The organism is Azotobacter armeniacus, from assembly GCF_054779355.1.
The window spans coordinates 1-43,299 of sequence record NZ_BAAGYK010000136.1; the positions used below are offsets into that span (position 1 = coordinate 1).

Below are 43,299 nucleotides of genomic sequence, written 5' to 3' on the forward strand. Positions count from 1 at the left end.
ACCTACCCGGCGATTCGGGCCGAGGCCCGTGCAGCGGGGGCAAGGATCTACTTCGCGGACGAGTCGGGCCTACGCTCCGACTACCATGCCGGCACGACCTGGGCGCCGCAGGGGGAAACGCCGGTGGTCGAGGTGACCGGCCGACGCTTCTCGGTGAACAGGCTGTTCGGCGGTCGGGACGCGCGGCGAGTTCCGCTTCATGCTGCACGACGGGACGGTGACGGCCAGCGTGTTCCGCGAGTTTCTCAAGCGCCTGCTGATCGGTGCCGAGCAGCCGGTCTTCGTGATCGTCGATGGCCATCCGGTGCACAAGGCCCGGCTGGTCAGGGCGTTCGCGAGGAACAAGCGGGGCGCCTGAAACTCTTCTATCTGCCGCCGTACTCGCCACAGCTGAACCCGGACGAGCAGGTCTGGGGGCACGTCAAGCGCAGTGTGTCCAGGCGTCTTGTGCAGAACCGGGAGGAAATGAAGAAGTTGGCCCTGGGCGCGCTGCGCAGAATCCAGAAGTTGCCGGCGTTGGTGAAATCGTTTTTCCGCCACCCGGACTGCCGATATACAGCAGCATGACATTACTTTTTAAAAGATTAGTATCACGAGACGGCCGCTGGTGCCTGCTCGAATTTTGCGATCCACGCAATGGCGCTGTAACTGCAGAAGTCCGATACAGTCACAGCGCGGACGACTGGTCGGATTAGGAAGCTTGCTCCGCGAGGCCAGCCTCGTTAGGTTTCTGATGATTGGAATTTTCATCGGAAAAAGGTGACTGATTTGTTTTCCACGGCGTGACCGTCCGCTTCTGGCCGATTCTGTTGAAAAACTAGCTACCCCGGCAGACAGCGGCCAGACTCCTCGTGTCGGCAAGCGAGAGGGCCCGCAGCATGATGGGGCGGCTATCGAGTGGGCAGGAGCGGCTGTTTTACGCGCTTAACCTGGAAGAGTATGTTCCCGGTCACCACCTGCTGCGCCGTATCGATCGCGGCCTGGATCTCAGCGACCTGCGCCAGTACCTCAAGGATTTCTACAGCCCCTTCGGGCGTCCCTCGATCGATCCCGAGCTGATGATCCGCATGCTGGTCGTCGGCTACTGCTACGGCATCCGCTCCGAGCGGCGGTTGTGCGAAGAGGTCCATTTGAACCTGGCCTATCGCTGGTTCTGCCGGTTGGGTCTGGAAGATGAAGTGCCCAATCACTCGACGTTTTCCAAGAACCGGCATGGCCGCTTTCGGGCCAGCGGCCTGTTTCGCTGGCTGTTCAATGAAGTGGTTCTTCGCTGCATGACCGCCGGTCTGGTCAAGGGCGAAGGCTTTGCCGTGGATGCCAGCATCATCAAGGCCGACGCAAGCCGGCAGCGTGGCGTCGCCGGGGATGAAGTGATCAACTGGGGCGACCCGGCACTCAGCACGCGCGCCGTGCGTGAGTACCTCGATGCGCTCGATGACGAAGCGCTCGCGGAAACGCCACCCAAGCGCTTGTCACTGACCGATCCTCTGGCCAGCTGGACGGCTGCGCCGGGCGGGCCGGCGTTCTTCGCCTATTCCACGAACTACCTGATCGACACCGAGCACGGCGTGATCCTGGACGTGGAAGCCACGCCGGCTCACCGCACCGCCGAGGTCGAGTCGACCAAGACCATGGTGGAGCGCGTCGAAGAGCGTTTCGACATCACACCGGAACGTCTGATCGGCGACACCGCCTATGGGACAGCGCCCATGCTAGCCTGGATGGTGGAAGAAAAGGGCATCGAACCGCATGTCCCGGTGTGGGACAAAACCGAACGCCAGAACGGCACCTTCTCGAGCAATGATTTCCACTGGAATGAAGAGGATGGGGAATACCGCTGCCCGGCCGGACGCCCCCTGCGTAGCGAGTGGCGGGCCTTCAAGCGTCAGCGCTCCCACGTCACGAAAGCCAACACGGTGATCTATCGGTCCAGCCAGGCCGACTGCACAACCTGTCCGATGAAGTCACGGTGTTGCCCGAATACGCCGATGCGCAAGATCGTCCGCAGCGTTCATGAAGCCGCCCGGGAAGTGGCTCGACGCATCGCCACCACAGCGGCGTATCAACGCTCCCGCTGCGAACGCAAAAAGGTCGAGATGCTCTTCGCCCATCTCAAGCGGCTCCTGAAAGTCGATCGCTTACGGCTGCGTGGACTGACTGGCGCAACCGATGAGTTCACACTCGCCGCAGCGGTACAAAATCTGCGGCGATTGGCCAAGTTGATTCCTCAGGGGCCACCGGTCACAGGATAGGTACGCCTGCTTGAAGCAGAAACCCTCCAAATAACCCCAAAACCCGAGCCTGAAGGCTCAATAGAACATCGAAAGGCCATGAAAAGTGGCGGGCCAGCCCTTCGGTGAACAATCCGAAGGCCAGCATGCCTACTGTAAGTAAAACCAGTTTTTCAACAGAATCGGCCGGTTTCTGCCGGCCATTACAGACTGTTTTTGCGTCCTATCGGCTATCCGGCGTTGTAATCCGATTGACACCGATAATTTGACTGCTCCAGATCATCTCGTAATGAGCGGTCTGGATGATCGATGTAACGGGCCGCGGTGTCATCAGCGCCCAACAGACGCTGCCTGAACAACGGACCGAGTGGTAACGCAGGCCCGGGCATGCCTCTCGCTTCGCTTCGCTTCCCAATTGATGAGAGTGGGTGTAATCGTCGGGGGCATATATGGGGTCCGACAGCGGCACCCCTGTAGCGTCCCTCATCCCGGCATCCGTGAAGCTGCAGGTCAGTCCTCTGAAGACAAAGCGGTCGTAATTGAGGCCTTGCACGTTCGACCAGTAGCGCTCCTGGTGATGGCGCACCTCGGCAATCGCCGTGTCCATCCTATCGGCCAGATACAGCACGCCGAAGCTGCCATTGCTAAAGCGCGAGCCGGCCGGGTTCACATGGGTAAAGGGCGCCGTTGCGTACGAGCATCCGGGAATACCGAACGGGATCTCGCCACGAGGGATCAACTCCAGCCGGCCAATTTCGTTCTGCAACCGTGGATTCGTCATTGCCTGAAGCCGATATAGCGCTTCGAGGTCTGCTTCGTCAGCAACGTCATCGAACAAGGCAATGGGCGGAAACTTGGAGTTGACCAGGCGGTAGGCCTGCAGACTCTCGCCGCCCAGGACGGCAAGGCTGCTCAGCATTACCACTGGGCACCCCGCAGCGTATCGATTCGTCGGAACGTCTCGTACAGCGAGATCATATCGCCCTGTGCCATGACGTCGAGCGGCGCGCGCCCGTTGAAGAACTCGTTGCGGTTCTCCATCGAGGGGAAGCCATAGACATTTTCGGGGTTGTCGAACACGAGGCGCAGCGCCGCGTGGATATTCAGCACGATGCTGATGCGCTGCATCTGATCGGAGTCCAGGCCTACCGTCCACGCCGAATCGCGTTGCCTGGCTCGGGTGTAGGTGCTGCGCGAAATGCGCAAGATCCGGCAGGCCTGTTCGCAGGAGGCCTTCCATTTGTCCAGGATGTTCAGCGCCGCACGCAGGCCGGCCACGCATTGGCTTTTCGAAAAGTCCTGAGCCTGGATAGTTACTGTCATCGCCAGCACCTCAATATGCTCCTTGGATACAAATCTAGCATATCTGAATCTACAGACGCAATTTGGCTCCAGGCAACCCCAAGGACTCTGAACGCCAACGCGCAATCATGGTTGATGTATCTGGCCGCTCTCTGCCTGCCATGACGCCACTGCCCCCAACCATTCGCCAATGCCCCCGCATCCCCGCTCGGCCCAGGATAAAACCCCATTTCCATCCCCCAACCACCGCGCCGGAGGTGGAAAATCGCCACGCGAGTTTTCCACCCTACGGTCGGGAATGCCTCAGCTCGGCAGAATCCGGCAGGTCAGGCTCTTGATGTAGCGGGTCTCGGCGATGGCCGGGTGGACCGGGTGGTCGGGGCCCTGGCCGCCGCGCTCGAGCAGTTGGATGTGGCGGTCGAGGTGGCGGGCGCTGGAGAGGAGGATGTTCTGCAGGTCGTCCTCCGGCAGGTGCATGGAGCAGGAGGCGCTGACCAGGATGCCGTCCTTGGTGAGCAGGCGCATGGCCGCCTCGTTGAGGCGGCGGTAGGCGGCCTCGCCGTTCTTCAGGTCCTTCTTGCGCTTGATGAACGCCGGTGGGTCGGCGATGACCACGTCGAAGCGTTCCTCGGCGGCCTTCAGCTCCTTCAAGGCCTCGAACACGTCGCCCTCGACGCAGGTCATCTTCTCGGCCACGCCGTTCAGCGCGGCATTGCGCTCGACGCCGTCCAGCGCCAGCGCCGAGCCGTCCACGCACATCACTTCGGTCGCGCCGAACGCCGCGGCCTGCACGCCCCAGCCGCCGACGTAGCTGAACAGGTCGAGCACCCGTCTGCCCTTGACGTAGGGGGCCAGGCGCGCGCGGTTCAGGCGGTGGTCGTAGAACCAGCCGGTCTTCTGCCCGCCCTGCACCGGGGCCTCGAACTTCACGCCGTTCTCTTCCAGCGCCACCCATTCCGGCATCTCGCCGAAGGCGGTCTCGACGTAGCGCTCCAGGCCTTCGGCATCGCGGGCGCTGGAGTCGTTCTTGAACAGGATGCCGGCGGGCTTGAGCACCTGCACCAGCGCCTCGACCACGGCGTCCTTGTGGCGCTCCATGGCGGCGGAGGCGAGCTGCACCACCAGATGGTCGCCGAAGCGGTCCACCACCAGGCCGGGCAGCAGGTCGGAGTCGCCGTAGACCAGGCGGTAGCAGGGCGCCTCGAACAGCCGCTCGCGCAGGGACAGGGCGACGTTGATGCGATGCACCAGCAGCGACTTGTCCAGCGGGTGCTTGAGATCGCGGGAGATCAGCCGCGCGCAGATCAGGTTGTTCGGGGAGAGCGCGACAATGCCGAGGGGCTTGCCGCCGGCCGCTTCGAGGATCGCCTGGTCACCGGCCTGGAACGCGGTTAGCGGGCTGGCGAGCACATCCACCTCGTTGCTGTAGACCCACAGGTGGCCGGCGCGCAGGCGGCGCTCGGCGTTGGCTTTCAGTCGCAGGCTGGGCAGGGACATGGGGGCACTCTCGCAAAAAGCGCGGAGTATAGCGGAGGGCGCGGCCGGTTCAGTTCTTCAGCCGGTACCCCGTCCGGAAAATCCAGCGCACGCCGGCCATGCACAGGACCAGGAAGAGCAATGTCATTCCCAGGCTGATGGGCAGGCTGACGTCGGATACGCCATAGAAACTCCAGCGGAATCCGCTGACCAGGTAGACCACCGGATTGAACAGCGACACGCTCTGCCAGAACGGGGGCAGCATGTTGATGGAGTAGAAGCTGCCGCCCAGGAAGGTCAAGGGCGTGACGACCATCAAGGGGACGATCTGCAGCTTTTCGAAGCCGTCGGCCCAGATGCCGATGATGAAGCCGAACAAGCTGAAGGTGACCGCGGTCAGCACCAGGAAGGCGATCATCCACAGCGGGTGCTCGATGTGGAAGGGCACGAAGAGCCGCGCCGTGACCAGCATGATGGCGCCGAGCAGGATGGATTTGCTGGCGGCCGCCCCGACGTAGCCCAGCACGATCTCGATATAGGAGATGGGTGCGGAATGGATCTCATAGATGGTGCCGGTGAAGCGCGGCATGTAGATGCCGAACGAGGCGTTGGAGATGCTCTGGGTGAGCAGGGCCAGCATGATCATGCCGGGGACGATGAACGCCCCGTAGCTGATGCCGTCGATGTTCACCATGTGCGAGCCGATGGCCGAGCCGAACACCACGAAGTACAGGGCGGTGGAGATGACCGGCGAGGCCACGCTCTGCATCAGCGTGCGCCGCATGCGGGCCATTTCGAACAGGTAGATCGCGCGTATGCCGTACAGGTTCATGAGGGCGAGTGCACCAGGCTGACGAAGATTTCTTCCAGGGAGCTTTCCGAGGAGCTGAGATCCTTGAATTCGATACCGGCCTCGCCCAGCTGCTGCAGCAGGCGGGCGATGTTGCCGCCATTCGCCTGGTTGTCGTAGGTGTAGACAAGCTGGCCGCCATCGGCCGACAGCTCCAGGCGGTAGGTCTGCAGCGACTCCGGAATCCGCGCCAGCGGCTCGCTCAGGGTCAGCGTCAGCTGACGCTTGCCGAGCTTGGCCATCAGCGCGTTCTTTTCCTCCACCAGGATGATCTCGCCCTGGCGGATCACGCCGATGCGGTCGGCCATCTCCTGGGCCTCCTCGATGTAGTGGGTGGTCAGGATGATGGTGACGCCGCTCTCGCGCAGGCGCCGCACCATGTCCCACATGCCGCGGCGCAGCTCCACGTCCACGCCGGCGGTGGGTTCGTCGAGAAAGAGGATCTGCGGCTCGTGGGACAGCGCCTTGGCGATCATGACGCGCCGCTTCATGCCGCCCGACAGGGCCATGATGCGGCTGTCTTTCTTGTCCCACAGGGACAGATCGCGCAGCACCTTCTCGATGTAGGCGGGGTTGGCCGGCTTGCCGAACAGGCCGCGGCTGAAGGTGACGGTGCTCCACACGCTTTCGAAGGCGTCGGTGGACAGCTCCTGGGGCACCAGGCCGATCCTGGCGCGCGCCGCGCGGTAGTCGGTGACGATGTCGTGACCATCGGCCAGGACCCGGCCCTGGCTGGGGTTGACGATGCCGCAGATGATGCTGATCAGCGTGGTCTTGCCCGCGCCGTTGGGACCCAGCAGGGCGAAGATCTCGCCCCGGCGGATTTCCAGGTCCACGTTCCGCAGCGCGGTCAGACCCGAAGCATACGTCTTGGACAGGCCATGGATGGAAATGGCTGACTGCACACGAATCTCCCGATGATGGCGTGCATCAATTCTACCCAGCCCGGCCCTTTCGTCGCACGCCTTCGCGGCACGGCTCCCATGGCCGCCCGCCCTGGCCCGATCCGGCCGGTGGCCAAGGCGGTCCGTGTCGCGCAGGCGGCGGGGCAGGAGGCAGTCAGGCCATTGCCGGCGTGCCGTCGGCAGCGGTTTCGCGTGTCCTGAAGACAGCCACCCGCTGCTGCATCTGCGCCGCCTGCCCCTCCAGGGCGGCGGCGGCCGCGCGGGACTGCTCCACCAGGGCGGCGTTCTGCTGGGTGGTGCTGTCCAACTGGCCGATGGCGCCGTTGATCTGGCCGAAGCCGCTGCGCTGCTCGCGGGTGGCGGCGGAGATCTCCTCCATCAGGCTGGCCAGTTGGTGGATGGCGTCCACCGTCTCGCGGATGCTCTGCCCGCTGTATTCGGCCTGGCGGGCGCCCTCGCCGATCTTGTCGCCGATGGCCTCGATCAGGCTGCGGATCTCCTGGGCCGAGGTGGCGCTGCGGCTGGCCAGGTTGCGCACTTCCGTGGCCACCACAGCGAAGCCGCGGCCCTGTTCGCCGGCGCGGGCAGCCTCCACCGAGGCGTTGAGGGCGAGGATGTTGGTCTGGAAGGCGATCGAGTCGATGACCCCGATGATGTCGTTGATCTTCTGCGAGCTGTCGGCCAGCTCGCGCATTAGCAGGATGCTGCGCTCCACGTCCTGGCCGCCGCTCTGTGCCGTGTGCGCGGCGGTCGCGGCGAGCCGGTTGGCCTGCTCTGTGGCTTCGCTGGTCTGCTGTGCGGTGGCGCTGATCTGCTCCATGCTGGCTGCCGTCTGCTGCAGGGCGCTGGCCTGTTCCTCGGTGCGCGCGGCGAGCTCCTGGCTGCCGTGGAAAACTTCCCGGGCGCGGCTGTAGACGCTTTCGCTACCGCTATGCAGGGAGCCGACCAGGTCGGACAGCTTGCGATTGGTTTCGTCCATGGCATTCAGCAACTGGCCGGTCTCGTCGTGGGCGTGGCCGGCGAGATCCTGGGTCAGGTCGCCCTCGGCCACCCGGCGGGTCGCCGCCAGCGCCCGCTGCAGGGGGCCGGTGATGCTGCGGGTGATGTACAGGGCCATCAGCACGGCGATCAGCAGGGCCAGGGCGGCGAAGCCGAGCAGGCCGACGAGGGCGTTGCGTAGCTGCGCGGCGACCTGCTCCCTGGCCTGGGTCATGTGCTCGGTGGCCTTGCGGTCGATGGCCGCGCCGCCTTCGTCCAGGTGGTAAACCTCGTCCTTGTACTGGCCCATGGCGCTGTTGGCTGCGGCCGTATCGGCGAACTCGCCCGCCCCGATGCGCTGGTGGATCGCATTGAGGCCGCTGGCATAGCCATTCAGCGCCGCGGCGGACGCCTCGTACAGGCTGGACAATTCCGCATCGGGGGCCTGCGTCCTGCCGACTTGCAGGGTGTCCTGCAGCTTCTGCAGGGTCGCGTCCCAGCGGGCCTTGTAGGACTGCACCTTTTCCGCATCGCGCAGGTTGATGAAGATGTCCTTCTCGAAGCGTCGCTCCTCCAGAGCCAGCAGGCGCACCTGGGCGGCGTTCTGCGCCAGCTTGGCGTTGCGGTCGAGAGCCTCGGCCGACTCCTGCAACGCACTCATGCCGTACAGGGCGACAGCGGTGGCTGAAGCAAGGAGCAGAACGAGCGTGCCAAAGGCGATGCCCAGGCGGGCACCAATGGAGCGGCGGGATAGCATGGGGATGGGCCTCCTGGCATAGGGTAAAAGTCCCCCCTTAGATCGGCGGCTATCGCCCAGGCTTGAGAGGTGGCCGGCAAATCGCCCTGCGTCTGTCGAGTCTGCTTGCTCGAGGTCGAAATCAGCTGTGCGGGATCGTACTCCATCCTGGATGGCCAAGAGGGCCTTGGATGTCACGCAGGCGATGCCGAAAAAGAAAGAAGGGGGAATTGGAAAGGGCTTGCTGGACGTCACCCGGCTGCAAGCAGAGCCCTGAAAGGGTTCCCACGCGCCTGCATGGGAACCCAGGGAGTGCGCCGATGGGCGCGGATGGTCAGGCGGCCGATACGCTTGCAGCGGCTCCGCCCAGCGTTTCGATCAGGGCCTTGCTGAAGGCCGGGATGTCATCGGGTTTGCGGCTGGTGATCAGGTGGCCGTCGATCACCACCTTCTGATCCACCCAGTTGGCGCCGGCGTTCTGCAGGTCGTCCCGGAGCGACGGCCAACTGGTCAGGGTCTTGCCTTTGACCAGGTCGGCGGAAATCAGCAGCCAGCCGCCGTGACAGATCGCGGCGATGGGTTTGTTGGCGCGTGCCGCATTGCGCACCAGTTCCTGGGCCATCTCGTTCATGCGGATGTTGTCCCCGTTGACCACACCGCCGGGCAGCACCAGCGCGTCGCAGTCCTCGATGTGCAGGGTGTCGAAGGTGCGGTCGACCGGGAAGTGGTCGGCGGGCGTGGTGTGGTTCCAGCCGGTCACCCGGCCCGACTTCGCCGAGGCGATCAGAGTGCGAGCACCGGCCTTTTCGAGAGCCTCCTTGGGTCCGGTGAGCTCGACCTGCTCGAAACCGTCGGTTACCAGGAAAGCCACGCGTTTGCCTTTCAGGGGTTGCGTCATCGGGGTACCTCCGGAGCGGTGAGTGAGGCGCCTGTGGGCGCGGAGTTCACAAGAAATCCGACCATTCCTGCTGGCAAAGTTCTTCCTCTTGTCGCCGGACGGGATTTCCGGGCCGTTGCCTTCCTGCTATGGTCGGTGCCCGCTTTTTTCGCCCTTTGCCGCCATGCCCGAACTCCCTGAAGTCGAAACCACCCGCCGCGGGATCGCGCCGCATCTCGTCGGCCAGCGTGTCGAGCGGGTCGTCGTCCGTGAGCGCCGGCTGCGCTGGCCGATCCCCGAGGATCTCGACGTGCGCCTGTCCGGCCAGCGCATCGAGGCTGTGGAACGCCGCGCCAAGTACCTGCTGATCCGCGCCGAGGCGGGCACTCTGATCGGTCATCTGGGCATGTCCGGCAGCCTGCGTCTGGTCGAGGCCGGGCTGCCGGCGGAAAAGCACGAGCATGTCGACATCCTGCTGGAGTCCGGGCTGGCGCTGCGCTACACCGACCCGCGGCGCTTCGGCGCGCTGCTGTGGAGTACCGATCCACTGGAGCACGAGCTGCTGCGCAAGCTCGGCCCGGAGCCGCTGGGCGCGGCCTTCGACGGCGAGCGCCTGTATCGGCTGTCGCGCGGGCGCGCGATGGCGGTCAAGCCGTTCATCATGGACAACGCGGTGGTGGTCGGGGTGGGCAACATCTACGCCAGCGAGGCGCTGTTCGCCGCCGGCATCGACCCGCGCCGCGCCGCCGGCTCGATCTCGCGGGCGCGCTACGACAGGCTGGCCGGGGAGATCCGGCGCATCCTCGCCCAGGCCATCGAGTGCGGCGGCACCACCCTGCGCGACTTCGTCGGTGGTGATGGCAAGCCCGGCTACTTCCAGCAGGCACTGTTCGTCTACGGGCGCGGTGGCGAGTTCTGCAAGGTCTGTGGCAGCACCCTCGGCGAGGTGCGTCTCGGCCAGCGCGCCAGCGTCTACTGCGGGCGCTGTCAGCGCTGAAGGGGCGCTAGGCCCCCGATCTTCATCGATTGATGCCCGTCACGCCGGCCATATCGGGGGCGCTGCTATAGTCGCGGCTCTGCCAAAAAACACCGATGAAGGACCGCCGCATGTCTCCGCTTCGCCTGCTCGCCCTTGTCCTGGTGCTGATCACTGGCCTTTTGACCCCGCCGGCGCACGGCGAAGCCGAGCAATCCAATGTCAGTGGCGATCCCGTCTATTCCGTCGAGGCGCCGCCGGCTTATGCAATGATGGGTGACCTGCTGATCGCCCGGCCTCTGCTGATCGCCGGCACCATCATCGGTACGGCGGCCTTCGTGGTCAGCCTGCCGTTCACCGCGCTGGGGGGGAACGTGAAGGAGGCCGGTCAAGCGCTGGTCGTCGATCCGGGCCGGGAGGCGTTCGTTCGTTGCCTCGGCTGCAGCACCAGCGGCTATCGCCAGGACTGATCCGGGCCATCCCCCGTTCCCAGCTGCGCGCCAGCGCTCCGAGGCTTCCCGTCACTCTGCCGGCGGCGTAGGCTTTGCCCCCCCTTGCCCGCGGGGCGAGGTGCTGTCCGGCAACAGGAAGTCCTGGTCCTTGAAGCGCTATTCCAAATTCCTTCTCGCCTTTCTGGTCGGCCTCGGCCTGGCCTACTCCTTCTGGTTCAGCCCCGGGTGGCTGCAGTTGTGCGCGGGGCTCGCGCTCTTTTTGTTCGGCATGCAGTGTCTGGAAGAGGGACTCAAGCAACTCGCCGGGGGCCGGCTGGAGGCGCTGCTCGGGCGCAGCACGGCCACGCCGTTCAAGGGCTTCCTGTTCGGCCTCGCCGGCACCTTCCTGCTGCAGTCCAGCAGTCTGGTGTCCTTGCTCACCGTTGCCTTCATCGGCAGCGGGCTGATTTCCCTGGCCGGCGGCCTGGCCATCGTCTTCGGCACCAATCTGGGCACCACCAGCGGCATCTGGCTGCTGGCCCTGGCTGGGCAGAACATCAGTCTCGCTCCGCTGGCCCTGCCGCTACTGGTGTTCGGCGTGCTGATCGGCTTCAACGGGCCGAAGAGCCGGGCGGCCGGGCGCATCCTGCTGAGCATCGGTTTCCTGTTCCTCGGCATCGACCAGATCAAGATGGGGTTCTCCGGTTTCGGCGAGGCGCTGGACATGGGCGGCCGACAGGTCGACGGGCTGCTCGGGTCGCTGTTGTTCGTGCTGCTCGGCCTGGCGGTCACCGTGGTCCTGCAATCCAGCCACGCAGCCCTGATGCTGACCCTCACGGCCCTGGCCGGCGGCCAGCTCGAGCTGGGACAGGGGCTGGCCATCGCCATCGGCTCCAACATCGGCACCACGATCAGTACCGCGATTGCCGCCATCCTCGGTGGCGACCGTGGCGGGCAGCGCTTGGCACTGGCCCATGTGCTGTTCAACGGCGTCACCGCGCTGGTGGCGCTGGCCCTGCTGACGCCCCTGACTGGGCTGGTGCAGTGGCTGGCGACACCGCTGGGGCTGGCGGACAACCGGCTGATCCAGCTGGCGCTGTTCCATACCCTGTTCAATGTTCTCGGCGTGCTGCTGTTCTGGCCCTGGCAGAGGCAGCTGGTCGGCCTGCTGGCACGCTGGCTGCCGGAGCGGCGCGAGCCGCAGGTGCTGATCACCGAGCTGGAGTCCGGCGCGGCCGAGCTGCCGCGGACCCGGGCCCGCTATCTCAGCGATAGCTTGCTGGAGTCGGCCGACGCCGCCGCCAGCGCGGTGCTGCAGGAGCTGCAGCACCTCGGCCGCCTGAGCCTGGAAGTGATTTGCCACGCGCTCTACCTGCCGGTGGAGCAGTTGGCCAGCGACCGGCCTGACGAGGCACTGCTGCGCTCGCATCCGGACCTCCACCATCTGGATGCCGAGGCGCTCTATCAGCGGCACATCAAGGGCGTCTACGGCGACCTGCTGAGCTTCATGGGTCGCGTGGAGGTGCCGCGGGACGAGGCCCGCCAGCAGTTCTGGATCGCCTGCCAACTGGCCGCGCTGCAGCTGGTGGACGCGGTGAAGGATGCCAAGCACCTGCAGAAGAACCTCGGCCACTACCTGCGCGGCGAGGACTCGGCGATCCGCGAGGCCTACGTCGACCTGCGCCGGCACCTGCTGGCAGTACTGCGCGAGGTGCGCGAACTGGGCCGCCTGGAGGTGCCGGACGAGGCTTGGCACGAGCGCCTGCAGTTGCTTGACGAGCGGGCGGCAGACTTCGACGCGCAGTTTCGCGCCCGGCTGTTCGACGCCGCGCGCCGTCGCGAACTGAACGGCCTGCAGACCGGCTCGTTGATGAACGACCTGGGCTACACCAGCCGTATCGTCCAGAGCCTGCGCAACGTGCTGCAACTCGGCGACGGCCAGTCCCGCCCGCTGCGTCGGTTGGCGGGCGAGGACGAGCCGTTGATTCGGTTGAAGTGAGGGGGCGGGGCTGGAGTGAGTCGTTGCGCCAACTGCGACGACATGCGGGCGCGCAGTAGGGGCGGAGTCGGTGGGAGTTCTGGGAAGTTTGATGGGCTTGAACGTGTGCTGTGAGTGATGGGCCGGAATCGGCCGATTCTGTTGAAAAAGTCGGTTTTTTCTCGCTGGATCAGATATAGATAAGAAAATCTATACTAAAAATCATTTAAAATCAGTGGATTACAGTTCTAATAGATCAAGTTTCCCCTTCTGAAAATCAGCTTGAAGGGAGTTTTTCAACAGAATCGGCCAAAAGCAGACATCCACCCAACTACAAGGCTATCGACGCGCCCTTATATAGGAACGTATGAATAAACGTTTGGCCGTTGTGTTGCCATCCTCCGGTTCTCCGGTTTCTTCCATGACTGCTACGCATGAAGGCCGGACCGGGCTCGGCAACCTTTGTCTGTGTATCCATACAGGTAAAAGGTTGCCTAAGCGCCCGTTTCTGCCCATGCTGTGCGCCATCGCGACAATCAATGATGGCGACCATGCGGCTCTTCCTGTGTGAAAAACCTTCCCAGGCCAAGGACATTGCCAGAATGCTCCAGGCCACCCGGCGGGGCGACGGTTGCTGGCTGGGCGCGAACGTGACGGTGACCTGGTGCATCGGTCACCTGCTGGAAACCGCGCCGCCGGACGCCTACGACGCCCGCTACAAGCGGTGGGATCTGAAGGATCTGCCCATCGTTCCCGAACGCTGGAAGATGCTGGTCAAGCCCAAGACCGCCAGCCAGTTCAAGGTCGTCAAGCGCCTGCTCGGTGAAGCTCGTGAGCTGGTCATCGCCACCGACGCCGACCGCGAGGGTGAGATGATCGCCCGCGAGCTGGTGGAGCACTGCCGGTATCGCGGACCGATCCAGCGGCTCTGGCTGTCAGCCCTGGACGATGCGTCGATCCGCAAGGCACTGGCGGCGCTCAAGCCGGGCGCCGAGACGTTCAGCCTCTATCATTCGGCGCTGGGCCGCTCCCGCGCCGACTGGCTGATCGGCATGAACATGAGCCGGCTGTTCACCCTGCTGGGGCGACAGTCCGGCTACCAGGGCGTACTGCCGGTGGGCCGCGTGCAGACGCCGACCCTGCGCCTGGTGGTGGACCGCGACCGCAGCATCGCCGACTTCGTGCCGGTGCCGTACTGGGCCATCGAGGTGCGGCTGCTCGCTGACGGCACGCCCTTCACCGCCCAGTGGCGCGCGCCGGAGGACGCTTGCGACGAGCAGGGTCGCTGCCTTAAGCAGGCACTGGCGCAGGAGGCGGCGGACGCCATGCGCCGCGCCGCTAGCGCGCGGCTGGTCAAACTGCAGACCGAGCGCATGCGCGAAGTGCCGCCGCTGCCGTTCGACCTGGGCACCCTGCAGGAAGTCTGCTCGAAGAAGCTCGGCCTCGGCGCCCAGGAAACCCTGGATATCGCCCAGGCGCTCTATGAGACCCACAAGGTCATCACCTATCCGCGCAGCGATTGCGGCTACCTGCCGCTGAGCCAGCACGGCGAGGCGCCGGCGATACTGGCTGCCCTGGGGCGTGCCGATCCTGGCCTGGCCGAGCTGCTGCAACATGTGCAGCCGCAGCGCCGCTCGCGGGCCTGGAACGACGCCAAGGTCAGCGCCCACCACGGCATCATCCCCACCGCCGCCGCGCTGGACCCGAACCGCCTGGCGGGCAAGCAGAAGGCCGTCTACACCCTGATCCGTGCGCGCTATCTGGCGCAGTTCCTGCCGAACCACGAGTACGACCGCACCCAGGCGGACTTCGACTGCGCCGGACAGGCATTGCGTGCGGTGGGCAAGCGGATCGTCGAGCCCGGCTGGCGGCGTGCGCTCCCGGAAGCTTTGACACCGGGCAAGGGTCGCGAAGCGCCGCCACCGCAACCCCTGCCGGCCCTGAGCGAGGGACAGGATTGTGCCGTGGCGGAGGTGACGCTCAAGGATCTCTGGACCCAGCCGCCCAAGCCCTTCACCGAGGGCGATCTGATCAAGGCGATGAAGAACGTCGCCAAACTAGTGGACGATCCCCGCCTCAAGCAGAAGCTCAAGGACACTACCGGCATCGGCACCGAGGCGACCCGCGCCGGGATCATCCAGGGCTTGCTGGACCGCGGCTATCTGAGCAAGCAGGGCAAGGCACTGGCGGCCACCCCGGCAGCCTTCAGCCTGATCGACGCCGTTCCCCGGGCCATCGCCGATCCCGGCACCACGGCCATCTGGGAACAGGCGCTGGACATGGTGCAGAGCGGGGAGATGAGCCTGGAGGAATTCGTGGCCAAGCAGTCGGCCTGGATGAGCAAGCTGGTGGAGCGTTGCGCCGGCCTGCGCCTGACCATCAGCGGACCGGCGGGTCCGGCCGGTGGAGGCACTGCGCCCTGGAAGAAGAAGCGCAAGGCGGGCACGCCCGGGGCCGCGACCGGCAAGCGAGGCAAAAGGCCGGTCGTTTCGGGTTGATCGGGACGATGGGCGGCCGTTTCGCATGGCCGCCAGGCGATCCCCTTGTCTATAGTTTGCCAATGGGCAAGCACACTCCCCTCCGGCTTTCTCGCCGCTACAGGCCGCCTTCCCGGGCGCAATCCGACCAATCAGGCCCATGAGTCTCATGAAAAAACAACAGGTTGCGGTCATCGGCCTGGGAAATCTGGGGCGCAAATGTACCGAAGCGCTGCTGGCCGATCCGACCCTGGCGCTGGCCGGAGTCGTGCGGCGCAGCCCCAACCCGGTTGCTGGGCTGGATGGTGTACCTGTCGTCGACCATATCAGCGAGCTGGGAGAAGTCGATGCCGCGCTGCTCTGCGTACCCCCGGATGCGATCCTCGGGGCGGCGCAGGAGCTTCTGCAAAGACGTATCCCGCTAGTGGAGTGCGCGCGCCTGCACGGCGAAGCCTTTCTCGCGCACAAGTCGGAAATGCACCGGGTTGCGCGCCTTCGCAAGGTAGCCGCCGTTGTGGGCGCGGGCTGTGATCCGGGCATCCTCTCCCTGTTCCGCAGCCATTTCGCCTTGCTGATCCCCCACGGGCATACCAAGAGCAGCCTGCATACCGGAACCAGCCTGCACCACACGTTGGCAGCGGAGGGGATCAAGGGCGTCAGGAAGGCGCTGGCGACGGAGCTGAAAACCCAGGAACGCACAGTCCAGCGCTATGTTTACGTCGAACTGGAACCCGGGGCCGATACGGCCGCAGTGGAGCACGCCATCAGCCATGACCCGCTCTATCTGGCTGAGGAAACCTTGGTGTTCCCGGTGGACAGCATTGCCACGCTGGAGGAAACGAATCGTGGCGTGTTGCTGGAGCGCCATGCGGCAGCGGGCGACGCCAGCCATGCCTCCTTATTGCTGGAAGCACGCTTCAACGAGACGGAACTCGCCGCGCGAATGATGTTGGCCGCAGCGCGGGCGCTGCCCTTTCTGCAAGCCGGCGCCCATTCCTTGCTCGATCTTCCACCCCGTGTGCTCTGGAGTGAGCAAAACACTGCCGGTGAAAAAGAGTGGATGTGAGTCGCCCTTGGTTTCGTAGACACATCCGACTGTCCGGTTTGGGGCCTGGCCGTGTGAAAACTACTGCGCATCGGCGAACTTGAGGGACGCGACCTCTGCGCTGCGCTGGGGTCGCGTCGGACCCGGCCCACGACCATCGTGGCCCGGGTCCGGCAGAGAAGACAGCCGGCCTCAGTTGGCCTTTTCCACCAGCGCATCCCTGAGCAGTTCGGCCAGATGCCGTGGCCGCTGGTCGCCGTGGGCGCGCATCTGGTGGCGGCAGGAGAAACCGTTGGCCACCACCCGCGCCTCGGGCTTTTCCCGCAGGGCCGGCAGCAGGGCCTGTTCGGCCATACTGGACGACATCTCGGCATGTTCCTCTTCGATGCCGAAGGTGCCGGCCATGCCGCAACAGCCGGCCTCGATCAGGTTGAACTCGTGGTCGGGGATCAGCTTGAGGACCCGGCGCATGGATTTCATGGCGCCCACCGCCTTCTGGTGGCAATGGCCGTGCACCAGGGTTTCCGTTCCGGCCAGGGCCTTGAGCGGCAGGTCGAGGCGCTTGGCGGTGGATTCCCGGGCGAGGAACTCCTCGAACAGCAGGCAGTGCTTGGCCACCTGCTCCACCGCCTCGCCCAGCTCCAGTGCCTGGGCGTCGTCGCGCAGGCCCAGCACGCAGGAGGCCTCCAGGCCGACGATGGTCCGCCCGGCCTGCACGTGGGGCAGCAGCGCCTGGACCAGGCGGCGGGCCTCGGTCCGCGCCTCGTCGACCATGCCCTGGGCCAGGTAGGTGCGGCCGCAGCACAGGGGCCGCGCCGGTTCGCCGCCTTCGGCTTCCGGCTCGGCGATCAGCACCCGGTAGCCGCCGGCCTGCAGCACGGCGAGCGCCGCCTCGGCGATGCCCGGCTCGAAGTGGCGGGTGAAGGTGTCGACCAGCAGCACCACCTCGGGCAGGCCCGCGGCGGGCGCACTGTCGGCCGGCGTGGCGGCGAACGGCTGTGGCGCCGGTTCCGGCAGGGCGCGGCCGGCGGCCAGGCCGAACAGGCGCTCGGACAGCCGCGCCAGCAGCGGGCTGGCGTTGCGCCAGCGCACCAGGGGTTTCAGCCAGGGCGCGCGGTGCAGCCAGCGCGGGGTGTGGCCGAACAGCCGGCTGCGCCAGCTCAGGCCCTGGCGGGCGGCGCGCTGGGCCAGGTATTCGGCCTTGATCAGCGGCATGTCGACGTTGGCCTCGCACTCGCGCTTGCAGCCCTTGCAGGCCACGCAGAGGTCCATGGCCTCGGCCAGGGCGGGATCGGCCAGCGCCTGTTCGGCCAGGTCGCTGTTCAGCGCCGCCTTGAGCAGGCGCACCCGGCCGCCGGTGGAGAGGTGTTCGTTGCCGCTGACGCGAAAGCTCGGGCACATCACCTGCTTGCCGTCGGCCTCGCACTGGCGGCTGTTGATGCACACCGCCACCGCCTTGGCGAAGTCGCCGCCGTGCCTGGGAATGTCGGCATAGGCATCGCCCATGCCGGCGTCCTTGTAGGCGGACCAGTCGAGGAAGGTTTTCATCGGGCGTGCCCCTCCCGGCAAGTGGCGGGGAGGGGGAGGCGAAGGAACGAGCAGGAGCGGCGAATGATCATGGTTCGGGCGGCTACGGGCTGGATACGGATGGTTGCCATGCTAAGCAAGTGCCGGTGCGGATGCCAGTACGGGCGTGCCGCAGCGGCCGGGCGGAGGCGGTTCAGTGCGGGGCGAGAAGGTAGTCCGGACGGCCCAGCCCCCGCGGGTCGCTGGCCGCCTCGACCTCGCCGCTGCGCTTGTCCCAGCGCAGCACCTGCTGGTTGCCGTAGGGCTCGCGCACTTTCAGGGTGTGGCCGCGGGCCTGCAGTTCGGCGATTTCCGCGGCGTCGAAGACATCCGGCTCGTGCTCGATGACATCCGGCCGGTACTGGTGGTGGTAGCGCGGCACCGCCGGCCAGCGCTGGATCGGCTGGCCGTCGAAGTATTCCAGCACCGCCAGCAGCACCATGCCGGGGATGCGGCTGCCGCCGGGGGTGCCGAAGGCGGCGAACTCGCTGGGGCTGTCGAGGAAGGTGGGGCTCATGCTGGACAGCGGGCGCTTGCCGGCGGCGACGGCGTTGGCCGAGCTGGCGGCGAGGCCGTAGGCGTTGGCGCCCTGCAGGTCGGCGGCGAAGTCGTCCATCTCGTCGTTGAGCAGCACCCCGGTGCCCGGCACGCTGAAGGCGGCGCCGAACGGCAGGTTGATCGACAGGGTGGCGGCTACCGCGTTGCCCTCATCGTCCAGTACGGCGAAATGGGTGGTGTGCTCGCCTTCGCGCCAGGCCGGCGCCGGCGGCAGGCTGGCGCTGGGGGTGGCCCGCTGCGGGTCGATGGAGGCGGCCTGTTCGCGCAGGTAGGCAGGGGCGAGCAGCCGTGCGACGGGGTTGGCGACGAAGTCCGGGTCGCCGAGCAGGCCGCGGTCACGGAAGGCGCGGCGCAGCGCCTCCACCACGTAATGGCTGCGCTGCACGCGGTCGGCCGCCTGCCAGGGCAGGTGTTCCAGCATGCCGAGGCTCTGCGCCAGGGCGATGCCGCCGGCCGAGGGCGGTGGCGCGCTGATCAGTTCGCGCCCTTCGTTCAGAGAAAAGCGCAGCGGCTCGCGCTCGGCCACTTGATAGCGCGCCAGATCCTCTTGGCTCCAGATGCCGCCGGCGGCCCGGACCCCGGCGACCAGCCGCTCGGCGGTGACGCCGGCATAGAAGCCATCGTGCCCCTGTTCGGCGAGGCGCTGCAGGCTTTCGGCCAGCTCCGGCTGGCGCAGCCGCCGGCCCTCGGCGGGGATCTCGCCATCGTCGAGGAACAGCCGGGCGCTCTCCGGGTCGTCACGCAGGGCGCTCAGGCGGAAGTGCGCGCGCTGCCGGTAGACACGGTCGATGGGGAAGCCGTTGCGTGCCTGGCGGATCGCCGGCGCCAGGCTGTCCGCCAGGGGCAGGCGACCGTGCCGTGTGGCCAGTTCGACCAGCGCTGCCGGCAGGCCGGGAATCGCCGCGGCCAGGGCGCCGTCGCGCGACAGATGGGGCTGTGCGCGGCCGTCGCTCACGTAGAGCTCGGCATGGGCGGCGAGGGGCGCGCGTTCGCGGGCGTCGAGAAAGCGGTAGCGGGCCGGCGCCTCGCCCTGGCTGGTTCTCAGCAGGAAGAAGCCGCCGCCGCCGAGGCCGGAGCCGTAGGGCTCGACCACCGCCAGGCTGGCGGCGATCGTCACGGCAGCATCGAAGGCGTTGCCGCCGGCCTCGAGAATTTCCCGCCCGGCGGCGCCGGCCAGCGGATGGGGTGTGGCGAGGGCGGCGCGGCCGGGAGTCTGCGCCTGGAGCGCCGTGGCGAAGGCCAGCAGCGCCAGGCCGGCGAGGAGCCGGCGGAACTGGCGCGAAAAGGCAGGCATTCCGTCGCCGCCCACCGATCAGGCCTTGTCGGTGATGATCAGGTACTTCTGCATCAGTTCTTCGCGGCTCTCGACGTGGCTCTCGTCATGCGGGATGCAGTCTACCGGGCAGACCTGCTGGCATTGGGGTTCGTCGTAGTGGCCGACGCATTCGGTGCACAGGTTGGGGTCGATCACGTAGATCTCTTCCCCCTGAGAAATTGCGCCGTTCGGGCACTCGGGTTCGCAGACGTCGCAGTTGATGCAATCGTCAGTGATCTTCAGGGACATGCAAGGCTCCTGCCGCGGGCGGGGCCGCGGCACTGGGACAACGACAGGGGGCGAATTGTGCCGCATCGGCGCCCGCAGTGCACGTCCCGCCGGGCAGCCCGTCAGGTACGGAAGCGCTCGCGCAGGGCGACGGCCACTGCGGGATGCACGAACTGTTCGATGTTGCCGCCCAGCGCGGCGATTTCCCGGACCAGGGTGGAGGAGATGTAGGAGTACTTTTCCGAGGGAGTGAGGAACAGGCTTTCCACCTCCGGTGCCAGCTGGCGGTTCATGTTGGCCAGCTGGAACTCGTATTCGAAGTCGGACACCGCGCGCAGGCCGCGCAGCAGCGCATTGGCCTTCTGGTCCCGGGCGAACTGCGCGAGCAGGCTGGAGAAGCCCACCACCTCGACGTTGGGCAGGTGCTGGGTGACTTCCCGGACCAGCTCGACGCGTTTTTCGAGGGGAAACAGGGGGTTCTTCTTCGGGCTGGCGGCCACCGCGATGATCACGTGGTCGAACAGCTTCGCGGCGCGCTCGACCAGATCACTATGTCCCTTGGTGATGGGGTCGAAGGTTCCCGGGTAGATTACGCGGTTCATCACGGCGTCCTTGGCGGGTTCATGGAGGCCCGGATGGTAGCTCAGCCGTCCCTCGCGGCCAAGCCGGGCCGGAGCTCAGCGCGGGATACCGCCAACCAGGCGGGGATGCGTCGCTCCAGGTAATGGCCTGGATGGTGCGGCGGGCCCTCGATGAAGCCGACATGGCCACCTCCGGCCTGCAGCTCGAAATGGATGCTCGTCGACAGCTCGTGCGGCTGCGGCAGGCTGTGGGGAGACACGAAGGGATCGTCGGCGGCCTGGATGAGCAGCGTCGGCACGCGGATGGCGGCGAGGAAATAGCGGCTGGAGGCGCGCCGGTAGTAGTCGCCGGCATCGGCGAAGCCGTGCAGCGGCGCGGTGATGCGTCCGTCGAACTCCCAGAAGGTGCGCAGGCCCTGCAGCGGGCCGAGGCGCTCCAGCGTGGCGAGGTGCTCGGCCTGGCCGAGACGGGCGAACTGGCGCTGCTTGTCCTCCACGTAGAGGCGCATGGCTCGTATGAAGTGCGCCTGGTAGAGCCGCGACAAGCCCTGGCCGATGCGGTCGGCGCACTGATCCAGGCGAAACGGCACCGACACCGCCACGGCCGCCTGCAGAGCGCAGTCCGCACCGCTTTCGCCGAGATGCTTGAGCAGTATGTTGCCGCCCAGGGAGTAGCCGACCGCATAGAGCGTAGCTTGCGGGCGCAGCCGACGCAGGTGGACGATGGCCGCGGCGAGGTCGTCGCTGGCGCCGGAGTGGTAGGCCCGCGGCAGCCGGTTGGGTTCACCGGAGCAGCCGCGCCAGTTCAGCGCCACGCTGGCCCAACCGCGGGCGGCCAGGGCCTGCTGCAGGCCGAGCACGTAGAGCGAGCGGGAGGAGCCGGTCAGTCCGTGCAGCACCAGCACCAGCGGCGCCCGTAGATCGTCCGGGCCGTGCCAGTCGAGGTCGAGGAAGTCGCCATCCGCTAGCCACAGACGCTCGCGGTGGCGTTCCAGTTGCGGCAGCCTGCGGCACAGCGGTCCCCACAGAGTTTGCAGGTGTGGACCGGGCAGCCACCAGGCGGGGCAGAAGGGCGCGTCGTTCATCGTCGGAACCCGTAGGTTCGTCCATGACATCGCCAAGGGTTGCTTGGCGCTTCAGCCAGTCCTCTGCCACAGCGCGTAATACACCTGGCCGGCCTGCTTTTCCCGGTGCAGGCGCCAGTTGCCCGGCAGACCGAGGCCGGAGGGCGGGGCTTCGCTCTCAGTGTAGATCCAGGCCTCCCGGGCCAGCCAGCCACGTTCCTCGAGCAGCCGGCAGGCGGGCGTCAGCAGGTCGCGGTGGAACGGTGGGTCGAGGAGCACCACGTCGAAGGCGCTCGGCGACTGCTGTTCCAGGTAACGCAGAGCGTCGCCCTGCAGCAGCTGGCCATTGCCGCAGCGCAGGCTGTCGAGGTGCCGGCGCAGGCTGGCGATGGCCTCGCCGTTGAGGTCCAGGGCCAGCGCCTGGCCGGCGCCGCGCGACAGGGCTTCCAGATAGAGCGCGCCGCTGCCGGCGAAGGGGTCGAGCACGCGGGCGCCTTCGATATAAGGCGCCAGCCAGTTGAACAGGGTCTCGCGGACCCGGTCGGGCGTCGGGCGCAGGCCCGGCGCCTCGGGGAAGGCGAAACGGCGCGAACGCCACTCGCCGCCGATGATGCGCAACTGGCCCTGGCCGCCGTGGGGGCGGGCGGCCGGGCGGGAAGATCGAGAGGGCTGGCGCATTCAGTGCTCCGGTATGGCGGCCGGGCGCTCGACGGGCGTGGTCGGCGGCGGCAGCGGTTTCTGCTCGACGGTCGGGCCGGCGCTGACCACGACGAAGCCGTCCGGATCGATGTGCCTGGTCATGGCCGTCTTCACCTGCTCGACGGTGAGTGCCTGGACCTGCTGCAGGAAGACCTCCAGGTGGTTCAGCGGCAGGTTGTAGAAGCCGATGGCGCCGAGCTGGCCGACGATGTCGGCGTTGCTCGCGGTGGACAGCGGGAAGCTGCCGATCAGCTCGCGCTTGGCGTCCTTCAGCTCCTTCTCCGTCGGTCCCTCGGCGATGAACTCGCGGACCAGCTTCTGCACCAGTTCCAGGGTGCCCTGGCTGTAGTCGGCACGGGTCTGCAGGTTGATCATGAAGGGGCCGCGCACCTGCATGGGGGTGAAGCCGGAGTAGATCCCGTAGGTCAGCCCACGCTTCTCGCGCACCTCCTCCATCAGCCGGGCACCGAAGCCTCCGCCGCCGAGGATCTGGTTGCCCAGATAGAGCGCCGCGTAATCCGGATCGTCGCGGGCGATGCCGAGCTGGGCGAGCATCAGGTGGGTCTGCTGGGAGGGGTATTCGATGTGCTGCAGGCCCGGTTTGGGCGGTGCCGGATCGGCCGGCCTGACCAGCGCCGGCCCCGCCGGCAGCGCGGCGGAGATGGCCGCGGCCATGGTTTCGGCCTCGCCGCGGGAGAGGTCGCCGACCAGCGCGATGACCGCATTGGCGGCGCTGTAGGCGCGGGTGTGGAAGGCCTGCAGCTGGTCGCGGCCGATCGTCGCGATCGACTCGGTGTCGCCGTCGCTCGGGTGGGCGTAGGGGTGTGTGCCGAACAACTGGCGGTTGAGCTCCAGGCTGGCCAGCTTGCCGGGGCTCTGCTTGCGCATCTCGAAGCCGGCCAGCAGCTGGTTCTTGATCCGTGCCAGGGCATCGGCGGGGAAGTCCGGCCGGCCGAGCACTTCGCGGAACAGTTGCAGTGCCGGCTCGCGCTTGGCCGAATCGCTCAGGCTGCGCAGGCTGGCGATGGCCATGTCGCGGTAGGCGCCGTTGCCGAACTGGGCGCCAAGGCTCTCGAAGCCCTCGGCGATGGCGGTCGCGTCCTTGCCGGGCACCCCTTCGTTGAGCATGGCGTTGGTCAGCAGGGCCAGGCCGGGGATGTCGCCGTCCTGGCTGCTGCCGGCGGCGAAGGTCAGGCGCAGGTCGAACATCGGCAACTGGCGGGCCTCGACGAAGAGCACCCGGGCGCCTTCGGCGGTGCGCCAGCTCTGGATGTCCAGGGTGCGATGGACCGGTGGCTTGCCGTTCAGTTGGGCCAGGGATTCCAGTCGGGCCGGGCCGGCGGGCGCTTCGCCGGTGGGGGCGGCCGGGCGCGGCGGCAGGTTGGCGAACCAGGCCAGCAGGCCGAGCAGAAGCAGCAGGGTCAGGCCGATCAGGCCGTAGCTCAGGCGGTTGCGCTCAGTCATGTTTGGCCTCCTCGGGCAGGGTGTGCGCGATGGTGAGGCGCGAGCGGGTGAAGTAGCGGCGCGCGGCGGCCTGGATGTCCTGCGGGGTGACCGCTTCCAGGGCGGCCAGCTCCTCGTCGATCAGTTGCCAGGACAGGCCCACGGCTTCCAGCTGACCGATGGTGGTCGCCTGCCGGGCGATGGAGTCGCGCTCGTAGACCAGGCCGGCGATGACCTGGGCGCGCACGCGCTCCAGTTCCTCGGCCGTCGGCGGGGTTTCCTTGAGTTCGTCGAGCAGGCGCCAGAGGCCGGCTTCGACGTCTTTCAGGGTGCGGCCCTTGTGCACGTTGGGCGTGGCGTTGAGGAGGAACAGGCTGTCGCCGCGCACGTAGGCGTCGTAGCCGGCGCCGGCGCCGGACACCAGCTCTTCGCCGCGCTCCAGGCGAGCCGGGATGCGCGCGCTGTAGCCGCCGTCGAGCAGGCCGGCGATCAGGCGCAGCGCATGGACCTCGCGGGGATTCTCGGCGGTCGCCAGGCCGGGCACGTTGAAGCCGTACAGCAGGCTCGGCAGCTGAACCTTGAGGTTCAGCACGAGGCGCCGCTCGCCTGGTTCGGCCGGCTCCAGCGGGCGTTTGGCGATCGGCAGCGGGCGGGCTGGTATGGCGCCGAAATAGCGTTCGGCGAGGTGCTTCACCTCGTCGCCGGTGACGTCGCCGACCACCACCAGGGTGGCGTTGTTCGGCACGTACCAGGTCTGGTACCAGGCGCGCAGGTCGTCGACGCTCATCCGGTCGAGGTCGGCCATCCAGCCGATGGTCGGGGTGCGGTAGCCGCTGGCCGGGTAGGCCATGGCCTTGAAGCGCTCGTAGGCCTGGGCGCTGGGGCGGTCGTCGGTGCGCAGGCGGCGCTCCTCCTTGACCACCTCGATCTCGCGGTCGAACTCTTCCGGCGGCAGGCGCAGGCTGGCCAGGCGGTCGGCCTCCAGTTCGAGGGCCACGGGCAGGCGGTCGCGTGCCAGTACCTGGTAGTAGGCGGTGTAGTCATCACTGGTGAAGGCGTTTTCCTCGGCGCCCAGTTCGCGGAGGATTCGCGAGGACTCGCCGGGGCCGAGCTTGCGGCTGCCCTTGAACATCATGTGCTCGAGGACGTGGGAGAGGCCGGTCTGGCCGGGCGTCTCGTAGCTGGAGCCGACCTTGTACCAGAGCTGCGAGACCACCACCGGGGCGCGATGGTCCTCGCGGACGATGACCCTGAGGCCATTGTCCAGAGTGTATTCGTGGGTCGGTTGGGGAGCGGCGGCCAGTGCCGTCAGCGGCATGCCGAGCAGCAGGGCGGCGGCATGGCGGGAGATCACGTTCATTGATATCGGACCTGTGGGGCGGCCCGCGAGCTTAGCCCGGCGGGCGGGGAGGTGCTAGGATACCTATCCGTTTCGCCGGCGGCCAAGCCCGCCGGTCTCATCGTCCCCGTGAGAAAGCCGTCTCCATGTTTGGTTCAAACGACGACAAGAAGCCGGTCGAGGCCGGAGAGAAGAAAAGCCTGTTCGGCTGGTTCCGCAAGAAGGAGCAACCCGCGCCGGCGCCTGCCCCCGAGGAAGAGATCCAGGAGGTCGGCACCGAGCCGCCGCCGACAGAGATCGCCGAAGCCCCCCGCCCGGACGAGGCCGAGCCGCGGCTGCCGGTTCTCGAGGCGCAGCCGCCGGCCGCCGAGGAGCCCCAGCAGAGCGTTGCGCCGGAGGCACCGGTCGTTGTGCAGCTCGCGTCGGAGCCGGCGGTGGCAAACGAGGCCGGCCAGGCTGCCGAGCCCGAAGAGGAGGTGGTCTTCTCCAGCCGCTGGCGCAGCGCGCCGCTGCCCGCCCCGGCAGCCGCGCCCGCGAGCGAGCCCGAGCCGCTGCCGGCGGTCGAGGCCGAACCGCCGGCACCCGTCGCACAGCCCGCGCCGCGGCTGAACAAGTCCGGTTTCTTCGCCCGCCTTCGCCAGGGCCTGGCGAAGACCGGTTCCAATCTCGGCGAAGGCATGGCCAGCCTGTTCCTCGGCCAGAAGGCGATCGACGACGAGTTGCTGGAGGAGCTGGAAACCCGCCTGCTGCTCGCCGACGTCGGCGTCGAGGCCACCACAGCGATCATCCAGAGCCTGACCCAGCGGGTGGCACGCAAGGAGCTGGCCGACAGCGAGGCACTGTACAGCGCCCTGCAGGAGGAGCTGATCGCACTGCTCAAGCCGGTCGAGCAGCCGCTGGCGCTCGACTCCGGGCATCGGCCCTATGTGATCCTGGTGGTCGGCGTCAACGGCGTCGGCAAGACTACCACCATCGGCAAGCTGGCCGCGCGCCTGCAGCAGGACGGCAAGAAGGTCATGCTCGCCGCCGGCGACACCTTCCGCGCCGCCGCCGTCGAGCAGCTGCAGGTGTGGGGCGAGCGCAACCGGATTCCGGTGATCGCCCAGCACACCGGCGCGGATTCCGCCTCGGTGATCTTCGATGCCCTGCAGGCCGCCAAGGCGCGCGGTATGGACGTGCTGATCGCCGATACCGCCGGCCGCCTGCACACCAAGGACAATCTCATGGAGGAGTTGAAGAAGGTCCGCCGGGTGCTCGGCAAGCTGGACGATGCGGCGCCCCACGAGGTGCTGCTGGTGCTGGATGCTGGTACCGGGCAGAACGCCATCAGCCAGACGAAGCAGTTCAACCAGGTGGTAGAGGTCACCGGTCTGGCGCTGACCAAGCTGGACGGCACTGCCAAGGGCGGGGTGATCTTCGCCCTGGCCAAGCAGTTCGGCCTGCCGATCCGCTACATCGGTGTCGGCGAGGGCGTCGACGACCTGCGCACCTTCGTCGCCGAGGAATTCGTCCGCGCGCTGTTCGCGGAGAAGCCGGCGCAATGATCCGCTTCGAACAGGTCGGCAAGCGCTATCCCAACGGCCATGTCGGCCTGCACGAACTTAGCTTCCACGTGCGGCATGGCGAGTTCCTCTTCGTCACCGGCCATTCCGGCGCCGGCAAAAGCACCCTGCTGCGCCTGCTGCTGGCCATGGAGCGTCCGACCAGCGGCCGGCTGCTGCTGGCCGGGCAGGACCTGTCGAGCATCACCACCGCGCAGATCCCCTTCCTGCGCCGGCAGATCGGCGTGGTGTTCCAGAACCACCAGCTGCTGTTCGACCGCAGCGTGTTCGACAATGTTGCCCTACCGCTGCGGATCCTCGGCCTGAGCAAGGACGAGATCGCCCGGCGCACCCTGCTAGCCCTGGAACGGGTCAGCCTCCAGGACAAGGCCGAGGGCTTCCCCGCCGACCTTTCTACCGGCCAGCAGCAGCGGGTCGGCATCGCCCGTGCAGTAGTCCACCAGCCGGCCCTGCTGCTGGCCGACGAGCCCACTGGCAACCTCGACCCGCGGCTGGCTGCGGAAATCATGAAGGTGTTCGAGGACATCAACCGCCTCGGCACCACGGTGCTGATCGCCAGCCACGACCTGGCGCTGATCGCGCGCATGCGCCAGCGCCTGCTTACCCTGCAACGCGGTCGCCTGATCGGCGACGGGGAGGCCGCTCGATGAGCGAGTTCCACACGCCAGAGCCGCGGCCGTCCGAACGGGTCGGTGCCCTGCCCAGGCCTGAGGTGAAGAGCGACGAGCCGGATTTTTCCACGCTGCTGGTGGCCTGGCTGGACAGCCACTGCGCCAGCCTGGTCGACAGCCTGCGCCGGCTTGGCCGGCAGCCGCTGGGCAGCTTCCTCACCTGCCTGGCGATGGCCGTCGCTCTCAGCCTGCCCATGGGGCTGTCGCTGCTGCTCGACGACATCGAGCGGCTCGGCGGTTCCTGGCAGCGCGCCGCGCAGATTTCACTGTTCATGCAGTTGGAAGTGGACGATGCGGCTGGCGAGCGCCTGCGGGCGCGGATCGCCGCGCTGCCGGAGGTGGCCGAGGCCGAGTGGATCGGCCGCGAGCAGGGGCTGGAGGAGTTCCAGCGCCAGTCCGGGCTCGGCGAGGCGCTACGGGGGCTGCCGGAGAACCCCCTGCCCGGGGTGATCCTGGTCACGCCTCGGGAGATCGACAAGGCCGGTCTCGAGGCCCTGCGCCTGCAGCTCGAGGACTTCTCCGGCGTGCAGCTGGCGCAGCTCGACCTGCTCTGGGTCGAGCGCCTCGGCGCGATCCTCGCGCTCGGCGAGCGTTTCGTCTTCGGCCTCACCCTGCTGCTGGTGCTGGCCCTGCTGCTGGTGATCGGCAACACCATCCGCCTGCACATCGAGAACCGCCGCAGCGAGATCGAGGTGATCAAGCTGGTCGGCGGCACCGACGGCTACGTGCGCCGGCCCTTCCTCTACATGGGCACGCTGTACGGCTGTGGCGCCGGGCTGCTGGCCTGGCTGGTGCTGGTCTACGGGCTCGACTGGCTGAATGCGGCGGTGCTGCGTCTGGCGGGGCTTTACGGCAGCGATTTCGCCCTTGGCGGGGTGTCGCTGGAGGATGGCCTGTCGCTGCTGCTGGGTGCCATCCTGCTCGGCTATGTCGGCGCCTGGCTGGCGGTGGCGCGGCACCTGAGCGAGCTGGCGCCGCGCTGATCGCGCAGGCGGTTCGGCCGGTCTGTAACGGAGCTTTTACGACGGCTTGCAGTCGAATCCTCCGATGCTACACTGCCCATTCCCAGTGAATCGGAGGATTCGCATGACCAATTCCCTGCAACCTGTTTCTGCCCTGGTCCCCGGCGCCAACCTGGAGGCCTACGTGCATGCGGTCAACAGCATCCCGCTGCTGACGCTCGAACAGGAGCGCGAACTGGCCGGCCGTCTCTACTACCAGCAGGACCTGGAAGCCGCACGGCAGATGGTGCTGGCGCACCTGCGTTTCGTCGTCCACATCGCCCGCAGCTACTCCGGTTACGGTCTGGCCCAGTCCGACCTGATCCAGGAGGGCAACGTCGGCCTGATGAAGGCGGTCAAGCGCTTCAATCCGGAAATGGGCGTGCGTCTGGTGTCCTTCGCGGTGCATTGGATCCGCGCCGAGATCCACGAGTTCATCCTGCGCAACTGGCGCATCGTCAAGGTCGCCACCACCAAGGCGCAGCGCAAGCTGTTCTTCAACCTGCGCAGCCAGAAGAAGCGCCTGGCCTGGCTGAACAACGACGAAGTCGATGCCGTGGCCGAGAGCCTGGGCGTCGAGCCGCATGAAGTGCGCGAGATGGAAAGCCGCCTGAGCGGCCAGGACATGGCCTTCGATCCGGCGACCGATGCCGACGACGACAGCGCCTTTCAGGCGCCGGCCCATTACCTGGAAGACCAGCGCTACGATCCGGCGCGCCAGCTGGAGGAGGCCGACTGGAGCGATAGCTCCACGGCCAACCTGCACGAGGCGCTGGAGGGGCTCGACGAGCGCAGCCGCGACATTCTCTACCAGCGCTGGCTGGCCGAGGAGAAGGCCACGCTGCACGACCTGGCTGCCAAGTACAAGGTCTCCGCCGAGCGCATCCGCCAGCTGGAGAAGAGCGCTCTGAACAAGCTCAAGGGCTCGATCCAGGCGTAATTCCTTCCCCCCGTAGGGAGGGTAATCGCGCAGCGTTACCTGCCAGCGGCAGTGCAGCTGCCGCCTTCGCGGGTTTTCTCTCTGTCGATCACCGGCTCTGCGCCGCCCTCACTTGTCCAACTGCACCTTGCTGAAGTCCTGGCGACCGAACGGGTTGGCCTGGTAGCCCTCTACGCCCTTGCGGATCAGCACGGCGGCGGTGGGGTGGGCCAGCGGCAGCCAAAGCGCCTGCTCGCGGATCAACTGCTGTGCCTCCTTGTATAGCCGAATGCGCTGCGCCTGTTCGCTGCTGCGTTTGCCCTCGGCGATCAGGCGGTCCAGTCGTGCGTCGCAATGGCGGGAGAAGTTCAGTCCCGACTCGACCGAGGCGCAGGCGAACTGCGGGGTGAGGAAGTTGTCGGGATCGCCGTTGTCGCCAGCCCAGCCCATGAACAGCAGGTCGTGCTCGCCGGCCTTGGCGCGGCGGATCAGTTCGCCCCATTCGATCACCCGGATCTCCGCCTGAATGCCGATCCTGGCGAGATCGGCCTGCAGCAGCTGGGCGCCGAGCGCGGGGTTGGGGTTGAGCAGGCTGCCTGCCGGGCGTGTCCAGATAGTGGTTTTGAAGCCTTCCGCCAGCCCGGCCTTGGTCAGCAGTTCGCGGGCCCGGGCCGGATCGTGGGGGTAGACCGGCAGGTCGGCGGCGTAGCTCCAGGTAGTCGGCGGATAGGGGCCGTCGGCGGGCTGCGCGCTGTCTTCGAACACCGCTTTCAGGTAGCTGACCTTGTCGAAGGCGAGGTTGATGGCCTGGCGCACCTCAGGCCTGTCCAGCGGCGGGTGCTGGCTGTTGAGGGCGACGAAGGCGGTCATGAAGGCCGGGGTGGCGACCGTCTCGAGCGTCGGGTCGTCCTGCGCCGCGCGCACGTCCTGCGGCTTCGGCGACAAGGCGATTTGACACTCGCCGCGGCGCAGGCGCTGCAGGCGCACATTGGCGTCCGGGGTGATGGCCAGGATCAGTCCGTCGACCGCGGGCGGGCCTGCGAAGTAATCGGGATGGGCCACGTAGCGCACCAGCGCATCCTTCTGGTAGCGCTTGAGCACGAAGGGGCCGGTGCCGACCGGCTGGCTGTCGAGCTTCTCCGGTGTTCCGGCGGCCAGCAGCCGGGCGGCGTACTCGGCGGAATAGATGGAAGCGAAGCCCATGCTTAGGGTGGCGAGGAAAGTGGCGTCGGGACGGGCGAGGGTGAAGCGCACCCGCAACGGGTCGGCGGCCTCGACCTTTTCGATCAGCGCAGCGAGCTGCATCGACTGGGCGTGGGGATAGCCGCTCGGCGCCGTCCCGTGCCAGGGGTGGTCGGGATCGAGCATACGCCGGAAGCTGAACAGCACGTCCTCGGCGGTCAGCGTCCGGCTCGGGGTGAACCAGGGCGTGCGGTGGAAGGCCACGCCTTCGCGCAGGCGGAACTCGTAGACCAGGCCGTCCGCGGAAACCTGCCAGTCCTGCGCCAGGCCGGGCCGCAGCTCGCCGCTTCGCGGATCGAACTCGACCAGGCGGTCCATCAGCACGTCGGCGGAGGCGTTGGTGGTGGTCAGCGAGTTGTAGCGCACCACGTCGAATCCCTCCGGGCTGGCCTCGGTGCAGACGACGAGGCTGGCGGCCTGGGCCAGCAGCGGGGCGAACAACAGGGGAAGGAGGGCGAGACGCATGCAGAGCTCCTGAAGCGGCTGACGGGCGGGGTATTCCGGCGAAGGGGGTTATTCTGGAGCAGTTTCCCTGGAAAATGCTTCGCTTGCCGCCAAGGCGTTGCTACGAGGGAAGCCATCTGCCTTGGTTATCCTTCCCTTCCGCTGTACCCATTTCAAGCGGATGGCGATATCGGTGAAGGTATATGAACTACTTCACCCACTCGCAATAGACCTGCTCGGTGCGGATGGAGTATTGTCTGACGCGAATCCGGTCGCGCCTCCGATCGAGCAGCCTGGGCTTGCCGTCCATAGTGCATAACTCCCAACGCGGTCACCGTGACCACGAAACCCGCAGCCTGGACAGGGAGAGCGAGAATGACAAGGAATGTTATGCACCGCTTGGATAATTAGAGGCCGCAAGGCAATGGACGCAGAATTGACATCCTCCCCGCCCTCTCGCTTCGCTCGCAGCCAAGCTGGAAGGGCGGGGATTCCTACGGCGCTAGGCGGCTTTCGCCGCGTCGTCGCTTCGGCGGGTTCCTCGGCTTTGGCCTCCTGCGTCGCTCTACCTCCTGCATCCATGCAGTCGTGCTGCTGACGGCTTGACAGCACCGTTCACTTCACAGGCGAGCCGGGCATGGTCCTGCCCTTCGAGCGTTTTCAATCCGCGCTCACGGATGTTCCTGGCCGCCACCCGGTCGGCGTTCTCGCTGTGGCCGCAGGCCACACAGAGAAACAACGATTGAGTCTGGCGATTGTCGGCGTGAGTATGTCCGCACTCGGGGCACTGCTGGCTGGTGTGCCGGGGCGGCACGGCCACCAGCCAGCCACCGGCCCACTGAGCCTTGTAGTCGAGCTGGCGGCGAAACTCGCCCCAGCCCCTGGTCCAGGATCGAGCGGTTGAGCCCGGTTTTCTGCCGAACGTTCTTGCCGGGCCGCTCGGCGCTGCCCTTGGCCGACCGGCTCATGTGGCTGACCTGCAGATCCTCGACACACGCCAGCGCGTGGCTTTTGCTGATGGCGTGTGACGCTTTGTGCAGGTAGTCGTTGCGGGCGTTGACGATCTGGCGGTGGATGCGCCGGACCCGAGCCTTGGCCTTGAGCCAGTTGCGCCCGAACTTGGTCTTGCGGGCCATCTGCCGCTGGGCCCTGGCCAGCCGATGCTGGTGCCGGGCGAAGCTGCCCAGCGGTTCCAGCACGGTTTCCTTGTGCCCATCCCAGAGCGTGGCGAAGCGCACCACCCCCAGGTCGATGCCGACCGCCAGCGGGGAGGCGTGGAGCGGAATCGCGACCTCGCGCTCCGTCTGGATCGAGACGTACCAGTGGCCGGCGCCGAGGCTGACCGTCACGTTCTTGACGGTGCCCAGCACGGGCCGGCTGTGGCGGTATCGCAGCCAGCCCAGCTTGGGCAGGAAAATCCGGCGGTTGCCCTGGTCGAGCTTGATCTGTTTTGGGTCGGGATAGCGGAAGCTGTCGTGCTGGCCACGTTTCTTGAAGCGGGGAAAGTCGGCGCGTTTGGCGAAGAAGTTCTGGTAGGCCCGGTCGAGGTCTTTGAGGGCGTGTTGCAGTGGATGTACCGGAGCCTCTTTCAGCCACGGCGTTTCATCGCTGTTGCGCCAGGCCGTGAGCTGCTTGGCCATCGGGACATAGCCGATGTACTTCTCGCCGGCCTCGCGGTTGGCCTGCTGGAGTGCCAGCGCCTTGTTGAACACGAACCGGGTCATGCCTGCGAATTGCCGCAGCTTGCGCTGCTGCTCGCCGGTTGGCTCGATGCGGAACTTGAAGGCTTGGCGTCTGAGCATGAAAAATACTGGCTATGCGTACAGGTCAGAGTATAGGGCCGCTTCGCAGCCCACGCTATCCTTCCCCGCACTGGAAGTACGGGGTTTGTCGCGCTACTGGATCAAGGCCGTCGTCGGAGCCCTGTACTAGGAGGTTCGCAAAGATTTTCCGTTCTTCGGCATCTGTGGTGCAGTCGTTGGGTGGCTGATGGTTGTGCAATACCATTTGAAAGGGAGCGGTATCGCACCTAGAGATTCGTGGGCAGATGCACTGTTCTCCGACTTTGTTTCCTTCAGCGCCTTCGGGTTGGTATTTATCGGCCTTCTTGGCCTTGGATCGCTCGTTACGTGCCTGAACGCATTCAAGGTCAGTTGGCTAAAGTTGGAGCAGGTTGTCTCTCATCTTCAAGTGCGGCTCGCGCAACTCTCTAGCTCAATCATCTCATTCACGCTAGGTCTGTCTGGATTCTCCCTCGTCCACTCTGCATTCACAATTACCGCAGGCGGTGCAGCCTTAGCAGCTCTCGTCGTCCTGTTTAATTACCTCCTTGTAAGTGCTCGAAGAAAAATAATCCGATATTTTTCCCCTGCATTGCCCGTGCAAGCCACTGAAATACAGGGGTTGGTCTGGTTCGGAACAGCAGAAAGCCCGGGGAAATTTCGCTCGAGCACTTAGTGGGATTTGTCTCTGAGTGATCCCCAGAAATTTTCCCGAAAAATCAAAAGCATAGGGCTTGAAGAGGCCTGCATGGGCGGGCACGTTGGTTGTCGCCAAACTGACCGATGTCCCCATACCCATGCAGACCGTCCACTTCTTGCACGCCGCCTTCGCCAAGGCACTCCCCACGATCCATGCCCGCCGCCTCGAAGCCCTGATGGCCGCGGTGGCCGCCCTGCTGCAAGGCCGTAGCCTGAGCCTGACTGCGCTGGGGCGCTTCCTGCCCGGCTCTGCCTATCCCAGGCATGCGATCAAGCGGGTCGACCGCCTGCTCGGCAACCGGCAGCTGCAGGCCGAGCGGGGGTTGTTCTACTGGGCCATGCGCCGCGCCCTGCTGGGGTCGCTCAAGCATCCGTTGATCCTGGTGGGCTGGTCGCCGATCGATGCCATCGACTGCCGGGGGGAGTTTACTCAAAGACCTTGAGAGGGGTGCTATTAGACGCCTGGGGGGCAGGGGGCGGCGCATCGGCTGGCCGGTTGCTGGGGGCGTGGGGCGATCTGCCTGTTGCGCCCCACCTTCACCGGTCGTTCAGCACAGGTTCAGACAGGGTTCAGTCGAGGTTCAGTGGTCGGGATGCAGGATAGATGGCGGAAGTCGCTTAGCCAACTATCCGTACCGGGAGTTCCGCGATGAACAAGCTGTCTTTCCTACCCCTTGCAGCCTGCTCGGTGTTGTCGCCGCCGGCGCCCAGGCCGATGACTACTTTGTCGGCATCACCCTGGGCGAAACCACCAACAACATGGAGCGCAGCAACTCGCTGCATCGGAACATGGGCGAGCCGAAGAAATGGGATGATGTGATCAAGAACAGCGGTACTTGGGGCCTGCGCGTCGGCCGCATCAAGGAGGAAAGCCGCTACTACACCACTTACGAGTACGTTTCGGACGACTACCACCGCGCCCTTAAGCTTCGCCAGAATAACCTGCTCGGCAGCTATGATGATATGTTTCTCCCCGCCGACCTGTTCATCCCCGGAGCGACGACCCGCCTGTTCGGCGGCGCTACCCTCGGGCTGACCAAACTGGAGCAGAACTCGCCGGGTCACAGCCGCGACAGCGATATCATGGCCGGCCTGCAGGCCGGTGTCCTCCAGCCCGTGACGGACCAGTCCTCGCTCGAGGACAGTTTCCGCTACCTGTGCAAGTAATGCGTCGACCGAAGTCAAGCAGCATGGCGGCCCCAAGCTGGGGTCGATCGATCTGCACAGCAGCAAGCAAGCCTACCTGGGGGCAACTACCACTTTTGATCCGGATTGTGCGGATGACCGGCCCGCCGTCCGGTCATCCGCACAGGAGCAGGAGTATGAGATTGCTGGTGGTGGAGGATGAGGCACTGTTGCGTCACCATCTACAGACACGCCTTGTGGAGGCCGGTCATGTGGTCGGTGCGGTTGCCAATGCCGAGGAGGCCTTGTACCAGGCCGGCGAATACCGTTACGACCTGGCAGTGATCGACCTTGGCCTGCCGGGCATCGGTGGGCTGGACCTGATTCGCCAGCTGCGCAGCAATGGCCGGCAACTCCCCATCCTGATCCTCACGGCCCGCGGGAACTGGCAGGACAAGGTGGAGGGCCTGGCTGCCGGTGGCGACGATTATGTGGTGAAGCCTTTTCACTTCGAGGAGCTGGAGGCCCGCATGAATGCGCTGCTGCGTCGTTCGTGTGGCTTCACCCAGGCCAGCATTGAGGCTGGTCCGCTCCGCCTCGACCTCAATCGCCGGCAAGCCTCCATCGGGGGCGGGCCCCTGGCCCTGACGGCCTATGAATACCGGATCCTCGAATACCTGATGCGTCACCATCAGCAGGTGGTCGCGAAGGAACGGCTCATGGAGCAGCTGTATCCGGATGACGAAGAGCGCGATCCGAACGTCATCGAGGTGCTGGTCGGGCGCTTGCGCCGCAAGCTGGAGACGCATGCCGGCCTGAAACCGATCGAGACGGTCCGCGGCCACGGTTACCTGTTCACCGAGCGCTGCAGGTGAGCCGTCGTCGCTGGCGCTGGCCGTGGCGCCGAGCCGAGGCCGGGACTCCCCTGTCGCTGCGCATGCGCCTGATGACCGGGGCGGCCTGCCTGGCCTTGCTCTTCATGCTGGCCCTGCTGGCGGCCTTGCAGGAGGCGTTCAGTCGAACCCTCGAGGGCATGATCGAAAAGCGGCTGGCGGCGGACGCCGCGACGCTGATCAGTGCTGCCGGGCTGGATGATGGGCGCCTGGTCATGCCAGACAGGCTCCCGGACGAGGAGTTCAACCTGCCAGATGCCAGGGTGCTCGGCTACATCTATGACCGCCATGGCGAACTGGTCTGGCGCTCGCGCTCAGCCGAGGACGAGTCCATCGAGTATCGGCCGTTGTTCCAGGGGGGCATCACCGAGTTCCTGCGCATTCATGACGCGGAAGGCCTGGAGTTCTTCGTCTACGACGTGGAGCTTCGCCTTGCCAGTCGCGATGATTTCGCCTATAGCTTCGTCGCCATGCAGCCGACCAGCGACTACCAGGGGCTGCTTCGCGAGTTTCTCCGGCAGCTGTACCGCTGGCTTGGCGGAGGCCTGCTGGTCCTGCTGGTGCTGCTCTGGATGGGATTGACCTGGGGCTTCCGCTCGCTGCGCCGGCTTGGCGCCGAACTCGACGAGGTCGAAGCCGGGCAGCGGGAGCGGCTGAGCGAGCGCCATCCCCAGGAGCTGCTGCGTCTGACCGGGTCGCTGAACCGCCTGCTGGACGGCGAGCGACGCCAGCGGGAGCGTTATCGGAACTCCCTCGGGGACCTGGCCCACAGTCTGAAAACACCGCTGAGCGTTTTGCAGGGCGTCTGCGAAGTGGCCGCCAGCCAACCCCGGCAGCGAGGGCAGGCTCAGGTCATGCAGGCACAGATCGAGCGCATGAGCCAACAGATCGACTATCAGCTGCAGCGGGCCAGTCTTGGAAAGAGCGGGCTGGTTCGCCACCGGGTGGAATTGCGCCCGCTTCTGGAAAGCCTCTGCAGTACGCTGGACAAGGTGTACCGGGACAAGCCGGTCCGGGTGGAGCTGCGGCTTCCCCGCGAATGCCTGGTGCCGATGGAGCGGGGCGCATTGATGGAGCTGCTCGGCAATCTGCTGGAAAATGCCTATCGGCTATGCCAGCAGCGGATACGGGTCTGCGTGATGGTTGCCGACGAACTGCTGCTGGATATCGAGGACGATGGTCCCGGCATTCCTCCCGAGCAGCGGGTACACATCCTGCGCCGGGGCGAGCGCCTGGATACCCAGCATCCGGGGCAGGGGATCGGGCTGGCCGTGGTGCAGGACATCCTCGATAGCTATGGCGGCGAACTCGGCCTGGGCGATTCGGAGTTTGGCGGGGCCGCCTTCCGGATTCGCATTCGCATGGACTGAGGTCGCATGTGGGACATGCGTCCTCCTCTCCGGAACCCTGCGTCGAAAGGAGCGCCCGGCCATGCGCCGGCTCTGCGCGAGCCCCTGCAATTCTTGCCCAATGGGAGGCTTTCTGATATAAAGCAGCGCTCTTTTCTAGGGGCCCGCTTCCTGCGTTGGCAGTGACAGCCGGTCAGACCCCGATGAATCGTGGCGCAGCAGGCGTGCGGAAGCCTTTCGCACGAATCGCCGGGCGCCGAATGACTGAAAGATAAGCGGCCAACCCATGCCGGGTTGGGCATGTGGTTTTTGAGGGCTGAGGCATGTCGAGAGTCTGTCAAGTGACCGGTAAGGGTCCGGTTACCGGGAACAACATTTCCCACGCGAACAACAAAACCCGCCGTCGTTTCCTGCCGAACCTGCAGCATCACCGCTTCTGGGTCGAGTCCGAGAAGCGTTTCGTGCGTCTGCGCGTTTCCGCCAAGGGCATGCGTATCATCGACAAGCGCGGTATCGACGTTGTACTGGCCGAGCTGCGTACTCGCGGCGAAAAGGTTTGAGGAGCTGAATCATGCGTGAACTGATCCGTCTGGTGTCCAGCGCCGGTACCGGCCACTTCTACACCACCGACAAGAACAAGCGCACCACCCCCGACAAGATCGAGATCAAGAAGTACGATCCCGTCGTGCGCAAGCATGTGATCTACAAGGAAGCCAAGATCAAGTAATTGATCCGGCTGCCCAAGAAGCCCGCCTCCCGGCGGGCTTCTGCGTTTCCGGGCTCCGCGCCCGTATTGAAAGCCCTGGATGCGGAGGGTAGGGTGTTTCGATCGCTCCATTGACGAGAGGATGCTCCCATGAACACCCCGACGCGCACCGACTGGGAAGAGCGTGCCCGCAGCCTGACCATCGAGGGTCGCGCCTTCGTCGACGGCCAGTACCTGGCGGCCGCCGACGGTGCGACCTTCGACTGCCTGAGCCCGATCGACGGCCGCCTGCTGGCGCAGGTGGCCAGCTGCGCCGCGGCCGATGCCGACCAGGCGGTGGCGGCGGCGCGCCGGAGCTTCGAGGGCGGCCGCTGGTCGCGCCTGGCGCCGGCCAGGCGCAAGGCGGTGATGATCCGCCTGGCCGAACTGCTCGAAACCCACCGTGAGGAGCTGGCCTTGCTGGAAACCCTGGATATGGGCAAGCCAATCAAGGATGCGCTGAAGATCGACGTGCCGGCCGCAGCACGCGCGCTGCGCTGGAGCGGCGAGGCGATCGACAAGCTCTACGGCGAGGTGGCCGCGACCCCCGACGACGAGCTGGGCCTGGTCACCCGCGAGCCGATCGGCGTGGTGGCGGCCATAGTGCCGTGGAATTTCCCGCTGCTGATGGCCTGCTGGAAGCTCGGTCCGGCGCTGGCCAGCGGCAACTCGGTGATCCTCAAGCCCTCGGAGAAGTCGCCGTTGACCGCCATCCGCCTCGCCCGGCTGGCGCTCGAGGCAGGCATTCCGCCCGGCGTGCTCAACGTGCTGCCGGGCTACGGCCACAGCGTGGGCAAGGCGCTGGCGCTGCACATGGACGTCGACTGCCTGGTGTTCACCGGCTCGACCCGGGTCGCCAAGCAGCTGATGGTCTATGCCGGCGAGTCGAACATGAAGCGCGTGTGGCTGGAGGCCGGCGGCAAGAGTCCGAACATCGTCTTCGCCGACGCACCGGACCTCAGGGTCGCCGCCGAGGCTGCGGCAGGCGCCATCGCCTTCAACCAGGGCGAGGTGTGCACCGCCGGCTCGCGCCTGCTGGTCGAACGCTCGATCAAGGATGCGTTCCTGCCGCTGCTGCTGGAGGCGCTGAAGGCCTGGCAGCCCGGTCATCCGCTGGACCCGGCGACCAGCGTCGGCGCCCTGGTGGACCGCCAGCAGCTGGATACCGTGCTCGGCTACATCGAGGCCGGGCAGAGCGAGGGCGCCAGCCTGCTGACCGGCGGCAAGCGCATCCTCGAGGAGACCGGCGGCACCTACGTCGAGCCGACGGTCTTCGACGGGGTGAGCAACGCCATGAAGATCGCCCGGGAGGAGATCTTCGGCCCCGTGCTCTCGGTGATCGCCTTCGACACCCCGGAGGAGGCCGTGCGGATCGCCAATGACAGCAGCTATGGCCTGGCTGCGGCGCTCTGGACCCGCGACCTGTCCAAGGCCCACCGCACCGCCCGGGCGCTGCGTGCCGGCAGCGTGTGGATCAATCAGTACGACGGCGGCGACATGACCGCACCGTTCGGTGGCTTCAAGCAGTCCGGCAACGGCCGTGACAAGTCGCTGCATGCCTTCGACAAGTACACCGAGCTTAAGGCCACCTGGATCAAGCTGTGAGGGCGATTTCCTGACGTGGCCCGCCCGGGACGCATGCCGGCCCCGGTAGTGGCTCCCATGCCCTGGGCCAGTTACTGCGCCGTCTGTGCGGCGGTGATCAGTGTCGGGCTGGCCCTCGGGATGAGCCTGCCGCTGGTCTCGCTGCGCCTGGAGGGCTGGGGCCATGGTGCCTTCGCCATTGGCGTGATGGCGGCGATGCCGGGCTTCGGCGTGCTGCTCGGCGCGTCCCTGGCCGGTCGCCTGGCGACGGTCTTCGGCGCGGCGCGGCTGATGCGCCTGAGTCTGCTCGCCGGGGCACTGTCCGTGGCGCTGCTGGCCCTGCTGCCGAGCTATCCGCTATGGCTGGTGCTGCGCCTGTGGCTCGGTGTGACCCTGACCCTGGTGTTCATCCTCGGCGAGAGCTGGATCAACCAACTGGCCGTGGAGGCCTGGCGTGGTCGGCTGGTGGCGCTGTACGGCACCGGCTATGCGCTGAGCCAGCTGTCCGGTCCGCTGCTGCTGGCTCGGCTGGGGACCGCCGGGAATGCCGGTTTCTGGACTGCGGTGCTGCTCATGCTCGGCGGCGCGCTGCTCCTGCTCGGGCGCCGTGGTGCGCCGCAGATGGACGCCCGGCACGGCGTTGGGCGCGGCCTGGCGGAGTTCTGTCGGCGCCTGCCGACGGTGGCCTGGGCGGTGGTGCTGTTCGCCGCCTTCGAGGCGATGATCCTCACCCTGCTGCCGATCTACGGCCTGCGCCAGGGGTTGGACCAGGCGACCGCGTTGCGCCTGGCCAGCACGGTGGTGATCGGCGATGCACTGCTGCAACTTCCGCTCGGCTGGCTTGCCGACCGGGTGCCGCGAAAGGCCCTGTTCCGCGCCTGCGGTCTGGTCCTGCTGCTGGTCAGCCTGGCTGTTCCACCATTGCTGCAGAGCGCCTTCATCTGGCCGCTGCTGATCCTGTTCGGCGCCAGCGCGGGTGGGCTGTTCACCCTGGCCCTGATCCTCGTCGGCGAGCGCTTCCGCGATGCGGCGCTGGTCCGCGCCAACGCCCATGTGGCCCAGTTGTGGGGCATCGGCTGCCTGCTCGGACCGCTGACCACCGGCGCGGCCAGCCAATGGCTGAGCAGTCATGCACTGCCGCTGTTCATGGCCGTTGGCGCAGCCGGCTTCCTTCTGCTGGAGATGCGCCGTACGGTTCCCGACGAGGCCGTATAGCTTTGCCCACGCCGGTTAGAGCATATTTTCCAAGCCGATCAGCCCCGCCAGCCAGGCATTGAAATGGCGCCAGAAGCTGCCGGCTTCTGTTTCCAGTTCGTAGCGGCGGCCATTGTCCTCGGCTAGCCAGATCAGCCGCTCGACCAGGCGCACCTCGTAGCTGATCGTCGGTTGCATTCCCTCCAGGGTCAGCTCTCGCATCCGCTCGGCCAGCGCGGGGCTGTCCACCAGCACGCCGACCTCGGTGTTCTACAGCAGCGAGCGGGGATCGAAGTTGAGCGAGCCTATGAACACCTTGCGCCGGTCGAGGATCACTGCCTTGTTGTGCAGGGCAGAGGCCGACGAGCTGCTCCAGTGCTAGCCTGACCCTTGGCGATCGCCCTGCCGGCGCATCTCGAACAGGCGCACGCCATGCTCCAGCAGGGGGACGCGGTACGCAGCATAGCCGCCGTGCACGGCCGGCACATCGGTGACTTCCAGTGAGTTGGTCAGCAGGCGGATGTCGACGCTGTGGTCGGCCCGGGTGGTCAGGTAGATGAGCTCGTCCCCGGTGGGCACGAAGTAGGCAGAGATCATCAACAGCTCCGGGGAGACCTCCTGCAGGTCTGGCGCCAGTTGTGCGCCGAGCAGGTCGATGTCGGTGAAGTTGAGCTCCGGCTTGGCGTCGAAGTACTCGTCGCCGAGGTTGCGCCCGCCGACGATGGCCACGCTGGCAGAGCTTGTTGTGCATGCGGCGGTGCTGTCGGGCGAGGTGCATCAGGCGCCCGAGGCTGCGGGTGACCCCGTTGATCCGACCCAGATGCAGCGGATTGAACAGACGGAAATGGATGTTCGGATGGGCGGCGAGCAGGGCGATCTGCTGGTCGCGACCATCACTGGTCGTGTCGTCGAGCAGGATACGGATACGTACGCCACGATCGGCGGCCTGCAGCAGTTCCTCGAGCAGCAGGCGGGTGCTGAGCCCGTCGTGGACCAGGTAATATTGCAGGTCGATACTGCGCTGGGCCGTGTGAATCAGCTCGGCGCGGGCGGCGAAGGCCTCGCCGCTGTTGGCCAGCAGGCGGAAGCCGGATTGCCCGGTGGGATGCGTTTCGGCCAGCCTCTCGATGGCTTCTCCGAGCCGGGAGCCCTCGGCCGGCAGCGCCTGGCTGGGAGGCCGTGGGGCCGGGCTGGAGCAGCCGGCGAGGCAGAGTACGACCAGCACAAAAGGCGGGCGTACATCAGGCCTCCCGATTACGTCATCACGTCCGAGCGCTGGGTTTCAGCATAGCTCCTTGAGCCGATACCAGAGCATGCCCAGGGCCAGCAGCGGCGCGCGCAGGCGCGGGCCGCCGGGGAAGGTGGGGTGCGGCACCCGGGCGAACAGATCGAAGTCGTGGCGGTGCTGCCCGGCGATGGCCTCGGCAAGCACCCGTCCGGCCAGATGGGTGGCGTTCAGCCCGTGGCCAGAATAGGCCTGGGCGTAATAGACGTTGGGCTGTCCGGCCAGGCGGCCGATCTGCGGCAGGCGGTTGGCGCCGATGCCGATCATCCCGCCCCACTGGTAGTCGATCCGCACCCCGGCCAGCTGGGGGAACACCTTGAGCATCTTCGGCCGCATGTAGGCGGTGATGTCCCGCGGGTCGCGCCCGGAATAGTGGCAGGCACCGCCGAAGAGCAGGCGGCGGTCGGCAGACAGCCGGAAGTAGTCCAGCACGACGCGCTGGTCGCTGACCGCCAGGTTCTGCGGCAGCAGCTCGGCGGCCAGGGCGGGGGAGAGCGGCTCGGTTGCGATGAGATAGCTGCCGGCCGGCAGCACCTGGCCGGCCAGCGCCGGTTCGAGGTCGCCGATATGCGCGTTGCAGGCGAGCACCAGGCTGGCGGCGCGGATCCGGCCGCGGGCCGTGTGCACGCAGACTTCGTGGCCGTGATCGATCTTCGTCACCGCCGAGCGCTCGAACAGGCGCACACCAAGCGACTGCGCCGCGGCGGCCTCGCCGAGCAACAGCTTGAGCGGATGCAGATGGCCCGAGCCCCGGTCCAGCAGTCCGCCGCAGTAGCGTCCGGAGCCGATCACCTCATGCATCTGTCCGGCCTCCAGCAGGCGCAGTTCGTGGCGGTAGCCGAGCGCCCGCAGCTCGGCGCACTCTGCCTGGAACTGCTCGACATGCTGCGCCCGGGTGGCCAGGTCGCAGTAGCCCCAGATCAGGTCGCAGTCGATGGCATGGCGCTCGATCCGCCGGCGGACGATCTCCAGTGCCTCCAGGCCCATCCGCTTCAGCGCGCGGACGCCGTCCGCGCCGAGCAGCGGGCGGAAGCGCTCGAGGTTGTGGCCGAGCCCGCGGATCAGTTGCCCGCCGTTGCGCCCGCTGGCCCCCCAGCCGAGCACGCGGGCCTCCAGCAGAACCACCGAGAAGCCGCGCTCGGCCAGCTCGAGGGCGGTGTTTAGCCCGCTGAAGCCGCCGCCGACCACGCACACGTCTGCGCGCAGCTCGCCCTCCAGCGTCGGAAACGCCGGCAGTGGGCCAGCCGTGGCGACGTAGTAGGAAGGGGCGTGGCCATCCGCTTGGACGGGTATGGCGGGTACTGTTTCATTCATTGGACAACTTCAGTACGGATCGAATAATGAAGGATACGGATTTGCTCGCGCAGCCGGTCCAGCAACCGGGGCTTGCCGTCCATGGTGTATAACTCCCCGAAAAGGCACCAGCCTCATGCTGGAGGCCGCAGCCTACAAGGAGGTTGCCAGCATTGCCAAGGGAATGTTATGCACCAGATGGTGTGTTTGTTCACACCATTTGGTGTCGAATAGTAGTTACCCAACAATATTCACCATCAGCGTAGGGAAACGTAAATGATGTGGAATCAATCGCCGAAAAAACAGAAAAAATCAGTTATACCCAGCACGGGGCTCCGGCGGAGCATAACGAAGTTACTAATCTTTTAAAAAGTAATGTCATGCTGCTGTATATCGGCAGTCCGGGTGGCGGAAAAACGATCTCACCAGCTCCGGCAACTTCTGGATTCTGCGCAGC

33 protein-coding genes and 5 pseudogenes are annotated in these 43,299 nt (G+C 66.5%); 19 read left to right on the top strand and 19 right to left on the bottom strand.

Annotated elements, in window-relative coordinates; translation table 11 throughout:
* Both ACYVD0_RS18280 and ACYVD0_RS18285 read left to right on the top strand, forming a co-directional pair.
* Positions 1–567: pseudogene (locus ACYVD0_RS18280) on the top strand (IS630 family transposase); the annotation flags it as partial.
* 311 nt (positions 568–878) lie between these two features.
* Complete coding sequence (locus ACYVD0_RS18285; protein ID WP_460428134.1) at positions 879–2,252, top strand: transposase; 1,374 nt, start codon at positions 879–881, stop codon at positions 2,250–2,252.
* A 202-nt stretch (positions 2,253–2,454) separates the two neighbouring features.
* On the opposite strand, the gene ACYVD0_RS18290 is transcribed toward ACYVD0_RS18285, so the two are convergent.
* The 7 genes from ACYVD0_RS18290 to ACYVD0_RS18320 all read right to left on the bottom strand — a co-directional run bounded on the left by ACYVD0_RS18290 (position 2,455) and on the right by ACYVD0_RS18320 (position 9,376).
* Entirely contained in the window at positions 2,455–3,150 is a 696-nt protein-coding gene (locus ACYVD0_RS18290) for an RES family NAD+ phosphorylase (RefSeq protein ID WP_460428135.1), read from the bottom strand.
* On the bottom strand, positions 3,150–3,554 hold the full coding sequence (locus ACYVD0_RS18295) for an antitoxin Xre-like helix-turn-helix domain-containing protein (protein WP_165892783.1): 405 nt from the start codon (positions 3,552–3,554) through the stop codon (positions 3,150–3,152). Before ACYVD0_RS18295 ends, ACYVD0_RS18290 begins: the two co-directional genes overlap by 1 nt.
* A 282-nt stretch (positions 3,555–3,836) precedes the next feature.
* Positions 3,837–5,030, bottom strand: a complete 1,194-nt coding sequence (locus ACYVD0_RS18300; RefSeq protein ID WP_460428136.1) for a class I SAM-dependent rRNA methyltransferase — start codon at positions 5,028–5,030, stop codon at positions 3,837–3,839.
* A 49-nt stretch (positions 5,031–5,079) separates the two neighbouring features.
* Positions 5,080–5,841 carry an ABC-2 transporter permease gene (locus ACYVD0_RS18305; protein ID WP_460428137.1) on the bottom strand — a complete coding sequence of 254 codons (762 nt, stop codon included), beginning with the start codon at positions 5,839–5,841 and terminating at the stop codon, positions 5,080–5,082.
* A complete protein-coding gene (locus tag ACYVD0_RS18310; protein ID WP_460428138.1) occupies positions 5,838–6,764 on the bottom strand; it encodes an ABC transporter ATP-binding protein in 927 nt (308 codons plus the stop codon). The genes ACYVD0_RS18305 and ACYVD0_RS18310 overlap by 4 nt, the downstream gene beginning before the upstream one ends.
* A gap of 154 nt (positions 6,765–6,918) precedes the next feature.
* Positions 6,919–8,499 carry a methyl-accepting chemotaxis protein gene (locus ACYVD0_RS18315; RefSeq protein WP_460428139.1) on the bottom strand — a complete coding sequence of 527 codons (1,581 nt, stop codon included), beginning with the start codon at positions 8,497–8,499 and terminating at the stop codon, positions 6,919–6,921.
* 313 nt (positions 8,500–8,812) lie between these two features.
* The gene (locus ACYVD0_RS18320) at positions 8,813–9,376 is read right to left on the bottom strand and encodes a type 1 glutamine amidotransferase domain-containing protein (RefSeq protein ID WP_460428140.1); all 564 of its coding nucleotides are present in this window, start codon (positions 9,374–9,376) and stop codon (positions 8,813–8,815) included.
* A 163-nt stretch (positions 9,377–9,539) separates the two neighbouring features.
* Between ACYVD0_RS18320 and mutM the strand changes: the two genes are divergently transcribed.
* The 5 genes from mutM to ACYVD0_RS18345 all read left to right on the top strand — a co-directional run bounded on the left by mutM (position 9,540) and on the right by ACYVD0_RS18345 (position 16,283).
* A complete protein-coding gene (gene mutM / locus ACYVD0_RS18325) occupies positions 9,540–10,352 on the top strand; it encodes an Fpg/Nei family DNA glycosylase (protein ID WP_460428141.1) in 813 nt (270 codons plus the stop codon).
* Between the two features lie 110 nt (positions 10,353–10,462).
* Positions 10,463–10,801, top strand: coding sequence for a multidrug transporter (locus tag ACYVD0_RS18330; protein ID WP_460428142.1), 339 nt, complete (start codon positions 10,463–10,465; stop codon positions 10,799–10,801).
* Positions 10,802–10,931: 130 nt separating this feature from the next.
* Positions 10,932–12,761, top strand: coding sequence for a Na/Pi cotransporter family protein (locus tag ACYVD0_RS18335; RefSeq protein WP_460428143.1), 1,830 nt, complete (start codon positions 10,932–10,934; stop codon positions 12,759–12,761).
* A 530-nt stretch (positions 12,762–13,291) separates the two neighbouring features.
* The gene (locus ACYVD0_RS18340) at positions 13,292–15,238 is read left to right on the top strand and encodes a DNA topoisomerase III (protein WP_460428144.1); all 1,947 of its coding nucleotides are present in this window, start codon (positions 13,292–13,294) and stop codon (positions 15,236–15,238) included.
* Between the two features lie 139 nt (positions 15,239–15,377).
* A complete protein-coding gene (locus tag ACYVD0_RS18345; protein ID WP_460428145.1) occupies positions 15,378–16,283 on the top strand; it encodes a hypothetical protein in 906 nt (301 codons plus the stop codon).
* A gap of 171 nt (positions 16,284–16,454) precedes the next feature.
* Here ACYVD0_RS18345 and ACYVD0_RS18350 read toward each other — a convergent pair whose 3' ends face one another.
* The 8 genes from ACYVD0_RS18350 to ACYVD0_RS18385 form a co-directional block, all read right to left on the bottom strand.
* Positions 16,455–17,810, bottom strand: a complete 1,356-nt coding sequence (locus tag ACYVD0_RS18350) for a (Fe-S)-binding protein (protein ID WP_460428146.1) — start codon at positions 17,808–17,810, stop codon at positions 16,455–16,457.
* Positions 17,811–17,982: 172 nt separating this feature from the next.
* Positions 17,983–19,680 (bottom strand): gamma-glutamyltransferase, encoded by a 1,698-nt coding sequence (ggt, locus tag ACYVD0_RS18355; RefSeq protein ID WP_460428147.1) that lies wholly within the window; start codon positions 19,678–19,680, stop codon positions 17,983–17,985.
* A gap of 18 nt (positions 19,681–19,698) precedes the next feature.
* A complete protein-coding gene (locus ACYVD0_RS18360; RefSeq protein ID WP_460428148.1) occupies positions 19,699–19,950 on the bottom strand; it encodes a 4Fe-4S dicluster domain-containing protein in 252 nt (83 codons plus the stop codon).
* 101 nt (positions 19,951–20,051) lie between these two features.
* Entirely contained in the window at positions 20,052–20,531 is a 480-nt protein-coding gene (coaD, locus tag ACYVD0_RS18365) for a pantetheine-phosphate adenylyltransferase (RefSeq protein ID WP_460428149.1), read from the bottom strand.
* Between the two features lie 41 nt (positions 20,532–20,572).
* Entirely contained in the window at positions 20,573–21,595 is a 1,023-nt protein-coding gene (locus ACYVD0_RS18370) for a YheT family hydrolase (protein ID WP_460428150.1), read from the bottom strand.
* 51 nt (positions 21,596–21,646) lie between these two features.
* Complete coding sequence (gene rsmD / locus ACYVD0_RS18375) at positions 21,647–22,252, bottom strand: RsmD family RNA methyltransferase (protein WP_460428151.1); 606 nt, start codon at positions 22,250–22,252, stop codon at positions 21,647–21,649.
* Positions 22,253–23,737, bottom strand: coding sequence for a M16 family metallopeptidase (locus ACYVD0_RS18380; protein ID WP_460428152.1), 1,485 nt, complete (start codon positions 23,735–23,737; stop codon positions 22,253–22,255).
* A complete protein-coding gene (locus ACYVD0_RS18385; protein WP_460428153.1) occupies positions 23,730–25,076 on the bottom strand; it encodes a M16 family metallopeptidase in 1,347 nt (448 codons plus the stop codon). The genes ACYVD0_RS18380 and ACYVD0_RS18385 overlap by 8 nt, the downstream gene beginning before the upstream one ends.
* Before the next feature lie 125 nt (positions 25,077–25,201).
* Between ACYVD0_RS18385 and ftsY the strand changes: the two genes are divergently transcribed.
* The 4 genes from ftsY (at position 25,202) to rpoH (ending at position 29,229) form a co-directional block, all read left to right on the top strand.
* Positions 25,202–26,599 carry a signal recognition particle-docking protein FtsY gene (gene ftsY, locus ACYVD0_RS18390; protein ID WP_460428154.1) on the top strand — a complete coding sequence of 466 codons (1,398 nt, stop codon included), beginning with the start codon at positions 25,202–25,204 and terminating at the stop codon, positions 26,597–26,599.
* Positions 26,596–27,267, top strand: a complete 672-nt coding sequence (gene ftsE, locus ACYVD0_RS18395; RefSeq protein ID WP_460428155.1) for a cell division ATP-binding protein FtsE — start codon at positions 26,596–26,598, stop codon at positions 27,265–27,267. The genes ftsY and ftsE overlap by 4 nt, the downstream gene beginning before the upstream one ends.
* Entirely contained in the window at positions 27,264–28,271 is a 1,008-nt protein-coding gene (gene ftsX / locus ACYVD0_RS18400; RefSeq protein ID WP_460428156.1) for a cell division protein FtsX, read from the top strand. The genes ftsE and ftsX overlap by 4 nt, the downstream gene beginning before the upstream one ends.
* A gap of 103 nt (positions 28,272–28,374) precedes the next feature.
* A complete protein-coding gene (gene rpoH, locus ACYVD0_RS18405) occupies positions 28,375–29,229 on the top strand; it encodes an RNA polymerase sigma factor RpoH (protein WP_460428157.1) in 855 nt (284 codons plus the stop codon).
* 108 nt (positions 29,230–29,337) lie between these two features.
* On the opposite strand, the gene ACYVD0_RS18410 is transcribed toward rpoH, so the two are convergent.
* Both ACYVD0_RS18410 and ACYVD0_RS18415 read right to left on the bottom strand, forming a co-directional pair.
* The gene (locus ACYVD0_RS18410; protein WP_460428158.1) at positions 29,338–30,915 is read right to left on the bottom strand and encodes an ABC transporter substrate-binding protein; all 1,578 of its coding nucleotides are present in this window, start codon (positions 30,913–30,915) and stop codon (positions 29,338–29,340) included.
* Positions 30,916–31,459: 544 nt separating this feature from the next.
* Positions 31,460–32,696, bottom strand: a pseudogene (locus ACYVD0_RS18415) (RNA-guided endonuclease InsQ/TnpB family protein).
* 776 nt (positions 32,697–33,472) lie between these two features.
* Here ACYVD0_RS18415 and ACYVD0_RS18420 point away from each other — a divergent pair.
* The 8 genes and pseudogenes from ACYVD0_RS18420 to ACYVD0_RS18455 form a co-directional block, all read left to right on the top strand.
* Positions 33,473–33,781 (top strand): annotated as a pseudogene (locus ACYVD0_RS18420) (IS4 family transposase); the annotation flags it as partial.
* Between the two features lie 274 nt (positions 33,782–34,055).
* Positions 34,056–34,638, top strand: a pseudogene (locus tag ACYVD0_RS18425) (hypothetical protein); the annotation flags it as partial.
* A 58-nt stretch (positions 34,639–34,696) separates the two neighbouring features.
* Positions 34,697–35,374 carry a response regulator gene (locus ACYVD0_RS18430; RefSeq protein ID WP_460428159.1) on the top strand — a complete coding sequence of 226 codons (678 nt, stop codon included), beginning with the start codon at positions 34,697–34,699 and terminating at the stop codon, positions 35,372–35,374.
* Positions 35,371–36,762, top strand: a complete 1,392-nt coding sequence (locus ACYVD0_RS18435) for a sensor histidine kinase (RefSeq protein ID WP_460428160.1) — start codon at positions 35,371–35,373, stop codon at positions 36,760–36,762. The genes ACYVD0_RS18430 and ACYVD0_RS18435 overlap by 4 nt, the downstream gene beginning before the upstream one ends.
* Before the next feature lie 302 nt (positions 36,763–37,064).
* A complete protein-coding gene (gene rpmB / locus ACYVD0_RS18440; RefSeq protein ID WP_460428161.1) occupies positions 37,065–37,301 on the top strand; it encodes a large ribosomal subunit protein bL28 in 237 nt (78 codons plus the stop codon).
* 11 nt (positions 37,302–37,312) lie between these two features.
* On the top strand, positions 37,313–37,468 hold the full coding sequence (rpmG, locus tag ACYVD0_RS18445) for a 50S ribosomal protein L33 (protein WP_012703270.1): 156 nt from the start codon (positions 37,313–37,315) through the stop codon (positions 37,466–37,468).
* Between the two features lie 129 nt (positions 37,469–37,597).
* On the top strand, positions 37,598–39,091 hold the full coding sequence (locus ACYVD0_RS18450) for an aldehyde dehydrogenase (protein ID WP_460428162.1): 1,494 nt from the start codon (positions 37,598–37,600) through the stop codon (positions 39,089–39,091).
* Between the two features lie 57 nt (positions 39,092–39,148).
* Positions 39,149–40,285: an MFS transporter gene (locus ACYVD0_RS18455; RefSeq protein WP_460428163.1), complete on the top strand. Its 1,137-nt coding sequence runs from the start codon at positions 39,149–39,151 to the stop codon at positions 40,283–40,285.
* A 15-nt stretch (positions 40,286–40,300) separates the two neighbouring features.
* On the opposite strand, the pseudogene ACYVD0_RS18460 reads toward ACYVD0_RS18455, so the two are convergent.
* Positions 40,301–41,489 (bottom strand): annotated as a pseudogene (locus tag ACYVD0_RS18460) (phospholipase D family protein).
* A 57-nt stretch (positions 41,490–41,546) separates the two neighbouring features.
* Entirely contained in the window at positions 41,547–42,863 is a 1,317-nt protein-coding gene (locus ACYVD0_RS18465; RefSeq protein ID WP_460428164.1) for an NAD(P)/FAD-dependent oxidoreductase, read from the bottom strand.
* Positions 42,864–43,299: the final 436 nt, after the last annotated feature.

What these genes read in the sequence shown, in the direction of transcription:
- ACYVD0_RS18285 (WP_460428134.1), top strand. Translation starts at nt 879, where the DNA reads ATGATGGGGCGGCTATCGAGTGGGCAGGAGCGGCTGTTTTACGCGCTT.
- ACYVD0_RS18290 (WP_460428135.1), bottom strand. Translation starts at nt 3,150, where the DNA reads ATGCTGAGCAGCCTTGCCGTCCTGGGCGGCGAGAGTCTGCAGGCCTAC.
- ACYVD0_RS18295 (WP_165892783.1), bottom strand. Translation starts at nt 3,554, where the DNA reads ATGACAGTAACTATCCAGGCTCAGGACTTTTCGAAAAGCCAATGCGTG.
- ACYVD0_RS18300 (WP_460428136.1), bottom strand. Translation starts at nt 5,030, where the DNA reads ATGTCCCTGCCCAGCCTGCGACTGAAAGCCAACGCCGAGCGCCGCCTG.
- ACYVD0_RS18305 (WP_460428137.1), bottom strand. Translation starts at nt 5,841, where the DNA reads ATGAACCTGTACGGCATACGCGCGATCTACCTGTTCGAAATGGCCCGC.
- ACYVD0_RS18315 (WP_460428139.1), bottom strand. Translation starts at nt 8,499, where the DNA reads ATGCTATCCCGCCGCTCCATTGGTGCCCGCCTGGGCATCGCCTTTGGC.
- ACYVD0_RS18320 (WP_460428140.1), bottom strand. Translation starts at nt 9,376, where the DNA reads ATGACGCAACCCCTGAAAGGCAAACGCGTGGCTTTCCTGGTAACCGAC.
- mutM (WP_460428141.1), top strand. Translation starts at nt 9,540, where the DNA reads ATGCCCGAACTCCCTGAAGTCGAAACCACCCGCCGCGGGATCGCGCCG.
- ACYVD0_RS18330 (WP_460428142.1), top strand. Translation starts at nt 10,463, where the DNA reads ATGTCTCCGCTTCGCCTGCTCGCCCTTGTCCTGGTGCTGATCACTGGC.
- ACYVD0_RS18340 (WP_460428144.1), top strand. Translation starts at nt 13,292, where the DNA reads ATGCGGCTCTTCCTGTGTGAAAAACCTTCCCAGGCCAAGGACATTGCC.
- ACYVD0_RS18345 (WP_460428145.1), top strand. Translation starts at nt 15,378, where the DNA reads ATGAGTCTCATGAAAAAACAACAGGTTGCGGTCATCGGCCTGGGAAAT.
- ACYVD0_RS18350 (WP_460428146.1), bottom strand. Translation starts at nt 17,810, where the DNA reads ATGAAAACCTTCCTCGACTGGTCCGCCTACAAGGACGCCGGCATGGGC.
- ggt (WP_460428147.1), bottom strand. Translation starts at nt 19,680, where the DNA reads ATGCCTGCCTTTTCGCGCCAGTTCCGCCGGCTCCTCGCCGGCCTGGCG.
- ACYVD0_RS18360 (WP_460428148.1), bottom strand. Translation starts at nt 19,950, where the DNA reads ATGTCCCTGAAGATCACTGACGATTGCATCAACTGCGACGTCTGCGAA.
- coaD (WP_460428149.1), bottom strand. Translation starts at nt 20,531, where the DNA reads ATGAACCGCGTAATCTACCCGGGAACCTTCGACCCCATCACCAAGGGA.
- ACYVD0_RS18370 (WP_460428150.1), bottom strand. Translation starts at nt 21,595, where the DNA reads ATGAACGACGCGCCCTTCTGCCCCGCCTGGTGGCTGCCCGGTCCACAC.
- rsmD (WP_460428151.1), bottom strand. Translation starts at nt 22,252, where the DNA reads ATGCGCCAGCCCTCTCGATCTTCCCGCCCGGCCGCCCGCCCCCACGGC.
- ACYVD0_RS18380 (WP_460428152.1), bottom strand. Translation starts at nt 23,737, where the DNA reads ATGACTGAGCGCAACCGCCTGAGCTACGGCCTGATCGGCCTGACCCTG.
- ACYVD0_RS18385 (WP_460428153.1), bottom strand. Translation starts at nt 25,076, where the DNA reads ATGAACGTGATCTCCCGCCATGCCGCCGCCCTGCTGCTCGGCATGCCG.
- ftsY (WP_460428154.1), top strand. Translation starts at nt 25,202, where the DNA reads ATGTTTGGTTCAAACGACGACAAGAAGCCGGTCGAGGCCGGAGAGAAG.
- ftsE (WP_460428155.1), top strand. Translation starts at nt 26,596, where the DNA reads ATGATCCGCTTCGAACAGGTCGGCAAGCGCTATCCCAACGGCCATGTC.
- ftsX (WP_460428156.1), top strand. Translation starts at nt 27,264, where the DNA reads ATGAGCGAGTTCCACACGCCAGAGCCGCGGCCGTCCGAACGGGTCGGT.
- rpoH (WP_460428157.1), top strand. Translation starts at nt 28,375, where the DNA reads ATGACCAATTCCCTGCAACCTGTTTCTGCCCTGGTCCCCGGCGCCAAC.
- ACYVD0_RS18410 (WP_460428158.1), bottom strand. Translation starts at nt 30,915, where the DNA reads ATGCGTCTCGCCCTCCTTCCCCTGTTGTTCGCCCCGCTGCTGGCCCAG.
- ACYVD0_RS18430 (WP_460428159.1), top strand. Translation starts at nt 34,697, where the DNA reads ATGAGATTGCTGGTGGTGGAGGATGAGGCACTGTTGCGTCACCATCTA.
- rpmB (WP_460428161.1), top strand. Translation starts at nt 37,065, where the DNA reads ATGTCGAGAGTCTGTCAAGTGACCGGTAAGGGTCCGGTTACCGGGAAC.
- rpmG (WP_012703270.1), top strand. Translation starts at nt 37,313, where the DNA reads ATGCGTGAACTGATCCGTCTGGTGTCCAGCGCCGGTACCGGCCACTTC.
- ACYVD0_RS18450 (WP_460428162.1), top strand. Translation starts at nt 37,598, where the DNA reads ATGAACACCCCGACGCGCACCGACTGGGAAGAGCGTGCCCGCAGCCTG.
- ACYVD0_RS18455 (WP_460428163.1), top strand. Translation starts at nt 39,149, where the DNA reads ATGCCCTGGGCCAGTTACTGCGCCGTCTGTGCGGCGGTGATCAGTGTC.
- ACYVD0_RS18465 (WP_460428164.1), bottom strand. Translation starts at nt 42,863, where the DNA reads ATGAATGAAACAGTACCCGCCATACCCGTCCAAGCGGATGGCCACGCC.